This window comes from Mucilaginibacter sp. SG564, assembly GCF_013149275.1.
Classification (GTDB): Bacteria; Bacteroidota; Bacteroidia; order Sphingobacteriales; family Sphingobacteriaceae; genus Mucilaginibacter.
In genome coordinates, this window is the sequence record NZ_JABGNA010000002.1 from 1 (window position 1) to 56,918 (window position 56,918).

General features: G+C 42.5%; 61 protein-coding genes and 1 pseudogene (1 of these 62 running past the window's edge). 36 read left to right on the forward strand and 26 right to left on the reverse strand.

Annotated elements, in window-relative coordinates:
- Positions 1–134 precede the first annotated feature (134 nt).
- Entirely contained in the window at positions 135–824 is a 690-nt protein-coding gene (locus FHW89_RS04480) for a VIT1/CCC1 transporter family protein (RefSeq protein WP_172333839.1), read from the reverse strand.
- A 26-nt stretch (positions 825–850) separates the two neighbouring features.
- Positions 851–1,156 (reverse strand): hypothetical protein, encoded by a 306-nt coding sequence (locus FHW89_RS04485; protein ID WP_216650486.1) that lies wholly within the window; start codon positions 1,154–1,156, stop codon positions 851–853.
- 39 nt (positions 1,157–1,195) lie between these two features.
- Between FHW89_RS04485 and FHW89_RS04490 the strand changes: the two genes are divergently transcribed.
- Positions 1,196–1,777, forward strand: coding sequence for a patatin-like phospholipase family protein (locus FHW89_RS04490; protein WP_172333840.1), 582 nt, complete (start codon positions 1,196–1,198; stop codon positions 1,775–1,777).
- A gap of 100 nt (positions 1,778–1,877) precedes the next feature.
- Here the strand turns inward: FHW89_RS04490 and FHW89_RS04495 are convergent, their stop codons facing one another.
- The gene (locus FHW89_RS04495; RefSeq protein ID WP_172333841.1) at positions 1,878–2,549 is read right to left on the reverse strand and encodes a BON domain-containing protein; all 672 of its coding nucleotides are present in this window, start codon (positions 2,547–2,549) and stop codon (positions 1,878–1,880) included.
- 245 nt (positions 2,550–2,794) lie between these two features.
- Complete coding sequence (locus tag FHW89_RS04500; RefSeq protein ID WP_172333842.1) at positions 2,795–4,096, reverse strand: NRAMP family divalent metal transporter; 1,302 nt, start codon at positions 4,094–4,096, stop codon at positions 2,795–2,797.
- Between the two features lie 443 nt (positions 4,097–4,539).
- On the opposite strand from FHW89_RS04500, the gene FHW89_RS04505 reads away from it, so the two are divergent.
- From FHW89_RS04505 to FHW89_RS04515, 3 genes are all read left to right on the forward strand, one after another.
- Positions 4,540–4,806, forward strand: coding sequence for a hypothetical protein (locus FHW89_RS04505; RefSeq protein WP_172333843.1), 267 nt, complete (start codon positions 4,540–4,542; stop codon positions 4,804–4,806).
- Between the two features lie 326 nt (positions 4,807–5,132).
- A complete protein-coding gene (locus tag FHW89_RS04510; protein WP_172333844.1) occupies positions 5,133–5,591 on the forward strand; it encodes a 5-fold beta-flower protein in 459 nt (152 codons plus the stop codon).
- Between the two features lie 155 nt (positions 5,592–5,746).
- On the forward strand, positions 5,747–7,786 hold the full coding sequence (locus tag FHW89_RS04515; protein WP_172333845.1) for a copper-translocating P-type ATPase: 2,040 nt from the start codon (positions 5,747–5,749) through the stop codon (positions 7,784–7,786).
- Between the two features lie 122 nt (positions 7,787–7,908).
- Here FHW89_RS04515 and FHW89_RS04520 read toward each other — a convergent pair whose 3' ends face one another.
- A complete protein-coding gene (locus FHW89_RS04520) occupies positions 7,909–8,616 on the reverse strand; it encodes a Crp/Fnr family transcriptional regulator (protein ID WP_172333846.1) in 708 nt (235 codons plus the stop codon).
- Positions 8,617–8,799: 183 nt separating this feature from the next.
- Here FHW89_RS04520 and FHW89_RS04525 point away from each other — a divergent pair, with 183 nt between their 5' ends.
- The 4 genes from FHW89_RS04525 to FHW89_RS04540 all read left to right on the forward strand — a co-directional run bounded on the left by FHW89_RS04525 (position 8,800) and on the right by FHW89_RS04540 (position 12,304).
- Positions 8,800–9,465 (forward strand): class I SAM-dependent methyltransferase, encoded by a 666-nt coding sequence (locus tag FHW89_RS04525; protein ID WP_172333847.1) that lies wholly within the window; start codon positions 8,800–8,802, stop codon positions 9,463–9,465.
- Between the two features lie 70 nt (positions 9,466–9,535).
- Positions 9,536–10,129 carry a methyltransferase domain-containing protein gene (locus FHW89_RS04530; RefSeq protein ID WP_172333848.1) on the forward strand — a complete coding sequence of 198 codons (594 nt, stop codon included), beginning with the start codon at positions 9,536–9,538 and terminating at the stop codon, positions 10,127–10,129.
- A 64-nt stretch (positions 10,130–10,193) separates the two neighbouring features.
- Positions 10,194–10,619, forward strand: a complete 426-nt coding sequence (locus tag FHW89_RS04535; RefSeq protein ID WP_172333849.1) for a DUF983 domain-containing protein — start codon at positions 10,194–10,196, stop codon at positions 10,617–10,619.
- An 8-nt stretch (positions 10,620–10,627) separates the two neighbouring features.
- Positions 10,628–12,304: a SulP family inorganic anion transporter gene (locus FHW89_RS04540; protein ID WP_172333850.1), complete on the forward strand. Its 1,677-nt coding sequence runs from the start codon at positions 10,628–10,630 to the stop codon at positions 12,302–12,304.
- A gap of 73 nt (positions 12,305–12,377) precedes the next feature.
- On the opposite strand, the gene FHW89_RS04545 is transcribed toward FHW89_RS04540, so the two are convergent.
- The 5 genes and pseudogenes from FHW89_RS04545 to FHW89_RS28940 form a co-directional block, all read right to left on the reverse strand.
- Positions 12,378–12,545, reverse strand: a complete 168-nt coding sequence (locus FHW89_RS04545) for a hypothetical protein (RefSeq protein ID WP_172333851.1) — start codon at positions 12,543–12,545, stop codon at positions 12,378–12,380.
- A 63-nt stretch (positions 12,546–12,608) separates the two neighbouring features.
- The gene (locus FHW89_RS04550; RefSeq protein ID WP_172333852.1) at positions 12,609–13,208 is read right to left on the reverse strand and encodes a hypothetical protein; all 600 of its coding nucleotides are present in this window, start codon (positions 13,206–13,208) and stop codon (positions 12,609–12,611) included.
- Between the two features lie 45 nt (positions 13,209–13,253).
- Positions 13,254–13,787: a hypothetical protein gene (locus FHW89_RS04555; RefSeq protein ID WP_172333853.1), complete on the reverse strand. Its 534-nt coding sequence runs from the start codon at positions 13,785–13,787 to the stop codon at positions 13,254–13,256.
- Between the two features lie 475 nt (positions 13,788–14,262).
- Positions 14,263–15,270 (reverse strand): DUF4982 domain-containing protein, encoded by a 1,008-nt coding sequence (locus FHW89_RS29100; protein ID WP_371742434.1) that lies wholly within the window; start codon positions 15,268–15,270, stop codon positions 14,263–14,265.
- Positions 15,247–15,870, reverse strand: a pseudogene (locus FHW89_RS28940) (glycoside hydrolase family 2 TIM barrel-domain containing protein); the annotation flags it as partial. The pseudogene FHW89_RS28940 and the gene FHW89_RS29100, both read right to left, overlap by 24 nt.
- Positions 15,871–15,977: 107 nt before the next feature.
- Between FHW89_RS28940 and FHW89_RS04565 the strand changes: the two are divergent.
- From FHW89_RS04565 to FHW89_RS04615, 11 genes are all read left to right on the forward strand, one after another.
- Complete coding sequence (locus tag FHW89_RS04565; protein WP_172333854.1) at positions 15,978–16,379, forward strand: alpha/beta fold hydrolase; 402 nt, start codon at positions 15,978–15,980, stop codon at positions 16,377–16,379.
- Positions 16,380–17,138: 759 nt separating this feature from the next.
- Positions 17,139–18,611, forward strand: a complete 1,473-nt coding sequence (locus FHW89_RS04570) for a phytoene desaturase family protein (RefSeq protein ID WP_371742423.1) — start codon at positions 17,139–17,141, stop codon at positions 18,609–18,611.
- Positions 18,608–19,444, forward strand: a complete 837-nt coding sequence (locus tag FHW89_RS04575; protein ID WP_172333856.1) for a phytoene/squalene synthase family protein — start codon at positions 18,608–18,610, stop codon at positions 19,442–19,444. Before FHW89_RS04570 ends, FHW89_RS04575 begins: the two co-directional genes overlap by 4 nt.
- A 170-nt stretch (positions 19,445–19,614) precedes the next feature.
- On the forward strand, positions 19,615–20,148 hold the full coding sequence (idi, locus tag FHW89_RS04580) for an isopentenyl-diphosphate Delta-isomerase (protein WP_172333857.1): 534 nt from the start codon (positions 19,615–19,617) through the stop codon (positions 20,146–20,148).
- Entirely contained in the window at positions 20,145–20,618 is a 474-nt protein-coding gene (locus FHW89_RS04585; protein WP_253952169.1) for a sterol desaturase family protein, read from the forward strand. The genes idi and FHW89_RS04585 overlap by 4 nt, the downstream gene beginning before the upstream one ends.
- Positions 20,615–21,379 (forward strand): lycopene cyclase domain-containing protein, encoded by a 765-nt coding sequence (locus tag FHW89_RS04590; RefSeq protein WP_172333858.1) that lies wholly within the window; start codon positions 20,615–20,617, stop codon positions 21,377–21,379. The genes FHW89_RS04585 and FHW89_RS04590 overlap by 4 nt, the downstream gene beginning before the upstream one ends.
- Positions 21,376–22,056: a GTP cyclohydrolase I FolE gene (folE, locus tag FHW89_RS04595; RefSeq protein WP_172333859.1), complete on the forward strand. Its 681-nt coding sequence runs from the start codon at positions 21,376–21,378 to the stop codon at positions 22,054–22,056. Before FHW89_RS04590 ends, folE begins: the two co-directional genes overlap by 4 nt.
- Positions 22,053–22,772, forward strand: a complete 720-nt coding sequence (locus FHW89_RS04600) for an SDR family NAD(P)-dependent oxidoreductase (RefSeq protein ID WP_172333860.1) — start codon at positions 22,053–22,055, stop codon at positions 22,770–22,772. The genes folE and FHW89_RS04600 overlap by 4 nt, the downstream gene beginning before the upstream one ends.
- A gap of 1 nt (position 22,773) precedes the next feature.
- On the forward strand, positions 22,774–23,412 hold the full coding sequence (locus FHW89_RS04605; RefSeq protein ID WP_172333861.1) for a flavin reductase family protein: 639 nt from the start codon (positions 22,774–22,776) through the stop codon (positions 23,410–23,412).
- Positions 23,413–23,552: 140 nt separating this feature from the next.
- Positions 23,553–24,620 (forward strand): oxygenase MpaB family protein, encoded by a 1,068-nt coding sequence (locus tag FHW89_RS04610; protein ID WP_172333862.1) that lies wholly within the window; start codon positions 23,553–23,555, stop codon positions 24,618–24,620.
- A 38-nt stretch (positions 24,621–24,658) separates the two neighbouring features.
- A complete protein-coding gene (locus tag FHW89_RS04615) occupies positions 24,659–25,348 on the forward strand; it encodes a MarR family winged helix-turn-helix transcriptional regulator (protein ID WP_172333863.1) in 690 nt (229 codons plus the stop codon).
- Positions 25,349–25,562: 214 nt separating this feature from the next.
- Here FHW89_RS04615 and FHW89_RS04620 read toward each other — a convergent pair whose 3' ends face one another.
- From FHW89_RS04620 to FHW89_RS04635, 4 genes are all read right to left on the reverse strand, one after another.
- Positions 25,563–27,014: an SDR family oxidoreductase gene (locus FHW89_RS04620; RefSeq protein WP_172333864.1), complete on the reverse strand. Its 1,452-nt coding sequence runs from the start codon at positions 27,012–27,014 to the stop codon at positions 25,563–25,565.
- A gap of 385 nt (positions 27,015–27,399) precedes the next feature.
- Complete coding sequence (locus FHW89_RS04625) at positions 27,400–27,933, reverse strand: DUF892 family protein (RefSeq protein WP_172333865.1); 534 nt, start codon at positions 27,931–27,933, stop codon at positions 27,400–27,402.
- 84 nt (positions 27,934–28,017) lie between these two features.
- Complete coding sequence (locus tag FHW89_RS04630) at positions 28,018–28,452, reverse strand: response regulator transcription factor (RefSeq protein WP_253952170.1); 435 nt, start codon at positions 28,450–28,452, stop codon at positions 28,018–28,020.
- 169 nt (positions 28,453–28,621) lie between these two features.
- Positions 28,622–28,783, reverse strand: a complete 162-nt coding sequence (locus tag FHW89_RS04635; RefSeq protein WP_172333866.1) for a hypothetical protein — start codon at positions 28,781–28,783, stop codon at positions 28,622–28,624.
- Between the two features lie 274 nt (positions 28,784–29,057).
- Here FHW89_RS04635 and FHW89_RS04640 point away from each other — a divergent pair, with 274 nt between their 5' ends.
- Both FHW89_RS04640 and FHW89_RS04645 read left to right on the forward strand, forming a co-directional pair.
- Positions 29,058–29,249 (forward strand): cold-shock protein, encoded by a 192-nt coding sequence (locus tag FHW89_RS04640; protein ID WP_172333867.1) that lies wholly within the window; start codon positions 29,058–29,060, stop codon positions 29,247–29,249.
- A 167-nt stretch (positions 29,250–29,416) separates the two neighbouring features.
- Positions 29,417–30,526 (forward strand): PAS domain-containing sensor histidine kinase, encoded by a 1,110-nt coding sequence (locus tag FHW89_RS04645; protein WP_172333868.1) that lies wholly within the window; start codon positions 29,417–29,419, stop codon positions 30,524–30,526.
- 191 nt (positions 30,527–30,717) lie between these two features.
- Here the strand turns inward: FHW89_RS04645 and FHW89_RS04650 are convergent, their stop codons facing one another.
- Positions 30,718–31,341 carry a carbonic anhydrase family protein gene (locus tag FHW89_RS04650; protein ID WP_172333869.1) on the reverse strand — a complete coding sequence of 208 codons (624 nt, stop codon included), beginning with the start codon at positions 31,339–31,341 and terminating at the stop codon, positions 30,718–30,720.
- Between the two features lie 20 nt (positions 31,342–31,361).
- Positions 31,362–32,255: a bestrophin family protein gene (locus FHW89_RS04655; RefSeq protein ID WP_172333870.1), complete on the reverse strand. Its 894-nt coding sequence runs from the start codon at positions 32,253–32,255 to the stop codon at positions 31,362–31,364.
- A 124-nt stretch (positions 32,256–32,379) separates the two neighbouring features.
- Between FHW89_RS04655 and FHW89_RS04660 the strand changes: the two genes are divergently transcribed.
- The 3 genes from FHW89_RS04660 to FHW89_RS04665 all read left to right on the forward strand — a co-directional run bounded on the left by FHW89_RS04660 (position 32,380) and on the right by FHW89_RS04665 (position 33,747).
- Positions 32,380–33,051, forward strand: a complete 672-nt coding sequence (locus FHW89_RS04660; RefSeq protein WP_172333871.1) for a TetR/AcrR family transcriptional regulator — start codon at positions 32,380–32,382, stop codon at positions 33,049–33,051.
- Between the two features lie 190 nt (positions 33,052–33,241).
- Positions 33,242–33,433: a hypothetical protein gene (locus FHW89_RS28795; RefSeq protein WP_253952171.1), complete on the forward strand. Its 192-nt coding sequence runs from the start codon at positions 33,242–33,244 to the stop codon at positions 33,431–33,433.
- A complete protein-coding gene (locus FHW89_RS04665) occupies positions 33,376–33,747 on the forward strand; it encodes a molybdopterin-dependent oxidoreductase (protein WP_253952172.1) in 372 nt (123 codons plus the stop codon). The genes FHW89_RS28795 and FHW89_RS04665 overlap by 58 nt, the downstream gene beginning before the upstream one ends.
- 363 nt (positions 33,748–34,110) lie before the next feature.
- On the opposite strand, the gene FHW89_RS04670 is transcribed toward FHW89_RS04665, so the two are convergent.
- Positions 34,111–35,319 (reverse strand): ATP-binding protein, encoded by a 1,209-nt coding sequence (locus FHW89_RS04670; RefSeq protein ID WP_172333872.1) that lies wholly within the window; start codon positions 35,317–35,319, stop codon positions 34,111–34,113.
- An 806-nt stretch (positions 35,320–36,125) separates the two neighbouring features.
- Between FHW89_RS04670 and FHW89_RS04675 the strand changes: the two genes are divergently transcribed.
- The 5 genes from FHW89_RS04675 (at position 36,126) to FHW89_RS04695 (ending at position 39,930) form a co-directional block, all read left to right on the forward strand.
- Positions 36,126–36,716, forward strand: a complete 591-nt coding sequence (locus tag FHW89_RS04675) for a TetR/AcrR family transcriptional regulator (protein WP_172333873.1) — start codon at positions 36,126–36,128, stop codon at positions 36,714–36,716.
- A 214-nt stretch (positions 36,717–36,930) separates the two neighbouring features.
- Positions 36,931–38,031 (forward strand): alkene reductase, encoded by a 1,101-nt coding sequence (locus FHW89_RS04680; RefSeq protein ID WP_172333874.1) that lies wholly within the window; start codon positions 36,931–36,933, stop codon positions 38,029–38,031.
- A 27-nt stretch (positions 38,032–38,058) separates the two neighbouring features.
- Positions 38,059–38,862 carry an SDR family NAD(P)-dependent oxidoreductase gene (locus FHW89_RS04685; RefSeq protein ID WP_172333875.1) on the forward strand — a complete coding sequence of 268 codons (804 nt, stop codon included), beginning with the start codon at positions 38,059–38,061 and terminating at the stop codon, positions 38,860–38,862.
- Positions 38,863–38,886: 24 nt separating this feature from the next.
- Positions 38,887–39,654: an SDR family oxidoreductase gene (locus FHW89_RS04690; protein WP_172333876.1), complete on the forward strand. Its 768-nt coding sequence runs from the start codon at positions 38,887–38,889 to the stop codon at positions 39,652–39,654.
- Between the two features lie 21 nt (positions 39,655–39,675).
- Positions 39,676–39,930, forward strand: a complete 255-nt coding sequence (locus FHW89_RS04695; protein WP_172333877.1) for an alcohol dehydrogenase catalytic domain-containing protein — start codon at positions 39,676–39,678, stop codon at positions 39,928–39,930.
- A 276-nt stretch (positions 39,931–40,206) separates the two neighbouring features.
- On the opposite strand, the gene FHW89_RS04700 is transcribed toward FHW89_RS04695, so the two are convergent.
- From FHW89_RS04700 to FHW89_RS04710, 3 genes are all read right to left on the reverse strand, one after another.
- Positions 40,207–41,271, reverse strand: a complete 1,065-nt coding sequence (locus tag FHW89_RS04700; RefSeq protein WP_172333878.1) for a DUF932 domain-containing protein — start codon at positions 41,269–41,271, stop codon at positions 40,207–40,209.
- A gap of 142 nt (positions 41,272–41,413) precedes the next feature.
- Positions 41,414–41,581 (reverse strand): hypothetical protein, encoded by a 168-nt coding sequence (locus FHW89_RS04705; RefSeq protein ID WP_172333879.1) that lies wholly within the window; start codon positions 41,579–41,581, stop codon positions 41,414–41,416.
- Between the two features lie 63 nt (positions 41,582–41,644).
- Positions 41,645–42,244: a hypothetical protein gene (locus tag FHW89_RS04710; RefSeq protein WP_172333880.1), complete on the reverse strand. Its 600-nt coding sequence runs from the start codon at positions 42,242–42,244 to the stop codon at positions 41,645–41,647.
- 1,018 nt (positions 42,245–43,262) lie between these two features.
- Between FHW89_RS04710 and FHW89_RS04715 the strand changes: the two genes are divergently transcribed.
- Together FHW89_RS04715 and FHW89_RS04720 are read left to right on the forward strand one after the other, a co-directional pair.
- Complete coding sequence (locus FHW89_RS04715; RefSeq protein WP_172333881.1) at positions 43,263–44,372, forward strand: sensor histidine kinase; 1,110 nt, start codon at positions 43,263–43,265, stop codon at positions 44,370–44,372.
- A complete protein-coding gene (locus tag FHW89_RS04720) occupies positions 44,369–45,073 on the forward strand; it encodes a LytTR family DNA-binding domain-containing protein (protein ID WP_172333882.1) in 705 nt (234 codons plus the stop codon). Before FHW89_RS04715 ends, FHW89_RS04720 begins: the two co-directional genes overlap by 4 nt.
- Positions 45,074–45,106: 33 nt before the next feature.
- Here the strand turns inward: FHW89_RS04720 and FHW89_RS04725 are convergent, their stop codons facing one another.
- From FHW89_RS04725 to FHW89_RS04735, 3 genes are read right to left on the reverse strand one after another with little or no spacing between them, the layout of a single operon-like run.
- Positions 45,107–45,784 (reverse strand): hypothetical protein, encoded by a 678-nt coding sequence (locus FHW89_RS04725; protein WP_172333883.1) that lies wholly within the window; start codon positions 45,782–45,784, stop codon positions 45,107–45,109.
- A 4-nt stretch (positions 45,785–45,788) separates the two neighbouring features.
- Positions 45,789–46,553: a hypothetical protein gene (locus tag FHW89_RS04730; RefSeq protein ID WP_172333884.1), complete on the reverse strand. Its 765-nt coding sequence runs from the start codon at positions 46,551–46,553 to the stop codon at positions 45,789–45,791.
- 7 nt (positions 46,554–46,560) lie between these two features.
- Positions 46,561–47,394, reverse strand: coding sequence for an ATP-binding cassette domain-containing protein (locus tag FHW89_RS04735; protein ID WP_172333885.1), 834 nt, complete (start codon positions 47,392–47,394; stop codon positions 46,561–46,563).
- A 223-nt stretch (positions 47,395–47,617) separates the two neighbouring features.
- On the opposite strand from FHW89_RS04735, the gene FHW89_RS04740 reads away from it, so the two are divergent.
- From FHW89_RS04740 to FHW89_RS04760, 5 genes are all read left to right on the forward strand, one after another.
- The gene (locus FHW89_RS04740) at positions 47,618–48,439 is read left to right on the forward strand and encodes a CPBP family intramembrane glutamic endopeptidase (RefSeq protein WP_172333886.1); all 822 of its coding nucleotides are present in this window, start codon (positions 47,618–47,620) and stop codon (positions 48,437–48,439) included.
- Complete coding sequence (locus tag FHW89_RS04745) at positions 48,436–49,263, forward strand: CPBP family intramembrane glutamic endopeptidase (RefSeq protein WP_172333887.1); 828 nt, start codon at positions 48,436–48,438, stop codon at positions 49,261–49,263. Before FHW89_RS04740 ends, FHW89_RS04745 begins: the two co-directional genes overlap by 4 nt.
- 127 nt (positions 49,264–49,390) lie before the next feature.
- Positions 49,391–50,500 carry a C-terminal helicase domain-containing protein gene (locus FHW89_RS04750; RefSeq protein ID WP_172333888.1) on the forward strand — a complete coding sequence of 370 codons (1,110 nt, stop codon included), beginning with the start codon at positions 49,391–49,393 and terminating at the stop codon, positions 50,498–50,500.
- 445 nt (positions 50,501–50,945) lie between these two features.
- A complete protein-coding gene (locus FHW89_RS04755) occupies positions 50,946–51,902 on the forward strand; it encodes a hypothetical protein (RefSeq protein WP_172333889.1) in 957 nt (318 codons plus the stop codon).
- 283 nt (positions 51,903–52,185) lie between these two features.
- Complete coding sequence (locus FHW89_RS04760) at positions 52,186–55,416, forward strand: SNF2-related protein (RefSeq protein WP_172333890.1); 3,231 nt, start codon at positions 52,186–52,188, stop codon at positions 55,414–55,416.
- A gap of 207 nt (positions 55,417–55,623) precedes the next feature.
- On the opposite strand, the gene FHW89_RS04765 is transcribed toward FHW89_RS04760, so the two are convergent.
- The 3 genes from FHW89_RS04765 to FHW89_RS04775 all read right to left on the reverse strand — a co-directional run.
- Positions 55,624–56,322, reverse strand: a complete 699-nt coding sequence (locus FHW89_RS04765; protein ID WP_172333891.1) for a nucleotidyl transferase AbiEii/AbiGii toxin family protein — start codon at positions 56,320–56,322, stop codon at positions 55,624–55,626.
- On the reverse strand, positions 56,280–56,780 hold the full coding sequence (locus FHW89_RS04770) for a hypothetical protein (RefSeq protein ID WP_172333892.1): 501 nt from the start codon (positions 56,778–56,780) through the stop codon (positions 56,280–56,282). Before FHW89_RS04770 ends, FHW89_RS04765 begins: the two co-directional genes overlap by 43 nt.
- 63 nt (positions 56,781–56,843) lie before the next feature.
- Positions 56,844–56,918, reverse strand: the 3' end of a protein-coding gene (locus FHW89_RS04775; RefSeq protein ID WP_172333893.1) for a site-specific integrase. 1,152 nt of this gene lie beyond the right edge of the window; 75 of the gene's 1,227 nt are visible here — the last part of the coding sequence; its start codon lies off the right edge, out of view; the stop codon is at positions 56,844–56,846.

Consider the following 56,918-nt stretch of genomic DNA (forward strand, 5'->3'; position numbering starts at 1 on the left):
AAGTCCATGGCTTTTGTATGTACCTGATACTTGCCTTTATCTTTGTTCATCTTGTCGGTGTTTTTTTAGCCGAGCATAAGAGTAATAAGGGTATTGTTTCTGATATGATCAACGGCGGGGGTGACTATCAATGATTATTTTCCGGTGATCAACTTAGCCATCAGGAACGCGGCCCCTGCGGCAAGTGCACCAATTACCACTACCTTAAATGCACCGCTTAATGCCGGCTGTCCTGTCATTTTACTTTTAAAGTAACCGAAAATAAATAGACAGATCAATGTAAGTCCACAGGAATAGAGCAGTGCCTCTTGCGCCTGACTGATAAGAATATATGGCGACAAGGGTATAATACCCCCGACTATATAGGAAACACCAATAGTAATCGCACTTTTTGTCGCCCGATTAGCGTTGGGTTCTTCCAGACCCAATTCATAACGCATCATAAACTCCACCCATTGTTTTTTGTCTTTGGCCATTTCATCGGCAATTTGGTGCCGCAAAGTTTCTGAAAGACCAAAGCCTGCAAATACCTCCCTCACTTCCGCCTTTTCCTGTTCGGGCAGGCGCTCTACTTCTTCGTATTCCCGCTTCAATTCAGACTGATAATGATCCACCTCTGTCCGTCCGGCAAGATAACCACCCAAGCCCATGGCTATAGAACCCGCAACGATCTCCGCGATGCCTGCTGTGACCACAATGCCCGAAGAACTTATAGCGCCACTTAAACCTGCCGCTAAAGCAAACGGAACTGTTAACCCATCAGACATACCGATCACGATATCCCTTATGGTTTCTGAACTGGTTACGTGGTGTTCGTGATGCATTTGTTATTGTTTTATTAACGAATATACTATTTGAACTTCATGGCCAGGGTTACAATATTTGAATTCAGGCCGGTAGAACGCATATAATGCCCAGCCCTGATCTCCAATGAATTGAAATGTTGCCAGCCAAATACCCCGGTTGGAGGGGATAACCTGATATTGGCCCCAACAAAATTGCTGTGTAAGGTAGAAAGATCATAATCACTGGTGTAATAGGTATCCATAGGCTTATGTTGTCCATAAGGAGCAAAATAGCGTGTGCCCTGCTGGTTATTATACCGGTAATAAGGGCTCACCGATACGAATGAAGTTAGCTTAACTGGTATTTCCACTTATATGCGGCAGGGCATTCTCCAGAGTATATTTCAGCATTGGTTAAAGCGCATACCTCCGCCAGCCTGGTCAGGATGATCTTATCTCCCTCCGGGCTTTTCTCCCCTGTCGGTCTGGGTAAATTATTAAAGGAAACTATTCCGCACGATAGCTTTGGTCATTTACGAATCCCTTTATATGTAACGCCGACAGATATCGGGAGCGGTGAATCGGTTACCTTTTCTGAAGGACAATTGCATCCGGTTCTTATCGGCTCGTCATCTATACCGGGTTTGTTCACGCCGGTTAAATTTGGCCGGCATTACCTGGTTGATGGTGGGGTCCGGGACAATCTGCCTGTGGATTGTATCAGAAACAAATGCCGTAAGCTACTTGGCAGTCATGTAAATAAACTTTACCATGACCATCCGGAACAATTGGGAAGATTCCAGGTGCTGGAAAAAAGCTTTCACCTGGCCGTGGCCAATACAGTGGCAGCTCATGCCCTCCAATGTGACATTTTTCTGGAACCTGAACTACAGGGCCATCAAATGTTCGAAATGAAGCATGCTGATCAGCTTTTTAAAGCCGGCTATGATGCCGTTTTGAAACAAAAGGAATTATTGAAAGCCTGGGTTTAACATATTAAAGAGTGTACATAGACAGGATTCAAATCTATTAAACGAAAACGGGGACTATCTTTTGGAGACAGTCCCTGAAAAAACCGACACTTCCAATCACTTACATTAAGATGCCTTCAGGCTCCTCCACTGTTAGCTTGCTTTCCACACTGTAAACCCCCGGAGCGGCCCATACGGCATTTTCAGCTTCATCTTTTTCAGTCAGTGTACTTACCCGGCCGGTGAGTATTACCTTGCTGCCATCGACTGTTACGTTAATCCTTCCGGCATCGATATTCGCATTGCGGCGAAAAGCGGCGCCGATCTTTTGTTCCAATTCAAACGCGGAAACTTTTGGCTTAATTTCAATCAGGTTAACAATGGAACGTACCCCGGTCAGGTTCTGAATGGCCGTTTTGGCATTGTTGCGCTGAAAGGCCCATTCTACCTCTCCCTGCAGGGTAACAATACCATTTTCAACTTTGATCTTTACCTTCTCTTCCTGTACCGCTGTATTCCATTTCAGGGCGTTTAATACCGCTTCCGCGATTTCCGCATCTGTTTTACGATAGACAGGCGATACACCCACCTGGATATCTTCGGCGACAGCTTTTACACCACTGATTTTTTTTGCCGCATTTTCCGCGGCGATTTTTTTACTGTAGGTATCCACTTGCCCTGACAGTGTCACAACACCATTTTTTACGGCCACGCCGATTTCAGCGGCATGTAAAAAAGGGAGCCAGGTAATTTCATCCATTACATCTTGTTGAATTTGAAGATCTGTTTTCATCACAATAAAAATTTAAAAGTTTATTAATATTTATTGCCCAAAAGAACAGCTTATGGCATTCCGCTGCCATGACCGCCATCATTCTTTTTGCTGATCCTGGTCAAACCCTTGAAAAAGTGAATCCAGACAGCGAAAACAATAAATCAGCATCTGCTGGATCCCGCGTTACATCAAAGAGGAAAGGCCGGGTACTCCTCTGAAAAAGAAACGTCCGAGAAAGCAATTTTGATACACAGATTACAGGGCTATTTAAATATCGTATAAAACATCGCGATAGCTGCCGCCCCCATGGCCAAAAAAGTAAGCCAAAGCAGTGTGTTGGATAACCGGCCGTTTTTATAGTCACCCATGATACTTTTATTGCCGGATATCCTGACTATTAGAAATAACAAGGGGACAGCGGCAACCCCATTTAATACCGCGGCATAAACCAATGCCTTCACCGGGTCGATCCCAATAAAATTGATCAGCAGGCCGATGAGCGTAGCTACACAAATGACCAGATAAAAAGCTTTGGCACGATTCCATTTAAGATTCAAACCTGAATCCCAGGCAAAAGCCTCACAAACAGCATAAGCCGCTGAGCCCGACAAAACAGGCACCGCCAGCAAGCCCAAACCAATGATGCCGACAGAGAAAATCAGTTTAGCCAGGAATCCGGCATGGGGAAAGCTATGCACCAGTGGCTCAAGCGCCTTCGCGGCATCAGCGGCTGTTTTTACATCAGTGATACCACTTTGATGCAGGACGGTTGCACCAACAACAATAATGCTCCAGGTGGCGAATTCAGAAAACAACATCCCTGAACTGTTATCAATGCGCATATTCCTGATGGCAGCCTTGCTGATCACCGGCTTTCCATCGATCAGCTTGTTGTGCTCCTTTTCCTCCTCCACTTCCTGCGACGCTTCCCAAAAGAACATATAAGGTGATATGGTCGTCCCCAAAACACCCGTAATGATGAAGAGAAAACTAAATGTAAATTCAAAATGAGGAATAAATGTTGCCTTCATCACCGTAGCCCAGGGCTGGTGTATAATGAACAGGGTTATAGGATAGGCCAATAAGGCCAGTGCGAGCCATTTTAATATCCTGGAATACGTATGGTAATTGGTAAATATCTCTAATAAAAGGATAATAATCGTAAAAAATAAGGTCAGTATCACAAAAGGGATCGGCACTAGCAGCTGTGCTGCCGATGCCATAGCACCGATATCGGCGCCGATATTGATCACGTTGGCAACAAGCACCAAAGTCACAACTCCGTACAATACCGTTTTATTATAATGTAGCTTAACTACTGAGGCAATGCCCCTGCCTGTTACCATCCCTATACGTGCACAGGCTTCCTGAACTGCGATCATAAACGGCAGCATATACAAGGCGGTCCATAATTGTCCATAACCAAATTGTGCGCCCGTTTGCGAATAGGTAGCAATACCTGACGGATCATCATCAGCTGCACCTGTTGTTAAACCAGGTCCTAAAACCCTCAGAAAACGGATTAATTTGTTTTTAGGTCGTTTAGTAATCGGCTTTAGGTTCATTCAGCTTTATTGTTTTCAATAAAGGTACACTAAAAGTGTTTCTCAAAGGTGATAATAGTCATGAATTGAAAGGTCGTCAATCAATATTAATGAAAAGTATCTAACCTGGTATTTGGTGTATACACAAGGCCCGGATCAAGAATTGTAATAGGTGAAACATAAAGTTCTGTTAACATTCCAACCGTTATCGTGCCAAAAAACACTTTCCTACCCACCAAAAGGGAGAGTCGTTCAGAAATCTTTTTTATGGGCGTATCTATTTCTTCATATAGGTCAAGTTGAGCCGCAGAAAAAAGTAACAGATTTGTATCAACAACATAAACAAACTATTCAAAATTCATCACCTTTAAATTAAAAAACAATGAGCACAATCACAGTAAAAGACGGAACCGAAATTTATTATTATAAGGACTGGGGAACAGGACAACCACTGTTTTTTCACCATGGCTGGCCATTATCCGGCGATGACAGGGACGCGTGCCTATTTTTCCTATGGCCTTGATAGCGCAAAACACGTGCTCGGGTTTAAAAAGTATGCCAACACACCCGAATATTTTCTTGAATTTAAATATGCCATTCCTGATAGCAACACCATTATACTTGACGAACTAAAAGGTAAGGATAGTTTACATGTTGAGCTAAAACGCACAGACCGGCATTTCCAACTTGCTGAAAGGCAATTTCACTGGCTGAATGAGGATACCAATTAAAGAATAACATTTTATTTGTCCACATAATTTGCTAAATAATAATCTGTTATAAAAATTATGATTTACCCCCCTTCAGCGAGTGGGGCTTTTTTGTCCCTTAATATTTTTATTAATTAGTTGGTACGGTGATAGTATCTGGAGTGATGACACCGGCCTGGGGCTGAATGAACAGAGGACAGTGACTCGGAGGACTGACTTTGACGTAGTAGTATAACGGCCCTAATGCCGTAATTTAGAAGGTGATTCTAATCATGTATTAAGTTGTTGACTGTCATTTTTGTAGCGATTAAAATAAAGGAGTTTTACAGCATGCAAAAATCAAAATCATGAAAAAAATTAACTCCCTTTTATTTATATTAACTATGATCACGGCGGTTACAGTTAATGCCCAAACTCCTAAAGACACAACATTTAAAGTCTACATTAATGCCAAAGGTGGTATACACAATCATGGCGGCACACCGCTGGGGTATATTGATAAAGACAATATCGTCCGTGACAACAAAGGTCAAAAACTTTATTTTATTGACGGGGCCGGTAATGTGATCGACGCGAATGGTAAAAAATTGGGTATGGCCAAGAAAAATGGGGCCTATTACAATATCAATGGAGAGAACATTCTTAACACGAAAGATCTGGATAAAGAAAAATGCGCCATTTTAGACCCAAAAGGGCATAATTTTGGTACGGCGCACCTGAATTATAAGTTGCATGCCTGCGCTGCACATTGTTATTTCCTGGAACAGCAAAAGAAAAAGGACGAAGCAAAAAAGGCAAAGGCCTAACAATTAGTTCCATCAAGGCACTCGGCTGGGTTTTCTAACAGATCCCCGGCCTTTTTATTAATATCCGGCTATATTAATCTAAATAACGAGCTGGTTGTTAAACAGATGCGTACTTTTATAGTAAACCAATCTTAACGGGAAATTACCAATCCAAAATGAAACACACTCACCAGGCAGATGAAATGAAAATGGAGCATATGGACCATAGCAAAATGCAGCACGGTCATGATCCGCATCATGGCATGTCTGAATATGACCACCATGCCATGATGATCGCTGATTTTAAAAAGCGGTTTTATGTAGTGTTATTGCTTACTGTCCCGATCATGCTGTTGTCTATGCAGATTCAGCAATGGCTGCATGTAGATTTCAGCTTCACAGGATCTCCTTACGTGCTTTTTGCATTAGCTTCCCTTGTGTTTGTGTACGGCGGCTGGCCGTTTTTGATGGGATTGGCAGATGAAGTAAAATCGAAGAACCCCGGCATGATGTTTCTGATCGGCTTTGCCATCACCGTGGCTTACAGTTATAGTGTAGCCATTGTTTTTGGTTTAAAGGGGATGGATTTCTTTTGGGAACTGGCCACGCTGATCCTCATCATGCTCTTAGGCCATTGGATAGAAATGAAGTCGGTAATGGGTGCATCAAATGAACTGGAATTGCTTGTACAGTTGATGCCATCAGATGCGCACATGGTTATGAAGGATATGGTACATGACGTAAAGACCAATACACTAAAACAGAATGATGTTATCCTGGTGAAACCCGGTGAAAAGGTTGCGGCAGACGGGATCATACTGGAGGGTGAAAGCTACCTGAATGAATCCATGCTGACCGGGGAGTCTAAACCCGTACAAAAGATCAAAGGTGATAAAGTGATCGCAGGATCTATCAATGGTAATGGGTCTTTCAAAGTTACGGTATCCCATGCAACCAAAGATTCCTATCTCTCGCAGGTGGTTAAGCTGGTTGATGATGCGCAAAAATCGAAATCACAAACCCAGTTGCTGGCAGATACTGCTGCCCGATGGCTTACTGTGATCGCCTTGGTTACAGGTATCGCTACCTTTCTGTATTGGTATTTAACAGGGCAAACCTTAGCTTTTGCGATGGAAAGGATGGTGACCGTTATTGTAATCTGCTGCCCTCATGCCCTAGGGCTGGCCGTACCATTGGTAGTTGCCAAATCAACCGCCTTATCTGCAAAACATGGTTTACTCATCAAGAACAGGACCGCGTTTGAGAACGCAAGAAGAATTACCACGATTGTATTTGATAAGACCGGCACACTCACCATTGGGAAGTTTGAAGTATCAAAAGTAATCGCCTTAGATAAGGACTTCGATGAAAATGAACTCATTCGCCTCGCTTCTGCATTGGAACAAAAATCAGAGCACCCGATTGCCACCGGTATCCTGCAAAAAGTTAAGGATTTGAAGATTACCATTCCAAAGGCGGAAAACTTTAAGGCGATTACCGGCCAGGGTGTTGAAGCTACTGTAGAAGGTAAACAAATAGGGGTTGTCAGCCCCGGTTATTTAAAGGAAAACAAGTTAACTGTTCCTGATGGCTTTACGGCTAATGATACGGAAACAGTGGTTTTTGTGCTGATTGATAAAGAATTGGCAGGGTACATCGCACTATCAGATGAGGTCAGGCCAGAGTCGGCAGAAGCTATTAGAATCCTCAAAGATGAAAATATCAAATCCATATTGCTTACCGGGGATAACAGTAAAGTAGCGGCAAGTGTCAGCAAAACGTTAGGCATGGACAGCTTTATTGCCGAGGTATTGCCGCATCAGAAACTGGAAAAAATCAAAGAACTGCAAAGCAAAGGCGAGTTTGTAGCCATGACAGGCGATGGCGTTAATGATGCTCCTGCATTGGCCCAGGCAGATATTGGCATAGCTGTAGGTTCGGGGAGTGATATAGCGGCAGCGACCGCAGGAATAGTTTTGGTAAACAGCAATCCAAAGGATATTGTCAGCCTGATCTTATTCGGTAAAGCAACTTACAGAAAGATGGTTCAAAACCTGGCATGGGCAACAGGTTACAATGTTATCGTGTTGCCATTGGCCGCCGGCGTGCTGTTTAACCAGGGCATCATATTAAGTCCGGCTGCAGGTGCGGTCTTAATGACGGTCAGCACGGTTGTCGTGGCTATTAATGCCAGTATGCTAAAAGTAAAAGCTTAATCACCAATCATTGATAGTCCATATTGATTACCAGCCTGTTTGTTGATAATCATATTGCCCCATGGCTGAGGCCATCATTTAGCAATTATCGCTTTCATGAAAGCGAATTAAGAAATCGGCCTTCACCCGTAGTTTGATTTTTTAACTAGGCGCTTAATATCTTTGATCCATATTTTTCGGCCATCCGTTTCCAAAATGTCTTCTTCCTTAAATTCCTTTAACAGGCGAATCACATTTTCCTGGGCGATCCCGGCCAAGCTGGCCAGATCCATCCTGGAGATATTCAAAATAATCTCTTGTTCACCGGATCCTTTATCCTTAAACTTTTCCCTCAACACGATCAGTGCGATGGCAAGCCGTTCCGTCGCGGTTCTTTGCGAAATCACGGAAATACCATTGGCCAGCACACTAAACTCATGGCTCAATGTTTTCAATAAGCGCCGGGCAAAAAGCGGCGATTTATCCAGAATAGTTAAAAAATCTTCTTTAGGAATAAAACTAACCAGGCTATCTTCCAATGTGGCGGCAGAATCAGGACAACGTTCTTCCGCTAAGACCGCATGGTACCCGATCAGCTCGCCTTTGTTGGCTACGTAGATGATCTGCTCCCTGCCACTCCTGTCAACTTTATATTTTTTTATTTTCCCCTGGTGGATAAAATAAATACCGGAAGGCACAACACCTTCCTTGAAAATAATTTCCCCTTTTTGATATTTCTGCGCTCCCTGCCGGGAGATCAAAAAGTTGTAATCTTCTTCTGAGAGGGTATTCAAAACAGACTGTGTTGTGAATTCCCATTTGTCAATCGGAAAAATTCCAGATAGGCTCATGTTACAAAGATACGAATTTATTAAAGCCTATTTGATAAGCTACCGCACGCTGTATACGTCAAACGCATAACTCACCGGGAAAATATAACGCTCCTATTTATCGGCAAAAACTGATAAATATCAGCCAGCACGCTGATGTCATACCATGCCATTGCCGCTGCTATATGTCTAAATTTGTATACGATGAAAGATGATCAGTTTTCGCCTCTGCCACTCGATCCCCAGGATCAGACCAAACCAGAAATAACCCGATCTCCAGAAAAAAAACTGATCAATGAACTCTTATTCAGCGATGACACGGAATTTGATTGGCTATACCCAAAACAATTTCAATTGCTATCCCTCAAACATTTCACGTTGTTGCCTATTGCCCAAAAGGCCGCTGAGTTCCTGTCTTTACCCAACACCAGGGTGCTTGATATTGGTAGTGGCGCCGGTAAGTTCTGCTTAACTGCGGGTTATCATTTCCCAAAAACTTTTTTTTATGGAGTGGAGCAAAGATATGAATTACATCATTTGGCAGAGAACATCAAAAGATATACGGATCTGCCCAATGTGAATTTCATTTACGGGAATGTCACCCAGATTAATTTTAAAGAGTTTGATCACTTCTATTTTTATAATTCATTCTTCGAGAATATTGATCAAATCAATAAAATTGATGATACGATCGAATTATCAGAGAGCCTATATAACTACTATACCCAATACCTTTATATGGCGCTGAGCGCAAAACCATCCGGAACACGCCTGGTCACTTTTCATAGTTTAGAACAGGAGATCCCTCCGGATTACAGGCTGGCAGATGTTTCCTATGATACTTTGCTAAAAATGTGGATCAAAGAATAGTCCAAATGAATGTATTCAGATTTTAACTGCACCCTTCAGGAGTTTTGAAACCGATAGAAAAGACAGCAATATGCTTCATGATACGTTAAGTTCATCCCTTTTTCGTAAAGACCATGTTTTTGACGATCTGTATCCCGAACATATCCAGGCATTATCACCTATGCACTGGACCTCCGTTAACATCGCAAAAAAAGCGGGCGAATTCCTGGCCATTCCAAATGCCAAAGTATTGGACATCGGGAGCGGTGTCGGAAAGTTCTGTCTGGTAGCTGGTTTTTTCCATCCGGAAACGACGTTTTACGGTATTGAACAACGGAGCGAACTATTTACTTTCGCAGAAATAGCCAGGGAGGAAATTGATTTGCCCAATGTAAATTTCATTCACGGCAACCTGACTGAACTGGACTTTGACGATTACGATCACTTTTATTTTTATAACCCTTTTTACGAAAATATCGAACCCGACAGCCGGATCGATTATGCGGTAAAAACTTCATTTGAACTTTATGATCGCTATAGCCGGTTTGTTTACGAAATGCTGGATAAAAAGCCCGCGGAAACAAGGCTGGTAACATTCCATGGCACTGATAGCCAGGTTCCGCCAAGTTATCAGTTGGTCAGTAATTCCTATAGTCGGTTCCTGAAAATGTGGATCAAGGAATGAGTTCCAGGATCGGTATAGTAATTCATTGGTTTATAAAAGAAGCACCGCATTGATAAAATAAATCATGGAAAGAACGTCAAAATCATGGGCTATGCTGCACGCCAAATGCCCGCGCTGTCGTCGGGGAAATATGTTTGAGGGGGCAACGTACAGCCTGGGTTCCAACAGGATCAACCTGAATTGCCCGCATTGCCAGATGGTTTTTGAAATTGAACCGGGTTATTTCTACGCGGCGATGTATGTGAGCTATGCTATGAATGTTGCAGAGGGAGGATTTTTATGGGTAGCTACCTTTCTGATCACCGGAAATAACGACTCACCCTGGCTATATCTTGCCACCATCCTGGGCGGTTTGTTCATTCTTTCACCGCTGAATTTCCGTTACTCCCGTGTGATATTGCTTTACTGGCTGTCACCAAAGGTGCATTATCATCCCGAACTGGACACGGATACGCCGGTTGACGGAAATAAATATAAATGGTTTAAATAATGAACAGCATGACGAATTTGTTCAGACCAAAGCTGATCGACACCCTTAAGAATTACACCCTGGCGCAATTTTATAAAGATGTTGTTGCCGGTGTAATTGTAGGTATCGTGGCCTTACCTTTAGCTATAGCTTTTGCCATAGCTTCTGGTGTATCACCTGAAAAAGGAATTTTTACCGCTATTATTGCCGGGCTGGTCATCTCGGCATTAGGAGGCAGCCGGGTACAGATCGGTGGCCCGACTGGCGCCTTTATCGTCATTGTTTATGGAATCGTCCAGCAGTTCGGTGTCAGCGGTTTAGTTATCGCCACCTTTATAGCCGGGATACTACTGATCATCATGGGTGTGGCCAAATTAGGCAATACTATCAAATACATTCCCTATCCCCTGATCATTGGTTTTACCACCGGGATCGCTGTCATCATTTTTTCCTCCGAGATCAAAGATTTTTTGGGGCTGAAAATGGGAAGTGTTCCAGCTGATTTTATCAGCAAGTGGCAGGATTATGGACAGCACCTGTCTTCTGTAAATCTATATGCCCTGTTTATCGGGGTTTTTACCTTGTTGGTCGTTTTGCTGTGGCCCAAAGTAACCCATAAGATCCCGGGCTCACTGATCGCTATTGTGATCAGCACATGGGTAGTTTGGTTCTTTCATCTTCCTGTAGAAACCATTGGCAGTCGTTTCGGGGCTATCCCTTCTGCTTTACCACACCCGGTAATTCCCGGCGTCAGTATGGCGACCATTCAGCAATTGATCCGGCCTGCTTTTACCATCGCATTGCTGGGCAGTATTGAGTCTTTATTATCAGCGGTTGTCGCGGATGGCATGACCGGCGGGACCCACCGGTCTAATACAGAACTGATCGCTCAGGGACTGGCGAATATCTGTTCTTCTATTTTTGGAGGCATCCCCGCAACCGGTGCGATTGCAAGAACAGCCACTAACGTTAAAAACGGTGGGCGAACACCCATTGCTGGGATTATCCACGCTGTCACCCTGCTCCTGATCATGCTTTTTGTAGGCAAATGGGCTGCGCTGATCCCGATGGCGACACTCGCAGGGATATTGATCGTGGTCGCCTGGAATATGAGCGAGCTGGGAAATTTTATAGCTGTATTTAAAGGCTCTAAAAGTGATGCCGCCGTTTTACTGACCACCTTCGGGCTAACTGTACTAGTGGACCTGACCGTAGCTATTGAAATCGGAATGATCCTGGCTGCCTTCCTGTTTATGCGCAAAATGATGCAAACAAGTTCTGTACAGCAAGCTGTCTTTTCAGCAGATCAGCTAACTGACCTGGAACTTAACCCGGAAGTCATTCCAGCCGGGGTTGATGTATTTGAGATCAACGGTCCTCTGTTTTTTGGCGCGGCCTATAAATTTAAAGACGCGATGAAAGTACTGGAGAAGCCCGCTAGGGTATTGATCATCCGGATGCGGAACGTACCTGTTATTGATGCAACCGGTATCAGGGTATTGCGGGATGTTCACCAGGAAATAAAAAAGAAAGGAACAAAACTCATCCTTTCCGAGGTGAATAGTGAACAGGTAATGGCTGAGTTAAAAAGAGCGCGTTTGTTATTTCAAATAGGGAAAGGCAATACCGGTGATACGTTTGAGAAAGCTTTAAAACGGGCGAACGACATTTTATCAAAAGCGGTCATCTACCAAATGCATAAATAGCACACTGCTAATAGACAGTCGGGTGTTGGCCTGCAGTTCCGCTATGGCATGGTGTATGTCCCGGTGCCCGGTGCTAATCGTAATTTTCACCAGTAAAAACATTTTGTCTGTCATCATTTTCGTAAGTATTTAAGAACTCGTTGAATTCAAATCTGAATTTGGCCGGGTCTTCCGCAGCCAGTTTTGCAGCGTAGCCGTCCCAAAATATTTGGTCGGTCAGTTCGATAAATTGCTCGTACATCTTAATTCCTGTTTTTGGTAAACCGTAAAAAATACTCCCGGCAACAGCCGGGAGCATCCGCCTTTAAGCATTTGGAAGCACGATATTGGCTTCGATCTCCGCCAGTTTCTCATGGCAGGCATCAAAAATGAATTGCGCCACCATGCGGATAAGGCCGGGTGTATTGGTGGTAAAATCCCTGCCCTTGTCATCTTTAATGATCAGTTTGCAGCCCTGATAAGGGTTGCTTTCCAGTTCGTCATTTTCTTCCACCAGTTTCACCTCAAAATCTTCGAGTAATTTGATGCGGGCAATCAGGGCCAATCGCTGAATACTCCTGCGGTGCAGGTCGTTGACGGTTTTAATAGTTTGTTCCAAGTTCATCACCGGTTTGATGTATTTCACTTCTGCTTTTGGCTCCGGGCCGTTCAGTTCCTGTTTCTCGGTTGTGGCTGAATTGTTAAGGGGTTGGTTATCGCCGGCAGCGGGCTGAACGGTCTTAACTTCGGCACCATCGGCTTTCGCAGCTTCCTGCGCAGTGCCAGGGTTTTGATTTTTAAGGGGTTCATCATTTTTGGCTTTGCCCGGAATATTCGGGCGGTTTTCAGTTTTTGCGGGATTTGTTCCTTTGGCACCGGCAGCAGCAACTTGTACTTCCTTTGCATTTTTTTCTGCGTTTTGCATGATTAAAAAATTAAGTGTTAAAAAATCTGTTTATTCTTTTCTCTTTCAACCCTTTCCCTTAAAAGCTTTTTTTAAAAGAAAAAGGAAAAAAAGAAAGCGATACAAGGTGCCTGGCAGAGGCAAAAAGGAAAAGGAATAAGTCCCGCAGGGTGGCGCGCCAAAAAAAATAACAGGCGCCATTATGCCGGAAGCTTTTTGCTGTTGTTGCAGCAATCGCCGCACTAAAGGCACAACTTGGCTGCCTTTTTTTCCTTCTTTTGAAAAAAATGAAGGTCTTCCTGTAATGTTGTCTTTACAAAAAAGCAAGTGCCTGTCTGCCGGATCATGGATATCAGGCAGCGGGGCGGGGATACGGCAGGCAGGCTTTTGCCTGAAGCGGAAAAAATGGCTGAGGGAATGAACGGAATGTAATGGAGCAAATGAGCGAAGCGATCTACTGTGAATATTCCGGAGGCCTTGATCATCCAGGTTCTGGAATCGGGGACCAATAGTTCTGCAACACTTTGACCATATTAAATCATTGATCAATAATCGCAACTTTTCAAAGCGATAAACACAAAGCGCAGCTCTAAATGGCACAGAACCACCTGATCAAGGCCTTCGGAACGTCCAGGTAGGACGCCCCTATAGTATAAAAAATGCCGCTCTACGAGTGGCTGTTATCTTATGTAAAAGTTTAACAATGCCGACTAGCAAAATATCGGGGACGGCTGTTTGCCCGACAATGAAAATGAACATCCATTTGGTGAGATCTGCTTTTACCTCAGCAAGATCAGAAAATTCCGGCATGCTTGACCATGCTGTTCCCTTCCCGTTAGACCAGCGAGGTATGTTGGGAATATCAAATTCCAAATATATAACTCAGGAAGATAACGTGGTCACAGTGTAAGAGAAAGTCCCGAACACTTCGCCGGAACGCATTGATCAAAGGCTCGGGAATATCCATTTAGGTACCCAACACTTATGAGTAAAGGAAATTTTTCCTGCACCATTATTGATTGGCAGAACAAAACATAAATAACACTTAATATTTTCATCTTCATAATGAATTATATTACCATTTTAATGCTTTGATATTGAAGATAGCCTCCGATAAACCAGATGAATTAACCGTCAACTTAATATCACCGGCATGGTGCGTACTTCTGATTACAACCTGCGCACGTCCGTGCCATGCTTTTCTTGTATCTCCAACATACGTATCTGTGTCTTTCATATCCCCATTGGCTACCCCTGCAATTGTGCCGGGCCCCTCAATTTTGAAAAGCAGACGATTGGCCGCATTGGGCTGCAGAATATCATCCTTGTCGGTTAGCTCCACTGTAACAAAACACAAGTCCTGTCCGTTAGCCATTATCTCTTTTCTATCAGCAGTTAGTTTGACCTTTGAAGCATCGCCGGAAGTTTGCAACACGGTTGATTCCATTTCTTTACCCTTATCTACGCCAATTGCCTTCAAATGGCCGGGTGAATAAGGCACCGTAAACTCAGCTTTATGTTCCTGTTCTTCAGTCGTCGGCTTTTCACCAATGAGTTTGTCGTTTAAGTAAAGACGTACACTGGGATACTTTGAATAAACTTCCACATTAATTGGTTTTCCCACATATTCAGGCCAGGTCCAGCTTTCCCAGGTGGGCCACACTGCCCACCATGTAGTCTTAATCTCAAGCGGATCCGGATCAGGTTCGCGAACTGCCATGTAAAGCTTCTCAGTGTTATTGTATAAAAGGTTACGATAATGCGAAATAGGTTTTCTCCACCCTATCAAATCAATGTCGCCACAATAGGCACCATGCCAGGGAAAAAAATCATGTTCCCAGTGTTCACCGGGCACATCGCCCGAATAATACCAACGGCCTATTCCTGATTCCCCAAGATAATCCATAGCCGTCCAAACAGAATCTCCAATAACATAATTGTTATTGGTTACCAGCTTCCAATTTGCAAAAGCATCCTTGGGATACGATTCTGTTTGAACGATTATCCTTGAAGGAACCCGCTGATGATCGGCGGCAGCATTCCATAAATGGTAATTATAACCGGCTACATCATGAACTGCCATAAGCGAATCCATAATTGCCCAATCTTTGCCTTTTTCCACAACCGCCGATGTTACCGGCCGCACTGTATCTATTTTTTTTATGGCACCTACAAGCATTTTGGCTGTTTCTACAGCCCCCGGAGTGCCTCTCTCTACTATTTCATTACCAATACTCCACATCATAATTGAGGGATGGTTGCGATCCCTCAAAACCATCGCATTTAAATCGCATTTCCACCATTGGTCAAAATATTGGGCATAATCCTGTTTGTTTTTACCAACCTTCCAACAATCAAACGATTCGTCAACCACCAACAAGCCTAATCTGTCGCAAGCATTTAAAAAAGCTTCAGAAGGTGGGGCATGAGAAGTTCTTACCGCGTTGAATCCCGCTGCTTTAAGTAACTCAACCTTGCGCTCCTCTGCCCGATCAAAAGCGGCACCACCCAGGCAGCCGTTGTCATGGTGTACACATCCGCCGTTCAGTTTTGTTGTTTTACCATTAAGCTGAAACCCATTTTCAGGCGTAAATTTTATGGAACGTATACCAAAACTCGTTTCAGTTTTGTCAACTACATTTTTGTTTCGTAGAATCTGTATCTGCGCGTTATATAGATGGGGTGTTTCCGGCGTCCGGGGGTGTCGCCCTTCAAGTGGCTATCACCCATCCTGAACTTGTAAGGCATTTAATTTTGGCCTGCACTTCCTACAGCCCTGAAGGCAACAATATGGTAAATCCAGATAATTTGAAACTAAAAAAAGCAACAGACGTAAATCAATCTGTATGGAGAAAAAATTATAATAAGATAGCCCCGGATTCTACAAAATGGCCTAAACTGCTCGAAAAAGTCTATGGTATTATGGGATCATGGAAGGGTTTCCAGCCAAGCGATATTAAGAATTTAAAATCACCCACACTGCTGATATTTGGTGATGGAGATTTAGGTACTCCAGAGCACCAGATAGCAATGTTCAGGCTTTTAGGTGGAGGTAATTGGGGCAACCTTTATGAGCTCCCTAATGAGCAGCTCGCAATTCTTCCTGGCACGTCACATGTAACTATGGTTGACCAGACAGACCTGTTGATTCCCATTGTTACCAAATTTCTGAAAACCCCAGATTCAAAATAGCATAATATGCTTTATATCAAGATTATATTAATTAAAACTGACATTCCGCTAAACACCGTACAGTTTCACTAAACCAAGCTATAGCTGTTGATTCGGAAAATTGTTTAGATGACGATTTAATTTATCCGGATAATTTAACCTTTCATAATAAGATGCAAGATAATGTCGAAGATCTAGACCCCAGGCTTATGTATCTATTTATGGCCTACTATAATAATAACGCTAATGAACAGGAAATAGATGAGCTATTTCAAATTCTTGCGTCCAGTATAATTAATGATTTAACCCTTATCCGGCTTATGGCTTACGCATGGAAAAATACTTCCGCGAAATACGACATCTTTACTTTTGAGAAAAGTAACAAGATATTAGAAAACATTATCAGAAAAACACTGCCGGAACCATGAATTCTCCTGTGGATTTGAGTGATCATTGATAAAATCGTATAATGCTCTGATACTTTAATTCCGAAATAAACACAAACCTTAATGCATGTCTATATTTAAATCTACGATAGTCTGTTCGTAGCTGTTCCATAAAAGTCCTCCTTTCATATAAAAGATATTTTTATAGGCCTCCTGTTTATTCGCAATCACATCCTTAGTTATTATGAATAGTTTTTTTTAATACAAAAACATTCTATATATATAAATAAAATACAATTATGCATTATATTTGAAACAAATGTAATTTAAAAGAGCATAAATGCCGGATAATCCTAAAAGCAGTTCAATTTTCTCAAACCCAAAGAAACCTTCAGTGGCAATTATTGGGGCTGGTTTCGCCGGATTAAGTGCTGCGGCATATTTAGCCGACTCCGGTTGCCACGTTGATATATACGAGAAAAATGCCGATATAGGCGGTAGAGCGCGACAGTTGATTACCGCTAACGGATATGTTTTTGATATGGGGCCAAGTTGGTATTGGATGCCGGAGGTATTCGAGAAATTCTTCAATGACTTCGGATATAAGACATCCGACTTTTACGATCTGCAACAACTTGACCCAGGCTTTACGGTTGTTTTTGGCAAACGTGATGTTGTAAATATTCCGGCTGATTACGCGGCTCTTGGGGAGCTTTTTGAAGTCATAGAACCTGGCAGCTCCCGCCAATTGGATTTGTTTTTAACGGAGGCCGCCTATAAATACAAAACGGGAATGGACACACTTGTTCAAAAACCCGGCATTTCCTTAACTGAGTTTGCAGACTGGAGTTTGATTCGTGGCGTTTTTAAGTTACAGGTTTTTACCTCTTTCAGCAAACATGTAAAAAAGTTTTTCAAGAACCCGAAACTGATAACTCTGATGGAATTTCCCGTTCTTTTTCTTGGTGCAATGCCGGAGGACACGCCTGCGTTGTATAGCCTGATGAATTATGCGGGGCTCAAACTCGGTACCTGGTATCCAAAAGGTGGTTTTGGAAAAGTAATTGATGCCATGCAAAAAGTATGCGAAGCGCAAGGCGTAAAAATATTTAATCTCGCAGAAGTTACGCATTTAAAAGTTGATAAAGGATTGGTATCCGAAGTCGTTTCTAAAGATGAGCATAAGGTTTACGATGGCGTCATTGCTGCGGCAGACTACCACCATATAGAAGAAAAACTCCTGAAACCGGCTTTCAGAAATTACAATGAAACGTACTGGCATAAAAGAATTATGGCCCCGTCAAGCCTGATCTTTTACCTGGGTATAACAAAGAAAGTTAAGCGGCTGGAGCATCATACTTTATTTTTTGATGCCGACTTAAAACTTCATGCCAAGGAAATATACAAAGACCCACAATGGCCAACGAGGCCTTTATTTTATGTATGCTGTCCTTCAAAATCTGATGATACTGTTGCTCCTGAAGGCCATGAAAATTTATTCATATTAATGCCTTTGGCTCCAGGCTTGGATGATTCTGAACAGTTGCGGGAAAACTACTTTAACCTTATCATGGATCGGCTGGAAGATTATACGGGTACAGATATCAGAAAATCACTCGATTATAAAAAGAGCTACTGCGTCAACGACTTCAAAACTGATTACAATTCATTTAAAGGCAATGCCTATGGTTTAGCCAATACGCTGATGCAAACAGCGCACCTAAAACCCTCAATAAAAAATAAAAAGTTGAAAAATCTTTTTTATGCAGGGCAATTGACCGTCCCCGGGCCGGGCGTACCACCATCTATCATATCCGGCAAAGTATCTGCCCGGCAGCTTATCCAACATCTCAAAAATCAAAAATGAAAGCAAAATTTGATACACTCTCCGCAACTTGCAGCAGGGAAACTACCCGACTTTATAGCACCAGTTTTTCGCTGGGTATACTTTTCTTCAAAAAAGAGGTACGAGATCCAATTCATGCCATTTATGGTTTTGTGAGGCTCGCAGATGAGATTGTAGACAGCTTTCATGATTATCCCAAATCCGTCCTGCTTGCCGAATTCAGTACCGATTGTTTTAAAGCAATCGAACGCGGGATCAGTATTAATCCTGTGCTTAATTCATTTCAGCAAGTGGTTAATAAATTCAATATTGATCATACCCTGATAACGCAATTTTTAAACAGTATGGAAATGGATCTGGCGGAGCAAACTTATACGCATGAGAAATATGAAGAATACATCATGGGATCGGCGCAAGTGGTCGGGTTAATGTGCCTGCATGTGTTTACTAAAGGCAAAAAACAGGAATTTGACCGCCTAAAAATACCAGCTATGAAACTAGGGTCTGCTTTTCAAAAAGTAAATTTTCTGAGAGACCTGAACGCAGATTATGAGCAGTTAAACCGCTGTTATTTTCCTAGTGTTAATTTATCCTCATTTTCTGACTTAGAAAAAAAAGCTATTGAGCAGGATATTATTACTGAATTAGAAGAGGCCCTAAAAGGCATCAGGGAATTGCCCCGCTCCTGTCGCAAAGGAGTTTACCTGGCTTATGTTTATTATCGACAACTATTACTTAAAATAGCCCGAGTCCCCGCTGATAGGGTAATGTCTGAGCGAATAAGGGTATCCAATAGTCATAAATTTTGGCTGATGTTTGATTCTTTAGTGAGATATAAATTAAACGTGTTATGAGGTTTTACTTAACGATATCCCGACGCCACGTTAGCAACAACATGAACTATTTCTTAAACGCAACATTTTCAGGATACAATTCTCATCTAAAAGCCAATCGCAGTCTAGAAGATTAATGACAATGAACTGAAAAGAAGTGAAGAAAAACACTTTCAACAAACCAATAACATATGGAAGTAAATGAGTACGTGATCTTGGTAAACGAAAACGATCAAATGATTGGCACCATGGAAAAAATGGAGGCACATGTAAAAGGAATGCTGCACCGAGCTTTTTCTATATTTATTTTTAATACAAAAGGCCAACTGTTATTACAGCAAAGAGCTAATCATAAGTATCACTCCGGCGGCAAATGGACCAACACCTGCTGCAGCCATCCAAGACCGGGAGAAGGAACCCGCAATGCGGCAAACCGGCGGCTGAAAGAAGAAATGGGTTTGCTTTGCGATTTACAACCCGCCTTTAATTTTACTTATCATACGGAGATTCAGCAAGGAATTACGGAATACGAATACGACCACGTTTTTTGGGGCATAACGAATGAACAGCCGGACCTGTGCCTGGAAGAAGCTATAGCTTTTAGATATCAGGATATGGCTGATTTAGAGACAGACATTCAGAATCACCCTGAACAATATACCACCTGGCTGAAAATTTGTTTTGACCGGGTAAAAAGCCATCACCACCAATATTTTAATTCATGATGAGCATACTATTTAAATTCCTTGTGATCACTTCAACCTTCTTTGCGATGGAGGGTGTGGCTTGGTTTTCGCACAAATATCTGATGCATGGTCTGTTATGGTCTTTACACCGTGATCATCACAAAAAAGAACGACCAGGATACCTGGAAAAAAACGATCTTTTTTTTCTAATTTTCGCTATTCCGGGCATCAGTTGTCTGGCTTTAGGAACACTGGGAGATATACCGCTATTTTCCTGGATAGGCACAGGGGTAACCATTTATGGCGCTTGTTATTTTTTTGTGCACGACTTGTTCATTCACCAACGCATTAAAGTACTGCGCAATTCCCAAAACTGGTATCTGAAAGCCATCAGGCGTGCACATAAGATACACCACAAACACACCGAAAAAACCGATGGCGAATGCTTTGGCATGCTATGGGTACCGTTAAAATATTTCATGGATGCCAATAAAAATAAAGAATCATGAAATATACATACCTTTTGATTGACCTTTTTTCCGTACTCGTTCCCTTTATTTTTTCCTTTCATCACAAACTCCGGTTTTATAAACACTGGCTCGCACTTTTTCCCGCAATAATCATTACCGGAATTATTTTTTTAGGCTGGGATGTATATTTCACATATTTAAAAATATGGGGATTTAATTCGGTTTATCTGATTGGGTATCACATAGCCAACCTGCCGGTGGAAGAGGTGCTCTTCTTTGGATGCATACCCTATGCTTGTATTTTTACTTTTACCTGCTTAAATACACTTATTAGGCTAAACACATACAAGAGGACCGAAATATGGATAAGCTGCCTGTTGATTGTAATGTCTTGCTCCTTGGCTATCAGTTTTCATGCCCGTAGTTACACCTGTTATACGTTCACTTTGTTAGCCGTTTTACTTTTTACAACACAATTTATTTTAAAGGCGTCATGGCTTTTAAAATTTTACACCAGCTATCTGGTTCTTTTAGTTCCTTTTTTAATCGTCAACGGACTTTTGACAGGTACCGGCCTTGATACTCCTGTTGTATGGTATAATCCTGCCTTTATTATTAACGTGCGAATATTAACCATACCTGTTGAAGACATATTTTACGGGATGGATCTCATTTTACTCAACGTGATGATTTATTCCTGGATAAGCACAAAAATAAATCGAATACAAAAATATCGCAATAAAGCCGATACTCATGTACAACTCGCACCTGTTTATACAAAATCTAATATACATTCATGACAAATAATCATATTATAATTGATCAAAAAGACAACGCTGAAGTGATGGAATATGATACTGGCCATCACGGTTCAGCTTTTGATACGCCGCTTAGAGCAGACGCGTTCGACTTAGACGACGATACCAAAATGGAATTGATTGCAGGACATTTTGCAGGTATAATGCAGGTGCTGGGAATGGATCTCCAAGACGACAGCCTGAAGGACACCCCCAAACGGGTGGCCAAAATGTATGTGAAAGAGATTTTCAGCGGCCTTAATCCCGCCAATAAACCAAAGCCAACTCTATTCAAAAATCCTTTTCAATACAAGCAGATCCTGGTAGAAAAGAATATTGCTGTTTTCAGCAATTGCGAACATCATTTTCTACCTATTGTAGGTAAGGCCCATGTGGCTTATATCAGCAACGGACAGGTGATTGGTTTGTCGAAGCTGAACCGGATAGTGCAGTATTGTTCGCAACGACCCCAGGTGCAGGAAAGGCTGACCATTCAAATAGCAAATTTACTGAAAGAAGCACTCGGAACGGACGATGTGGCGGTCATTATAGACGCATATCATCATTGTGTATCCAGTCGCGGCGTAAGAGATGCAGGCAGCACAACAATAACCGCCGAATACTGCGGCCAGTTTTTAAATACTGAAACGAAAAGTGAATTTCTAAAATATATAGGATGATCAATTACCAAGAAAAAAATATCCTTGTTGTCGGTGGAAGTTCCGGTATCGGTTTATCCCTGGTTAAATTTTTAAATGAAAACAATGCCCGTGTTTATGTGATTTCAAGAACTATACCGGATGATTTCCCGGCTGGCGTTAAACATTTGCAAGCGGACATTACAGGAGATCTTGACGCTGTAGTTGCATTTTTGCCCGAACATTTACATGGACTGGTTTATTCAGTTGGTAGTATTAATCTGAAACCATTCAACCGGCTAACAGCAAACGATTTTTTAAATGATTATCAACTGAACGTTTTGGGAGCAGTGCGGATGATTCAGTTATCGCTTAAACAATTGAAAAATGCCGGAGGAGCCTCGGTAGTTTTAATCAGTTCTGTGGCCGCAAGAACCGGTTTGCCTTTTCATGCCAGTATTTCAGCGGCAAAAAGTGCGATTGAAGGACTGGCATTATCATTGGCCGCTGAACTGGCTGCGCAGCAAATAAGAGTGAACGTCGTTGCTCCTTCCCTGACGGATACCACGCTTGCACAAAACTTACTGAACTCACCTGAAAAACGGGAAGCATCGGCCAAAAGGCATCCCCTGGCCAGATACGGGCAGCCGGAAGATGTTAGCCAAGCGATAGCTTTTTTACTTTCTGACTGCAGCAGTTGGATAACCGGACAAGTAATCCGCGTTGATGGCGGCTTAAGTAACTTAAAAACAAGTTAAAATGATAAATATTGAAGGAGATCAAATTGCCGGGATGGAAAAACATTACAGAATTAGCCTGATCAATAGCCTGGTCGGTTATAAATCGCTGAACCTCCTGGGGACAACCAGTAAGGACGGCATCACCAACTTATGTTTAATTAGTTCCACTTTTCATCTTGGAGCAAATCCGCCTCTCCTGGGTATGGTGATAAGGCCGGAACGTGAACATAATGACACGCTTAATAATATCAGAGAGACCGGCCAATACACCCTGAATAATGTTTTACCCGCATGGTATAAACAGGCCCATCAAACCAGTGCCAGTTATCCTTCCGGTGCATCAGAGTTTGAAATCTGCGGATTTAAAAAGCAATATACTAATGGGTTTAAAGCCCCTTTTGTAGGCCAGTCTACAGTCCGGATCGGCTTGGAGTTAAGGGAAATGATAGATATCGAAATTAATGGCACAACCATCGTCATAGGCGAGATCATTCAAATATTAGCTGATGATTTAATTATAGGAGAAGACGGCACCGTTGATCATATTAAAGCAGAAACGATTACGGTAGCAGGGTTGGATTCCTACTATCTTCCACAGTTTGTGGGGCGTCTCGCTTATCCCAAGCCCGGCATTGAACCTCAGGAACTTAAACAATGAATAATATCCCTTATGTTATGATAGTTGAAGATACAGATGCAATTATTATCGGCGCAGGGTTAGCGGTTTGACCGCGACCAAGGTTTTAAAAGTAGTTGGCAAATCGATCAAAATACTGAAAGCTTTTAACAAAAAAAATTATGGTTGGTCACAAAATATATAGCGACGGAATTTTGGATAATAAAAGATTATTGGGAGATCCATCTGCCGATAATTTTATAAAACTTGTATTTTCCGATCCGGTCAAAAAAACGCAATTGCAGCAATGGTTAAGCAGTGCGTCTGGAGATAAGGAATTGCAATGGATAAAAGGTATTTACCCTGATTTCGCTTTCATCACTCAGGCCGATAAACTACCTTCATGGGCCAACGAGCGGTTAATGAAAGTTGGTGCTGTATTTTTTGCGCAGAATTCTGAGATGATCATGAGCCTGCTCGGGCTTTTATCCCTGCCTTATTGCTATACCGCTGCCAATGGCGCTATGGTGTTGTATATATCTGAGCTGATACGTAAACAAACCACAAAACGCTTATATGATACAGCCCTATTTGTTTGGGAAGTAATGGGGCCAGATGCTTTCGATAAAAGCGGTGATGCTTATCACCAGATTTTAAAAGTGCGCATTATGCATGCCGCTGTTCGTTATTATACGCTTCAAAGCGGCAAATGGGATGATACCTGGGGCATACCTGTTAACCAGGAAGATATGGCGGGAACAAATCTTTCATTCTCACTGATCGTTATCCGAGGCCTCAGACTGCTCGGGATTAACATAAGCCAGCCGGATCAGGAAGCCTTTATGCATATTTGGGCAGTAATTGGCTTTTTAACCGGCCTTGACGAGGACGTGATCCCAGAAAATTCCAAAATGGCACAACAGTTGGACATCGCTATTAAACGTCGGCAGTTTTGTCCTTCATTGCACGGAAAACAGCTTACCAGATCACTTACAGATCATATCCTTGCGGTTAACAAAAGCAAAGCTACAGCTGCTGATATTTTAGGTTTAATGCGTTATTTGCTGGGCAATGAAATATCGGATATGCTTTCTATTGATGTTCCAGAATTGCCAGATTATAAAATTAAGCTTATCAGAACGCTAAATTTTTTAAAAAGCTTTAAACCGCCGGGCAATATTAACCAAAAGTACCGGATTGCCTACGTTGCATTCAAAAAACAAAACCCGGAACTCCGTAAAAGAACTTAAATTTGAACAATTAGCCGGTGTCCATAACTTTACCTCACATGAAATCATACCAACTCATTCACCAATTAATAACCCTCGTGGAGCAACTGGAGGATGAGAACCCGGGCCGCGAAGTATCAATTCAGGATTTTGCTGGCTTCTTGCTTACTTCTGTCGGCGACCCCGCAGGCGATTTCGTTAACGGAGATGTGAGATTTGGGAAGAATGAAAGTATGGCACAAGAGATCGCGTATCAATTGGATAATAACATAGGAAGATTATTTGTATACATGAGCCGGTATGCCAAATCTTATATCAAAAAAGCATTGGAGGGCACCCCGTTACCAACAGCAGAAGATTTTACCGGCCTTGCTATTTTACTTACCCATGATCATTTGTCGAAGAGTGAGTTAATCAGCCATAATTTGCAGGAAAAAACATCGGGTACCGAGGTTATCAGGCGATTGATTGCCGCTGGCCTGGTAAAAGAATGGAATGATCAAAAGGATAAAAGAAGCAAACAGGTGGCCATCACCGAAGAAGGAAAGCAGCTATTATATCGGGTATTTGTTGATATGAGCTATGTAGGCAAAATGATCACCGGTAAATTAACCATAGCTGAAAAATTAGTATTGCAACACTTACTGCAAAAATTGGAGAACTTTCACCATGAACACCATGAAAAGAAAACCATCTCGAGCAAAGCAGATCTGAAAAGCTTTGCGGAAGATAACAAAAGGACGAAATAAGCAATCGTACAATCGGCGGAATTAAATCATAAGCCTAAGAAATCCAAACAAATCTAGCTGCTTAACTAATATAATATAAATATTAAAATATAGCTTTTCAAATATGCCAAGCCGAGAGGCTGAATAGTGTTGGCAATCGCATTGCTAAATTGATTCCATCATGCCAAGATATATACAATCCATTGACTAACAATACGATATGAGTAATTTTGCGCTAATAAGCCGTTTCTTTCTCTGAAGCGTTGACCTCGGCGATTTTAAGAAGCATTCCTTTGAAGATAAAAAAATGGAAAGGCAACATGGCGTACCAATACAAACGCCCTCCCAAACCAAGAGGCCGGAACGTCGCCGTCTGCTGGATAAGATTATTATCGTCTATACAGAATTCCAGCCAAGCTTCCCCGGGCAGTTTCATTTCTGCATATAATAACAGGCGTTTTTCTTCTTTACTGGCATAGATCACCCGCCAGAAATCCAGAGTATCTCCGGGATAAACCTCAGAGGCGTTTTTACGGCCGCGACGCAAGCCCACCCCTCCAAATAGCCGATCAAAAAAGCCCCGGAAACCCCATAGCCAGTTAGCATAATACCACCCATTTCTGCCTCCTATAGCAAAGATTTTCGCTAAGGCAGATTTTGGATCCACAGCTTCGGCTGATTGTTTATTTTTAAAGACCCCGAATTGGGGCATTTCAATATGCTGCGCCAGCCCCTTATCGAAAATACTCGTGTTCATCGCATCGGCCCAGGTGGAAAGTACCATATTCTGTTCAATCTTATCAAACGCAATTTTAATAGCTTCTTTATAGGTAATAAGTTCAATATCTAATCGTTCCGGCAGATCGTTCTTTTCACCCACAACATCTATTTTCATGCTCTCGACCAGGTTTCTGGCGAGGGGATAGGATGTAGAGGTTACAAAGTAAAGCCAGTAGGACGATAATTTCGGTGACATTAACGGCAAGGTCCAGATCCTTCTCGTTAATTTCCTGACCTGTGCAAATTGAATCAGCATTTGCTTATAAGTCAATGTCTCCGGCCCGTAAATATCAAAATGATGACCATAGGTATATTTTTTATGCAATACGCCTGTCAGTAGTTGAATGACATTGCGAATAGCGATCGGCTGACATTTGGTTTTCAACCATTTAGGAGCAACCATAACCGGTAATTTTTCTACCAAGTCGCGGATGATCTCAAAAGATGAGCTACCAGAACCTACAATAATACCTGCACGGAGTGCGGTCACTGGCACCACGCTTTTGCGTAATTCATCCTCTACCACTTTTCGCGATGCAAGATGTCTGGATAATTGCTGTTCATTCGTAATGCCGCCCAAAAAAATAATTTGTTCCCCCTCAGTAGTGTCTATGTACGCTACAAAATTCTCAGCGGATTTTTTCTCTTCCTTACCAAAGTCTCCGCCACTCATACTCATTGAATGTACCAGGTAATATGCAATATCAATATCTTTTGGCAAACCAGCAAGCGTTTGGGGTTTCATCAGGTCTCCTTCTACCAGAACAACTTGTTTGGGTTTATATTTTTTGATATCTAACCGTTGCTTATCCCGGACCAGGCAGACCACTTCATGACCCTTTTCCAACAGCACCTGTAACAATCTACGCCCGATATAACCGGTGGCACCTGTAAGCAATATCTTCATTATAATTGTTTCTTAACCAGTGATTCTTTTCCAGTGTATTATTCAAACCGTTACTGGTCAATCCAGTCTTGTTATAACTCGTTGTTTGTCTATTTGTTTAGGATTAGAACATATCAGGATTTGAATTACTATGAAAACGCTGGGTATTAGTTCTTCGATTGCGGGTTAATTCGAATTCTTGATATTTATTCCAGATCATAGGAACGAAATATCAAGAGGTCGAATTTTGGTTCACCTTCAAGGCCCGATTGCTTAAACAATTTGACAGATACACTGTCCTTTCCTTTGCGGTCTGACTGTAAAACATCCGGAATCAAAACAAATCGATTTTAAGATAAGCAACTAAGCTTTCCCCGGTTGATAAGGTATACTAAACTGCATAGTGCTACTCTTTAGCCGTAATATACTTTGCTGTGATAAATAAAAGTAAAGTACGGTCTGCTTTAGCCTCGTCGTAGTTTTCCTTAATCAATTGTTTGACCTGCTTATTCTTTAATTTTACAGCGGCCATCTGTAAGACCTGAAAAGATGACGCTTCCATGCTTTCTATATTTTGCATATAAAATGCTATGGACATGTCTCGAAATTCAGGTTCGCTGCTGTGCAACATAATATCGGCAAATGCGTCATCAACAAGTCCCGATAATCCACTATAGCTGGCATCTGAGCGTTCTGCATCAAGGATATTATATATAATTTCCATTCTTGCCAACTGCTTTTCCACATCTTCCATCGTTTCCAGTATAGCATACCTTAAATCTGAAAAATGGGCTTCATTGGCTATTTTAGGTAAGTGGCCGATCAGGTGAGACTTCGCAGCATAAATTTTATCTAAATGTTTAATGAAGAACGTTTTTAATTTTTTCGGGCCGAAATTGATTTTTTTAATTTCTTTTGGGTTCTTGTGATTTTCTTCCATCAGATCAACATAAATTTTAAATATACGAAAGTCGCATAATTTCGAGTCGCGGTATTGTCAGTAAAATAATGCTATAGTCATGGACTAAACCAGGATTTTTTGCACATGCATCAATAGCTGATATATATCAAAAGGTTTACTGATATAATGATCCGCACCACATTCATTAGCAAGGAGTTCCAGATCTGATTCAGCTGAAACCAAAATAATCGGCATCTTTTCTTCCTTATATTGTTCTTTTAATTCCGCACATATCTCATCACCTCTTTTCTTAGATCCTTCAATACGCACGTCTAACAGAATTAAATCGGGATGAATGATTTGAATATGTTCAGCAGCGTCCCCGGTGTTGGATAATACTACTTCATATCCCTCTTCCTGAAAAACGATATGCAGGATTTCCAAAATATCCTCATCATCGTCAATTACGAGTATTCTTTTAGACATAACGTTTTTCCATCTATATAGCAAAGGTTGTTCCCAGTTTTGCCATTTAGATAAATAAATTAACTTCAACATTAGCACCCGTTAAAATAATGCTAACAGTTATAATGTTAATAGCTAATTGAGAAAATTTGTCCAATAAAAGTAGCCGATGTGTCTCTTTAAGCAAACATCCGTTTTCGCACTTCTACATGCAATTATAAAAGACACCTGATCTTCAGGATCTCTTTTATAATTTGAAAAGCTATTTGACGGCTTCGTTAGCTACAGCCTCACTTACTTTCTTAGAAAGTTTAGCTTTCTTTTGGATGATGTCGGTTACGGTATCTTTAGCGATTTCTTTAATTTTTTTCTTGAGGCCTTTCCCGGTTTCGTTACCGCTATCGGACAGAAAAAGATAGGCCAAAGCGCCTGCAGCAACACTGGCGATTGCGATCCCGGCGATGAGTACGGTGTGGTCCTTTTTTTTAAATGGATTTTTCCTAATTCAAATAATATAAAAGTTATTCGCAATAACGTCCCGTTAAATCACAACTTCAGCTTTTAAACCGCAAAACAAATATTTTGTTTTTTTCATCTTTTTTAATTAGTAAAAATTTAATTTCTGTTAAATATTTTTATGAAAAAGAAAATACACCATTATTTATACCTATCTTGTGGAGTTATTAATAATCAATGTAATGCAACAAGGAACAGTAAAATTTTTTAATGAAACAAAAGGATTCGGATTTATCACACCAAACAATGGTGGTAGCGAAATTTTTGTTCACTCTACAGGCCTGATCGACAAAATTCGTGAGAATAATGTGGTTAGCTTTGATGTAGAAGAAGGCCGTAAAGGCCCTAACGCAGTAAATGTAAAAGTAGCTTAATACACTATATATTTAAAATTATTGTGAAAAGCACCTTCCTTAACGGAGGGTGTTTTTTTTTGAATGTATTTCGTCAAAAGGGGTAATAACCGCTCCTTTTTTGAAGGAAATTCGTATGTCGCTTAAATAGCGTATTTTTGTTCTGAGATTGAACCAGATGACTGCTGATGAATGATAATAGTGCAAAAAATGCAATTCCTGAAGATAATAACACCTCAGGCTTTACCGAACCTTTCGAGGCTATAGATATCGCCAGCGTCGCCCTTGCTTCTGCGAATGTCGGTATCTGGATCATGGATCCTATATCCGGTAAATTCCTTCCCTCGGAGCGCACCAGGGAGCTATTCGGCTTTTCAACAAAAGAAGATATGTCTTTTGAGGATGCCATGTTAAAAGTGGTAGAAAAATATAGAAAAATTGCTTTGGAGGCTATCGATAATGCCTTTAAAAAACAACACGCGCTTTATATCGAATTCCCCATTGTGGCCATTCCCGATCACAAACAAAGATGGCTTAGCGTAACCGGCGGTTTCAGCAGCCCAAACGTAGGCAACAGCTATTTCTCGGGAATTATCATGGATGTCACGGAGCAGAAACAAAATGATCTGAGAAGAAGTAAATTTATAGGCATGGTCAGCCATGAATTGAAAACACCGCTTACCGCTTTGAAGGCGTATGTGCAGATGCTGAGTAATTGGGCTAAGAAACAGAAAGATAGCTTTACGATCGGTGCGTTATCAAAAGTTGATACGCAGGTTAGGAAGATGCTCAATATGATTAATAGCCTGCTGAACTTATCCGGTGCAGAAGCCGGTAAGATACATCTGAAAAAGGAAGAGTTTCGGCTTGATGTATTGATTAATGAAGTGGTGGAGGAAACTTTATTCATAACCGGCGGCCATCATATCGTAACGGTTCCCTGCGATCCGGTGAGCATCAATGCTGACCGTGAAAAAATAGAACAGGTGTTGATCAATCTGCTGAGTAACGCTGCAAAGTACTCTGATAAAACCGCAGAGATCGAAGTTGGTTACGTCTTGCACGATACCTGCGTAGAGGTAAGTGTCAAAGATCATGGTCTTGGGATAGCCCCGGAAAATATTCAGAAGCTTTTCCTGCCGCATTACCGGGTTGAAAGTAAGGAAACAGAAAAAATTGCCGGCTTCGGCATCGGGCTTTACCTGTGCGCGGAAATCATCAACAGGCATCATGGGAAAATCCGGGTCGAGAGCGAACCCGGAAAAGGCAGTACGTTTAAATTCACGCTTCCTTTATAATAACCCCGCTTTAAATGGCTGAGGAATTTTGTTGATAGCGCTATATGGCAATCTCAGAACATAAACATATCCGGTAATCCGTATGCTAATAACAGCGGATTATTAAACCCGGATATTTATAATAATTGATTATACTGTAAAATGTTGGCCAATGCATTTAATGTATGGTTTCTACAGCGATAATGGAGGCCTTATTCAAAAAACGAAACAAACCCGGTTTCTACATCATACAAGCCGCCTATAATCTTTATATCACCTTGTTGTTCTAACTCTGCCACTATGGGGCTTTCCCGTCTGATGCGGTCAATTGTTAAGCGAACATGGATATCTGTCACCCTATTTACAAAAGCACTGTTTTTGCCATCCCTGTTCTCTGTAATTGTTTTCTCTTCAACGATCGCCGGTTGAATTTTATTTAGTAATGTGGTTAAATTGCCCATTTCTACATGGTTGCAGGCTCCAACTATCGCCCCGCATTTGGTATGGCCGAGTACCACAATGATTTTTGTTCCTACCACTTTTGTGGCAAATTCCATGCTGCCAAGAATATCTTCATTTAATATATTCCCGGCAATTCGGATGCTGAATATATCACCGAGCCCCTGGTCAAAAATGAGTTCCGCTGAAGTCCGGCTGTCTATACAGCTTAAAATTGTAGCAAATGGGAATTGGCCTGCCGAAGTTTCATTAACCTGCTGTAAAAGGTTTCTGTTAGCTTTTAAATTATTTACAAATCTCTGGTTACCATCTTTTAAGATTTGAAGGGCAGCCGCTGGTGTTAAACTACTTTGGGTTTCTTTTGATTGTGTATGCATAGCTTTTTTAATTTAACGATTTATAACGAATAAAAACCTTGTGGTTTTAAAGGTTCCGGTACTTCTGTTTCTCCCAACAACTGTTTAATATTTATTTCAATGTTAGTTGCAATGGTCGTCATGGCCGTATCTGTAGGAAGGTTATTGAACGGGTCTTGAAGATGCGTGGCGGATTTTTCCAACAGAAAAAATGCAGAAGATATAACCAGTAACAAAGGGATCTCAAAAAAACTATCGATATCTGTCAAAGCGATCGAAAGGGTAACGACGAAAATGTAGATGAAGAAGTGCAAAAATAAACGATAGGTTTGTGGGAACACTGTACTTTTTATACGTTCAGCCATGCCCATCGCGTTAGAAAAGTTAACCAATGTATTATTGATTTGTACATGACTGAAAACTTCCAAACTACCCGCATCTTTCAGGCCGGCAATTTGTAGCGCGTTTAATTGCAATAATGCCAGAGGCTTGTTATTGTGCTTTTTAATATGAAGCAGATCACCTTCTGAAATGAATTTATCTAAATTCTCCGTGGCATCCAGTCCTCGCAGGCTTTGGCCTAAACTGAAACACCAGGCTATTTGCCTGTACGCAATTTCTTTAATGTCTTTTTGTTTGTCCCTGGAAACGAAGGATTGTAATTCTATAACAAAAGTCCTGCTTTCATTAACTATAGCGCCCCAAATTTTTCTGGCCTCCCACCAGCGGTCATAAGACTGATTGATCTTAAAAGATAAAATTACGGAGATAGCGGTACCAATGAATGCAGGTATACCTATAGGCATTTCCGGTATCAAGTGCTTAAATTGACTCGTTAGATAATTTACTAACAAACCGATGATCAGCACATACAATACCTCCAGCTTGATCTTCTTGAGGATATAGGAAGCGGGAATTCTCTCTTTTAATAGCATATTCTGTCCAAATGAATTTAAAAACAAAAATATTAAACTATTTTATACAATAGTAATACTATTATAAATAATGAAAAAACTATCCTATTGTTAAATTACTAACTTTGATTAAAGTTTTACATCTATGGAATTTCAGGTAAAGTTTGCTATAAACGAAAAAATATTTTTGCGGAACCCCGAAAGTAGCGAGGTGGGTAAGGTGATGGTAAAAAGCGCGATAGACCTGATCTATGAACTGGGTTTTGAACAATTTACTTTTAAAAAGTTAGCCATAGAGATTAACTCTACTGAAGCCACCATTTACCGCTACTTTGAAAACAAGCACCGGCTTTTACTCTATATATTGAATTGGTATTGGTGCTATATGGAATTTTTAGTAATGATTAAGTTGGAGAATATTGTGGATAAAAAGGAACAGTTAAAGATTATTGTTCATCTATTAACCCATGAGTTTGCTGAAAGCACTAACCAGTTTGATTACAATAAAAAATACCTCAATCAAATAGTCATATCAGAAAGCAGCAAGACGTATCTTGTAAAAGATGTAGCGGAGATCAATAAAGATGAAGTGTTTAAGCCATACAAGGATCTTTGTGCGAAAATTGCTGAAGTAATCAGTTCTTACAATCCAGCATATAAATATCCAAGGTCGTTGAGCACAACCTTGATAGAGACTGCTCATCACCAGCAATTCTTTAGTGTCAATCTCCCTAAATTAACGGATATATCTACGCTAACTAAACCGAATTTTACCAGTGGATTTATAGAAGACCTATTATTCCACGCAATAGGATAATGACATGCCACTATTCAAACGCGACTCGAGGAATTTATCAGCAGTACCGGCATCAATGAACTGATGGCCACTTCGCATATCTACGACCAGAAGGCACGACTTAATCTTACCGCTTGCTGGCGGAAGCTTTAAATGCTTAAATTAGCGTGATGGAAGATCGGAAAAACTGGAACGTATTGTTGAAGCGCGCATGAAACTCAAAGCGCGTTTTGAGCAGCAAATGCTGGCTACGCCTTCAGTAGCCGATAACCAGCCAAAAGGTTCGGGCCCGCCCAACCGGCATGCCATGCCGGTAATACCCATCGGCCAAACCAAAACCGTGAAATGGCCGTGCTTGACCTGGGCTATCACCCCAATATCCCGCAGAAGCGCTGGCGGCTGACGATCGATGGCGCGGTAGAACACCCGGTCGTATTGACCTGGAAAGACTTTATGGCACTACCCCAAACCAAAGACACCTCGGATTTTCATTGCGTCACCACCTGGTCCAAACTGGATATGCACTGGAAGGGCGTGAGCCTGCTAGACCTGGCAGCGCTGGTGCAGCCCAAACCGGAAGCCACACACCTGCTCTGTTACGGCGATGACACTTATACCACTAATATCGCTTTAGAAGAAGCGTTAAAGCCCGATGTGCCGGCCAGCCGTTGCCCCAGGAACATGGCGGTCCCTGCCTGGATATTCCGGAGCCGTTGATCAATAAGTTCCGCAAATAGAGGTCAGGGCGTTCCGTTACACTTTGACCATGCTATCTTTTTGAGTTAGATATCTGAAATTTATATTCATTAATACGACTCGTTGGTCCAATGAGCACGGAACAACATGGTCAAGCATACCGGAATATCCAACCTAGCTAACGATCGAAAAGGTATTAAATCAAAAACTGGATAGACTCCCGCAGTTATAGAAGAAATAAGATTTTCGAATAAATTTTACGCATGTAGCCTGCACTTCGAATCGTATTTTTAACGTCAGCAGAAGGAACAAATTTCTAATAGTTCTTTCCAAGTAGAGGGGGCGAAAATCAATGTGCACGAATGCATATACTTTTCGCTGTTATTACTTTGATAAATATTGATAGGCCGGAACTACGTGGACAACCTTACCATTTTTCTCCAATCGATCGGTTTGATCAAGGGTCACGATAAAGCCTTCATCAGCATTAAAAAATCTAAGTGCTTCAACCACACCATCCAACTCACGGTTGATATTATCAGGGTTTAATTCAAAACACACCTGAACGGCCTCCACTAATTTTCCATTGTTTGTGATTACGAAATCGCATTCATTCTTTTCAGCAAAATAATAGATCTCCCGGTGTTTTTGACGTAGGTGCAGATAAACTAAATTCTCAAACTTTCTGCCATTATCTTCTGTAAAAGAACCTGAATTAACATTGATCAGGCCAGTATCTATCGCATAAACTTTCCTTGGGTTTGCGATCTGTTTTCTTAAAGAATAGCTGAATTTTGGAACGAATTGTAATAGATATGAATATTCCAGGTGTGACAAATACTCCATAACTGTGCTGGTAGACCCGATTTCAAACAGCGTTTTAAGCCTATTGCCTGTGATCAACTTTGAAACATTGGAGAGCAGATAAAATGCCAGCCGCTGCAACGTTTTAACATCCCTGATGCCATAGCGAACTGCGATGTCTCTAATCAAAATATCCTCGAATAATTGATTTAATATTTCAGGTATCGCTTGTTTTAAATATTCCGGAAAGCCGCCTAATTCTAAATAGCTTAATAAAGAAGACTTATCATAAGATAATCCTTTAAAGGAACAGAACTCGTGATAAGAAAAAGGGAAAAGCTCTTTTGTGATGTGCCGCCCAGTTAACCTGGTTCCCAATTCTCGGCTTAATAAAGAGGCATTAGAGCCTGTTATTACTAATTTATAATCCTCATCCAGCTTTTGCCTTGCATATCTTTCCCATTCTGGGATAATTTGGATCTCGTCAAAAAAAAGCACACTACTTCCGCTGGCCTTTATGGATTCATCCAGCCTGGCAAAGTCGGTAGGGCCGAATTCATAAAGCCGGGGATCTTCAAAATTAAGATATAATGCATCAGGATATCTCTCTTTGAGTAGTTGGAAGAGCAGCGTGCTTTTCCCGCATCTCCTTATTCCCGAAACAATTAATGCAAACGCCGACAGGTCTGGCAAAGTTGCCAGCGCATCTCTTTTCAGACCAGGATCTTTTTGAGTCAGGTTTGCTTTTTGCGTTTCGATAACCTGATTAAAGGCAGATTGAAGTATCATATTTATTTATTTGACACAAAAGTACAAAATTGTTTGTCAGTAAAATACAATTTTGTTTGACGTCAAAATACAACTATGATCTTCGGTAGATAGCCAGGTTTAAAATTCATATGACTTTTACGATTCACAGTTAAACTCTTATTACAGAGCTAACCCGAAAACACCATTCATAAGAAATTCTATTAACCGAGGTATTCGGCGTGAAAAACACGACATGAATTAAAGATCAAGGGATAAGAAATTTCGGCAGAACCGCCTCACCATTTTGGGATTCTTGGTGCAGACGTGGAATAACCATTTTGGTTGACCCCTTTTTGCCAATTTGATTTACATCTGTAAATACTTGACTTTTAATATCAATGGTGGTCATTTTCAAATTGGCCAACTGGGGTCAAGGTCTAGTGGTTTATCCAGCAGTTATCGAATCAAATTTATCAGATGGTGTAGCAAAGGGGTTGTACCGGCGGGGCCTGGATGTTCCGGGCGCAGCAAGCATCTACGTATCGGTAACAGACTTTTATTTGTTTAATAACGTAAAGACTCCGGCTGACATATTTGAAGCACTCCAACTATTTATAAACGGTATAATTACCAGTAACGGACGACGTCTTCTCGCAAATTATAATAAGTAAAAGCAAACGGATCTCTTCATAACCTATTGTTAAGGAGGCTATGTCCGATAGCGCCATTTCAATTAATTTTCAGGATCACAATGATTGTCACCTTCATATCATAAAGAATACAATATACTAAAAAGTCTTTTAATTAAACTTTTTAGTATATTTTTGTATTGAAAATTTATGAACATGCTTACTAAGGCGGAAAGAACAAAACAATTCATCCTGGAAACAGCAGCCCCTATCTTTAATCAGAAAGGGATATCCGGTGCTAATATAGACGACGTGCTCGCTGCCACAAAATTGACTAAGGGATGCCTTTACGGTCATTTTGAAGGCAAGGAAGACCTAGCCCTGCAGGTTGTTGACCACATGCTGAATACTAACGGCGAGAAGATGTTGTTAGCTATCAGCAAGGGTAAAACAGCGAAAGCTAAGGTATTTGCCTTTCTCGATTTTTACAAAGATCCTTTAAATACTTACCTTAAAGGTGGGTGTCCTGTATTTAATATTGCGGTTGAATCCGATGATAACTTTCCAGCCATTAAAGAAAAGATAGCAGGAGTCATCCGGCATGGACAAGAGTTATTTGTTAGTATTTTAAATCAAGGCATTGCCGGCGGTGAATTTTCTGAAAAACTTGATCCGGCTATCTATGCGTTCAAAGCGGTGTCTGCGGTTGAAGGTGCTGTTGTGATGTGCAGGGCGATGAATACAGCAAAGCCGATGGCCGGTTTGCTTAGGAGCCTGAAAGCGGAATTAGAAAGTTATGCGATATGATTTTTTTCGCTATTAAATATACTAAAAAGTATTTTTTATAAACACGGGAAGTATTTTGCTACAGCGTACTCAGTCCGCTACCGCTGGCATTATTTAGTAAAGATTACAAGCAATCAAAATGAGAAAAAATATACTAAAAAGTATAAAATAACAATTAAACAACGATGGGCCAGGGTAGCAAACCTGCTTCCTGAAACTATTTAAAATTAAAACAATGAATGACCAAATTATTTTCGAGCCATATAATTTAAATGGCCTTGCACTGAGCAACCGCATCGTAATGGCACCAATGACCCGCAGCCGTTCGGCTAACCCGGGCAATGTGGCTACAGAACTTACAGCACGCTATTATCAGCAGCGCGCTTCGGCCGGTTTGATCATCACCGAGGGAACTTATGTTAGCCGTGACGCCGTAGGGTACCTTAATGTGCCTGGAATCTATACAGCAGCGCAAGTTGAAGGTTGGAAACTGGTTACAGATGCAGTGCATCAGCAAGGTGGGAAAATTTTCGCCCAATTATGGCACGTAGGACGATTATCGCACCCTGACCTGCTTGAAGGTGAACTTCCGTTGGCGCCATCAGCATTAAATCCGCTGGCCAAGGCATTCACGCCTGAAGGTTTTAAAGACACGGTAGATGCCAGGGAGATGACACTGGGGCAAATAAAAAAGACCATTAATGATTTTAAACAGGCTGCTGCAAACGCGGTTGAGGCCGGTTTCGACGGTGTTGAACTGCATGCAGCCAATGGCTATCTGCTGCACCAGTTTTTCAATCTTTATTCCAATAAACGCCAGGATCAGTACGGCGGCGCCATCAAGAACCGTGCACGCATATTATTCGACATCCTGGATGAACTGTATACGGTAATCGATATGAGGAAGGTAGGGGTAAGATTAAACCCATCTCTTCACGGTATCCAGGGTATGATGCTCGACGAGGAAACCGTGGCTGTGCATGATTACATCGTTGCTAAATTGAATGAATATGACCTGGCTTACCTCCACCTGACCGAACCTTTTACCGATGTGACGGGCAATCTTTGGGCTATTGAGGAAGTTGCCAAACGTTACCGCCCGCTTTATGATGGCACTATTATCATTAACCGCGGATTTAACAAGGCCACAGCCAGCCAGGTATTGAACGATGGTGATGCCGACCTGGTATCATTTGGGGTTCCCTTTATTGCCAACCCTGATCTTGTTGAACGTTTTAAAGCAGACGCGCCGCTCAGCCAGGCCGATCCGTCGACTTTCTACACACCGGGAGAAAAAGGTTATACTGATTATCCGGTCATGGCCAAACAAGAATAGTTTATAAAATATTAAAAAAACAGAAAAGTGAAACAAACAGTTTTAGTCACAGGTGCCTCATCGGGTATCGGGCTGCTTGTCGCCAGCAAGCTATACGAAAATGGCTATCAGGTAATCGGCACAAGCCGGGATCCACAAAAACACCAGGCAAAATTACCATTTAAGTTACTGCAATTGGATCTGAATGATGACCATTCTATAGCATCTTTTGGTGAGCAACTGTTCAGCCAGGTCAAAACTTTAGATGTGCTGATCAACAACGCGGGTTTCTTAGTAAACGGACTTGCCGAGGAAACCCCTATTGAATTAGGCAAACAGCAGTTTGAGACCAACTTTTGGGGAACGATCAAATTAACTAACGAGTTGCTACCCTACTTCAGGAGGCAAAAACATGGAAAAATAATTACCATTGGTTCCCTGTTGGGTTTGGTGAGCCTTCCAAATACTGCCTACTATTCGGCTTCCAAACATGCCCTTGAGGGCTATTTTAAGGCACTTCGGTTTGAATTGAACCAGTTCAACATCAAGGTGGTTATGATCGAGCCAATCAGTTTCAAAACCAATATCGGCGAAAGTGCAACAGTAGCGAAAGGAACTATCACAGACTATGATCAGTTCAGGCAAAAGGTCATCGCTTATACCAAAACAGCCTTTGATAAGGCACCCGAACCCACGCCGGTTATCGCTACTTTATTGCGGGCAGTGAAGGAAAAAAATCCAACGTTTGGTTACCCCGTCGGAAAAGGATCATCAATCGTACTCCTGCTTCAACATTTCGCCTATAAGTTTTTCGAGAAATCCATTCTGAAATCGATTAACGCTTCAAAATAGAATTAACAATAAGAAATTAAAATCATGCAATTAAAAGGAAAAACGGTATTGATCACAGGTGGTGCATCAGGTATCGGGCTGGAAGCAGCAAAACAATTTTTAGCCAATGGCGCCAATGTGATCATCACCGGCAGAAACCAGGAAAAATTAAATGAAGCCAGGAAGCTATATCCGGCAATTACGGCCATTAAAAGTGATGTATCAGATGCCGGTGATGCGCAAAAACTTTTCAACCAGGTACAGCAATTGGGTGGTATAGATATTTTATACAATAACGCAGGGGTGTTAACAGACCCAATTAACCTTGGAACAGCAAACAATCAGCATTTTGAGGACGCGGCGTATGAAATGAACGTCAATTACCTGGCGGTGATCCGCCTTAACAACCTTTTCATTGATATGCTGAAATCAAGGAAAGAAAGCGCGATTATCAACACCACTTCATTACTCAGTTATGTTCCGTCATTGCTGGAAGCCACTTATTCAGCTTCTAAAGTAGCCTTGCAGTTTTACACCAAATCGCTTAGAAAGCACCTGCAAATTTTGAACAGCAGCGTAAAGGTTTTTGAACTTTTACCGCCGCTTGTTGCCACAGAAATGACAACTGATATGAACGGCAAAAAAATGAGCACGGCAGATATGGTGAAAGCCTTTATTGCAGGCCTTCAGAAGGATCAGCTTACTATCCGTATAGGCGATACCAAAGTAGTGTATATACTCAACCGGCTTTTTCCGAAAATGACTTTTGATTTGGCTAATCCTAAGAAAAGTTACAAAGTAATAGTCTCGTAAAACCATTATAACCATAAAAAAATGAAAGCATTCATTATAGACAAATATAAAAGCAAGGATGGCGGGCGCATTGGGCAAATACCCGTTCCTGTACCACAACAGGATGAAGTATTGATAGAAATACATGCCACTGCAATCAACCTGCTGGATTCCAAAATCAGAAACGGGGAGTTCAAACTCATTTTGCCGTATAAGACACCGTTTGTTTTAGGTCATGATGTGGCAGGTGTTGTAACCAAAGTTGGGGCACGTGTTTGGATATTCCGGAGCCGTTGATCAATGAGTTCCGCAAATAGAGGTCAGGGCGTTCCGTTACACTTTGACCATGCTATCTTTTTGAGTTAGATATCTGAAATTTATATTCATTAACACGACTCGTTGGTCCAATGAGCACGGAACAACATGGTCAAGCATACCGGAATATCCAATTACATTAAGATTAACCTTGTTTGAAGCCTCTTTCTTTTGCTACTTTTCTTTCCGGCGACTGAAAGAAAGAAAAGTAGCGTCCCGGAATTTTAACCATAAAAAAGGGGCTCGTCGCCCCTTGTGTTAATTCCTTTCAAAAACCGTCCCTCCCCACTTTTCAAATTCCCGGCATAGGTCGAACGCCGATTGAATTTTATTGAAGCCATTGCCGAAAAGGATGGATTTGAGCTTGGTATCTTCAGTTTTATAGGACTTGATATTTTGAAGATAACCGCTGATCGCATTGTACGCACCAAAAAGGGTCCCTCTCGTTGTATCGGTCTGCTGGGTGTGATGGCTGAAAGCAAATTCACATACTTTTTCTATCGTGTTCAAAAATTGGCTGGAATATTCATCTATGTTCTCGTCCATCACCTTTTGCAAAACTTCCCTGCTGGGCGCCATGGCCTGTTGTACCAGTCGCAATACCTCCTTATCGCTGATCCTGACATGCGCCCAGCGATTAAATATATGGTCTAACTGATTGGAAAGGTTATTGGATATACCCATAACCTTATGCGCCTGTGTCAACCGCTCCTGAGCGGTTTGGGTATGGCGTATCTTTACGCAGTTGGTCATATTATTTAAGGCGGCATGCAGGGTATTGTTACAGCAAATCCTGGTGGGCGTAAAGGCGGCGGTTATACTGCCATAACCGTCATGGGAGGTAGTCAGAAAGATATATTTCTCAATCAGATCATCCCTTCCCACCCGGATATAACCCGGTAGTTTGGCCGTGATAAATATACGCTCACCCGCCTGCCCTAATGCTCCTGCGGTTTCATAAAGAATACCATCCCCGCCACCAACGATAGCATCAAAAAAGCTGAACGCATCCCTGTTTTGTACGACTTCATAATCATTACCCACTACGCCCAATACCTGCTCGGTATCAGCACGTACAGTAGCGTAATAATTCGGTACGGCTATATCGGGAATGGCTTCTTCATTATTCCACAAATGGTTATTGGTATCGTAGGTAAATAAGGGACGTTTTTCCACAATATAATCCAGACCGGCAAATTGTATCGCCTCGCTGCTTGTCGGGTAACGGTCAATGATCTGTCCTAAATTATGCCAGGCTTTTTCCTTTACGCTCATAAAGCTGTGCCTTCCTGTTTTTTCATTAAAATTGATATGGTGTGCCATCTGCTTAAATTTTTAGTGTTTCCTTGTTTTTAGTTTTATAATTTCTGTTTTCAGGACCTTTACATTCCGGGTGCTGCTAACGGACAGCCGGGTGTTCGCCTGTAGTTCCGCTATGGCATGGTGTATGTCCCGATGCCCGGTGCTAATCGTAATTTTCACCAGTAAAAACATTTTGTCTGTCATCATTTTCGTAAGTATTTAAGAACTCGTTGAATTCAAATCTGAATTTGACCGGGTCTTCTGCAGCCAGTTTTGCAGCGTAGCCGTCCCAAAATATTTGGTCGGTCAGTTCGATAAATTGCTCGTACATCTTAATTCCTGTTTTTGGTAAACCGTAAAAAATACTCCCGGCAACAGCCGGGAGCATCCGCCTTTAAGCATTTGGAAGCACGATATTGGCTTCGATCTCCGCCAGTTTCTCATGGCAGGCATCAAAAATGAATTGCGCCACCATGCGGATAAGGCCGGGTGTATTGGTGGTAAAATCCCTGCCCTTGTCATCTTTAATGATCAGTTTGCAGCCCTGATAAGGGTTGCTTTCCAGTTCGTCATTTTCTTCCACCAGTTTCACCTCAAAATCTTCAAGTAATTTGATGCGGGCGATCAGGGCCAATCGCTGAATGCTCCTGCGGTGCAGGTCATTGACGGTTTTGATGGTCTGTTCTAAGTTCATCGCAGGCTTGATGTACTTCACTTCTGTTTTTGGCTCCGGGCCGTTCAGTTCCTGTTTCTCGGTTGTGGCTGAATTGTTAAGGGGTTGGTTATCGCCGGCAGCGGGCTGAACGGTCTTAACTTCGGCACCATCGGCTTTCGCAGCTTCCTGCGCAGTGCCAGGGTTTTGATTTTTAAGGGGTTCATCATTTTTGGCTTTGCCCGGAATATTCGGGCGGTTTTCAGTTTTTGCGGGATTTGTTCCTTTGGCACCGGCAGCAGCAACTTGTACTTCCTTTGCATTTTTTTCTGCGTTTTGCATGGTTAAAAAATTAAGTGTTAAAAAATCTGTTTATTCTTTTCTCTTTTAACCCTTTCCCTTAAAAGCTTTTTTTCAAAAGAAAAAGGAAAAAAAGAAAGCAATACAAGGTGCCTGGCATAGGCAAAAAGGAAAAGGAATAAGTCCCGCAGGGTGGCGCGCCAAAAAAAATAACAGGCGCCATTATGCCGGAAGCTTTTTGCTGTTGTTCAGCAATCGCCGCTCTAAAGGCACAACTTGGCTGCCTTTTTTTCCTTCTTTTGAAAAAATGAAGGTCTTCCTGTAAGGATGTCTTTATGAAAAATGTAAATGCCTGCCTGCCGGATCGGGGATACCTGGCCATGATTGGGGATCCGGCAAGCAGGCTTTTGCCAAAAGCAGTAAAAATGGCTGAGGGAATGAACGGAATGTAATGGAGCAAATGAGCGAAGCGGTTTTTACTGCGCCTTTATCCTGTTCTGTTAAAGGAGAGGCTGATAAATCTTACGCGGCAGCCCCCCAACAGCCGGAAACAAATAAGCCCCTACTATTACTTTGAGCTGAAATTTTATACTCTGTTCAATTATCTTAAAACTATCATTATGTGGATAAACCACTAAGTCTGCTCCCTGTTGGCCAATTTAAAAATGATCCCCACTGGCATTAATCAACTATCTATAGATGTAAATCAAATTGGCAAAAAGGGGTAATTAAAATGGTTATTTCAATAGAAAAAAAACAGTAAATACGCAGATTATAATGCATAGTCGACATTCCAGCATGCATGACCGTGCTGTTCCGTGCCTGTAAGATTAAAAAGCTGTGTTGATGAATATCAAATTTCAAATATCTCATTCAGAAAGATAACTTGGTCATGAGTGTAACGGAGCGTTCTGAACTCTTTTTGCGGAACTCTTTGATCAACGGCACCAGAATATGTAGTTTAGGTATTGTGGTTGGAAAAAGAATCCTGTTTGTCTGCTTTTTTTTCGCGTTGGTCGTTTTATATTGATAAGACCGCTTAAAAAAAGCAACTTTAGCTATGCCAATGTTTCAATCCGGTTTTTTTCTTAACCCCGGCAAAGCCTTGCGCTGGTTGCAGCATGGTCTGTTCTGGCTGCTGCTGCTCGGGTTGCGCTTTTATCTCACAAATATCTCTTTTAACGTATACGGCGGTTTTCCTATAAGCAGTATGCTTTTACTCAACACCTGTAGCACCGGCGTTATTGTCCTGTTTTATTATACCCTCGTTTACTACCTCTGGCCAAAATATCTCGTCAGCCATAAATATGTTAAGGGTGTATTGCTGATCTTGTTACTTTTGGTGGTTTATACGATCTCTGATGCTATCGCCGAGAAATTTCTGATCAGCAGTTGCGCACCTTGTATGGCAAGGTTAGCTAAGACGGAACCCGGCTACTTCCAGCTTATAAAATCCGATTTGAGCAATATCGTTCTCGTTCGCCTGGTCACTTTTGGTACCCCATTTTTTCTGCTGCTCACCTTAACTATTCCGATCAGTATTAAGACCGCTCTTAACGCCTACCGCAGCAATATGAGGAGCGTAACCCTGGCGAAACAAAAGCTCGAACTGGAACTTAACTTTCTCAGAGCGCAGCTAAACCCGCATTTTTTATTTAATTCCATGAATAATATTTACGGGCTGATCATCGCCGGCGATACGGAACGGTCTGCGGGTCTGGTGTCCCGCCTGTCTGAATTGTTGCGTTATATGCTTTATGAATCCGACGCGGACACGATGCCGATCAGCAAAGAAGTAAAGCTGATGACCGATTATATTGAACTGGAAAAAGTAAGGTTGAATTTCACAAGGGTGACGTTTAACCCGACAACCATTTTGGCCGACATTGGAATTGCCCCTTTACTGCTTATTCCGCTGATCGAAAACGCGTTTAAATTCACGCCGGACGAACCGGGCGCTTTTATCGATATTGCATTAACTGTCACTCCTGATTCGATTGATTTTAAAATAGAGAATAGCGTTGACCCCGCCAGGCCGAATGGTCCGTCCGGCGGTATTGGCCTGGTCAATATGCGGAAGCGGCTCGGATTATATTATCCCAGTCGCTATCGTTACGAAATCAGCAACAACGGAAATAATTATTTGGTGAATTTATGCGTGAGCCTATGAAAAAGATCAATTGCATGATCGTTGATGATGAGCCGATCGCACGGGATATCCTGCAAACTTATATCCAGCGCGTTCCCGAATTGGAACTCGTTAAAAGCTGCCGCAACGCCACCGAAGCCTATGAAGGGCTTTACGGGCAGCAGGTCGACCTTATTTTTCTGGACATCCAGATGCCGGTCATTACCGGTACAGAATTCATGCGCTCGCTGCGTAAGCCACCGCTGGTGGTTTTTACTACAGCTTATTCCAGCTATGCGGTGGAAGGATTTGAGCTCAATTCTGTTGATTACCTCTTAAAGCCGATCACTTTTGAACGTTTTTACCAGGCCGTGCAAAAAGTAAGCGAAAGAATGGCTATCAAACAGATTCAGGTACCAGAAACAGAACATCAGCCGGGTTACCTGTTCATCCGCCAGGATAACAGGCTGGTACGTGTGGAGCATGACCAAATTTTATATATACAGGCGGAAAGAGATTTCAGTTCGGTTTATTTAAAGGAAACAAGATTGCTCGCAGGCATGCACCTGAAGTTATTCGAAGATCTGCTTCCGCTCAAGCAGTTTCTCCGCGTGCACCGGTCATATATCGTCAATCTAAAAGCGATCCGGGCGATCAAAGGTAATGTCATCGAACTGGAAAATGCCGAGGTTCCCATTGGGGCAAGCAACCGGGAAGAACTGTTTCAACGATTACAGCTCTGAATCAGGTACAAAGTTCGGGGGATGGCCATCTTGTCATTTAACGAAGTTATTTAAATTGGCAGCGGTGATGACCAGCCGGGCATTTCCTTTTAGTTTGGTTAAGATGCTCCGGGTTTTGAGCGGTCCCAGATCCACAGAACTGCCTTCGTCCAGTGTGAGGCGCAAAGTGTCTGTCAGATTGCTATCCCTGAAAGTTACGGTGGATGAATGTCTGCCGTTGATGACCAGGCTGCCGAGCCTGAGATCTTTCATTCTCAGGATAGCCTCATGCTCCTGCGTGATGAAAAGTGAACCCTGCTTCAATCCGCTCAGTTCACAATTAATACCGGAAGTATTGATCATTGCCAGTGCGGGAACAGTAAGTATCAGTCCGGTGGTGCATTGTTCCGGCAACTGGTATTGCTGGTTGGAAACTGTAAAATTAATGGCCAACGTATCCTGGTGCTGTTCCATCCTGAAAAATTGTTTCCTGGAATTCATCAACCGAATGGTATATGCAGTTCCCTGCACGATCCTGACCGTATAGGAATTGCCCCCGCTGATATTCAAAACCTTGTACGGCCGGACCGGTACCATTCCGAAATTCTTAAAAGGATCCTTCAGGTCAATCCGGCGGTATTGGATGGCCAGTTCGCGATCAGCAGTGAAAAGGGCTGCCACAAAGAAAACAGCGAAAGTCACTAATAACAGGTTGCTTTTTTTGATCATCATAAGGTTAGATTTCTTTTTCCGTAAACTTGAGGTAGGCGATATAGCTTAAAAACAGCGGCAGCAAAAAATTATAGCTGACATTGATCAGTGCCTGGATGCTTGCCGGCAGATAGACATAAATATTTTCGCCGTCATGAATGAACTGGAAATAATTAAACGGCAAACTGCTGGTAATGCTATTTTCGCCGGTCATCGCTTTCATCAGTACGACGTTACCCGTGGCAGCGATGATAAAATACAGCACCATTAATAAAAGCGTTTTGATGAGTGCGCCTTTCCGGAAAGCCAGGCTGCCGACCAGCAGCCATAACTGGAAATTGACAAAGACCAGGTAAAAGCTATAGAAGCCATTGCTGAACACATTTGCTTTCATCGTGGCAGACTGAGAGCCGCTTGCCATGCTGAAAAACAGCGCTTCGATGAGATAAAATATGACAGTGTAACCGAGGCCGTAGAGAAAAACCGCGTAAATGATCCATAGCATGATCTTTTGGCCGGCTGATGCAATAATGCCCAGCAGCCAGATCGTTTTTGCCGGATGGCGGAGCTCCTGATATAAGCATGCAGAAAATGCGGCGCCCCCACCAAACAACCCGATCAGGAAAATGCCGTTACCCACACCGCCGGAAAAACTCTCCCGCCAATGCCAGGTAATAAAAAAGAGCAGAAACAGGAGGCTTGCGATAGCCAATGCCAATAAGCCATAAAACTGCCGGTGCTCTAAATACTGGCGCCGGTTCAGGGCGATCATTTTTTTAATATAGTTCATGTCCATTTTATTGGGTTTGAAAAACAGCCCGGATGCCCGATGGGTTATAAATGGCCGCGTTAAAAAGCAATTCCAGATCGAGCGTGGATGTCTCTGCTCCGGTGTTCCTGCTGACTGTCATGCGGCCTCCTGGTGCATCAATGCCATATATGATGGTATCGTCGCCAGCCCGCTTCGCACTGAAAGAAAGCTTTTGCCCGATCTCTTCTTTATCCGCGGCAAGTAATACCCGGCCCTGGTCAATAATGATAACGCTGTCTATCAGGCCATCCAGGTCTTTGACCTGGTGGGTAGACATGATCGTAATTTTATCATACCGTCTTGTCCTGGCAATGATTTCCCTGAATTCAGTCTTTGAGGGGATATCCAGTCCGTTGGTAGGTTCGTCCATGATCAGGACATCGGTATTGGCAGCCAAAGCGAAAGCGATATGGATCTTTTTCTTTTGACCAAAAGAGAGTTTATGCAGCTGGCATTTTTCCGGCACATTGAAAATTCGCAGGTATTCATAAAAGCTGGTCTCGTCAAAGCACCGGTAAAATACGCTGTAAATCCGCAGAAAAACGGGAATAGTGACAGGCGGAAGCTCACACTCTTCGGGAATAAAGTACAATTGGGCTAAAAACTCAGGCCGGCGATGCCGGGCCTCCAGGCCATTAATCGTGCAGCTTCCCTTCTGGGGGAAGACCAGCCCGGCCATATTTTTAATCAGGCTGGATTTACCTGCGCCGTTCTTACCCAGTAAACCATAAACCCTCCCTGGCGGCAGCGTCAGGTTCAATTCCTGGAAGAGCGTGTCCCGGGAATGATAGCCATAGGTCAAATCTTTGATAACGATCATGCTACAAATGGAAGAACAATCTGACACCTGTTCAATTTTATTCGACGAAGCCACCTATACTTCCAACGGGCGGCGCCTAGCAGACAACCGGACATCGCCGGAATGGCCGGCATCAACACTATCGGTAGTTCGGGCCGTTTGGTTGCCAGTTCCCATGGGTTCGTCGATTTTATTTTTCGGCTTCACGTGAATAATGTCTTTTTGTGAACAAACAGGATGAAAAATGGAAAGGAAAAAATTGATTAACCAGCTGCCCGTTTGGCTAAGGGTAGGCGTTTATTTTACTGTTATTATTATAGGCGCCTATATCGCCGGAGTCGTTCCCGTGCTCGACAGTATCTTCTTTTATTTCGGGATCGCGTTGTTATTGAGCTTTTTGTTCCTCAAAGCTGAAGGTAAACCGTTAACCAGCCTGGACTTTATGCCTGCCTGTGCTACCGATGGGAAAAATTTCTTCATCGGGCTGCTTATCGGCCTGTTGGCATTATTGACAAGCGCCGGACTTACCATTTGGTTTAATGGTAGCCGGCTGATATTTACCGGCCATGCTGATCCTGTATTTTTGCTGATCCTGATTTTTATTCATCTCTGGTCGTCCTTTGCGCAGGAATTCACCTACCGGGGTTATCCCTTTCAACGTTTATTGACCTGGTATGGGCCATGGGTAGCTCAACTGGCGGTCACCCTGCCATTCGCTGTCATGCACCTGAAACTGAATACCGCCATAACCGGGCAGCAGTTCTTCATGACCTGGCTTACCACAGGTATGGGATCGATACTTTACGGGCTTTGTTATCTCAGGACAGGCAAATTGATATTGTCGATTGGCTTGCATTTCGGCTGGAACCTGGCCCAGGCGCTTGTTCCCCGCTCGCCGGAGGAAGGCAAGACTATGCTTTTTACCCTTATACAGGATGGCCGGCATTATCACCCTTTACATGTGCTGCTGCCATATCTTGGCATTACCGCTATCATGATGTTCTTTATCTGGAAATCGAGTACGCTGCAAAAGACAAAAAAAGAAACCGGGAATCTTGCCTCATGAAACGAGCGGGCTATAACAAGATCGCCGCTGTCCGAATAAATACATTATTGCGGGTCCTGCTTTTTTGCATGTTATGTGCACTCATATTGGTTACGGGTTCTGCGTTATTGAAAAACTGGAAAAAAACCTGGGCAGACCTTTCACTTGGCACCTTTGCCGCTGTGGCATCATTTCTTCTCTCCATTCCGTTTGCGAAATGGGAGAAGTTATCATTAGGGCAACTTGGCGTCCTTCCGGGTAAGGCGACCTTAAACAAAATAATCATCGGTTTTTTGATCGGGCTGCTCATTGCTGGTCTCCATTTTTCTTTAGTCCTGATTTTTGGGCATATCAGTTTGATCAATACAACCTTGTCATTTAAATCAGTCGCTTTATCTTTCCTCCTCTATTTGATTTTGGCAACAAGGGAAGAAATCGCTTTTCGCGGTTATGCGCTTCGCAGCCTGTCCTATAAGATCGGCCCCTGGAAAGCGCAGATCATCATTGCTGTCATTTTTGCGCTTGAACATATGGCTGGGGGTTTTACCTGGCAGCAGGCTTTTTTTGGCTCCGGTGTAGGTGCCATGTTGTTCGGCCTGGCAACGCTGCGCACCAAAGGCATTGCACTTCCTGTCGGGCTACACGCCGCATGGAATTTCGGGCAATGGTGTTTTGGTATGAAAAATACACCCGGCATCTGGCAGGTTTCAGTCAGTAAAGGATTTGAAGAAAAAAACGAACAAATAATTATGATCTGCTACCTGATCGTCATGGGGCTGGCAATAACGTTGTTTTTTCTATATCCTTTAAAACCATCATTAAAAGCTAAAAAAATACCCGACTGAGTCGAACCCCGTTTGCCGTCCATGCAAGTAAATTCAAGAACGTTCAAGATGAATATGTCCAAAAAATAACCCGATATTTCCCTTAAAAAGTCAATATGAGCAATTAGCCGTTCGCGGTGTACAATCGATGTTCTATGTTACAGGGGATCATGAAAATCCAACCTCGCTGGCCCATCGCTTTAGTCCGCGCAGTAACAACAGGCCGGACATCGCCGGTCACGAAAGCGAGATCCGGGTATTGATCTGCACGGATGTGCTAAGTGAAGGACAGAACCTGCAGGACGCCCATATCATCGTTAATTTTGACTTACCCTGGGCCATCATCCGTTTGATCCAGCGAGCTGGCCGAGTGGACCGCATTGGTCAAAAGGCTTCTCAAATTATTTGCTATTCTTTTCTACCGGAAGATGGGATCGAAAGAATTATCAACCTAAGAGCTATTTTAAGCACTCGTATAAGGGAAAATGCTGAGGTTGTTGGTTCAGACGAAACTTTTTTTGACGGCGACCCTGTCAATATAGAAGATCTTTACAATGAACGTTCGGGTATTCTAGAAGAAGATGATACGGATTCGGAAGTTGATCTGGCATCTTATGCGTATCAGATCTGGAAAAATGCGACCGACGCGGATCCGCAACTCAATAAGATCATTCCTGATCTTCCGAATGTGGTCTATGCGACAAAAGAGCTTAATGGGTTAGGAGAGACGCCGGGCGTGATCGTGTACAGCCGTACAGCGGAGGATAATGATGTGCTAGCGCTGATCGGCATGGACGGACAAATCATTACGCAGTCGCAGCTTACTATCCTCAGGGCTGCTCAATGTAACAGAGACACCCCGGGGTTACCAAGGATTGACGAACACCATGACCTGGTGAAAAGGGCAATTGATTTCATCAGCGAGGAGGACATTAATACGGGCGGCACCTTGGGGAGGAAGACAGGTGCCAAATATCGCACCTATACCCGGCTGGACCGCTATTGTAAATCCTATCAGCATTCCCTTTTTGCCAATGAGGAACTTAAAAAGGGGGTGGACGAAATTTACAGGTTTCCGCTAAAGGAGTTTGCCAGGGAAACGCTGACGCGCCAATTAAAAGCCGGTATTTCCGACGATCAACTGGCTGCACTAGTAATCTCTTTAAGGGAAGAAGATAAGCTTTGTATCGTCGATGAAGATGGCCAAAGCCAGAAAGAGCCTCAAATTATTTGTTCGATGGGATTAGTAAACGGGTAATATGAAACTAAGTAAAAAATTGTTTAATGCATACGTCCGTGAATTCCGTTTTAGGGATTTGTTTGGGCGTTTCGGAGATATGTTACACCCTATTCCGTGGCAAACTGACCACCTATTTTGCTGGCAAAGAAATGCAGCAGATGCTTTAACAGCATAAAACAAAGATAGCTTATTTACCTTTTTTAATAAGTCTGGTACTGCTCGTGCTTTTTCTTAGAAGCTTGAAGCACCTGGACATGTGAGCGCATATCTCTTGCGGAGATCATCGCCCATCACTTTAATACCGGCTTTAAGGGCGATTTCGCATACGCGATCAGGCTCCCAATTCACTTCTTCATCGGCGAGCCTGATCAGGTCCTAAACAGCACAGCCAGTATCTAAAGCATCGTTACAAAAATGGGGTGGTCAGCTTGATCCGGAATACCCTGGTCACTTTGAATCCGGAATGGGTGGTCACTTTAAATCGGAATCAGGTGGTCAATTTCAGCGAAATCTCCAAGTAAAAGCCGGCCACAAACTTAGGAAGCCTAAATTATCTGCAGTATGGAAAGGGAAAGCATTCGCCGAACTTGATGAACGCCCACCAGATCAGCAAGTCAAGAAAGTTTCCGAGTTAGATCGACTTGTTAAGAGGGTTATCTTAGAGAAACTACCCTTTAAAGTTCCTGACCGCCTAACAAAACCAGATACTTTAACTATCGCCGCAAAAGAGAGTTTATCTAAACTTACTGATGTTAATCATCCTGGAATGGTTGTGACATCAAAAGGCCAATTGGATATACGTATAGCCCCATCAAACACCGGTCGTGCGCTTCGCTTTATGGATACGCTAATTAAATGCGTACGTGCAAGGGGCTATTTCTACGAGGTAAATAACGACGGTAATTTCGTTGTTATAAACGATGTAAAGCTTCGAGTCAATTTTCGAGAGCAGACAAATAGATTTAGGGTACATAATAAGCCATATCAAGATTTTGAATGGCGTCCTAATGGCAAACTTGCTTTTCGTCTTGACAGCAGGTTAAAGGCAGAATGGAGGGACTTAAAAACTCAGTTACTTGAAGATCAACTACCCAAGATATTAGCAAAGTTGGAATTAGCTGCTAAGCAAGAAAATGAATATTTAGAAAAAGCGCGCCTATGGCAAGAAAATTGGGAAAGACAAAGGAGAATACAAGCAGAGCGAGAAATACGTCAGCGGCATGAGCAAAAAGAATTCCACGAACTAATGATCAAAGCCAAGCGTTGGAAACAGGCCCAGTTGCTTCGTGAGTATCTTACAGCTATACCAAATGTTAACCATGAATGGCTCTCCTGGGCAAATCATAAAGCAGATTGGCTTGATCCAATTACTAACGCTTATGATGAATGGCTAACAGAAAAAGATTTGGAGGCTGTTTAAAAGCAGATTGAGACTAACCTGTACAAATGCAACTATATATCTGTGTAGCCATATATCTGGCTATATAGTTACACGGATATATATTGTCAGTTTTATTCTCCGCAAATTTGCGGAGAATAAAAACGTGATTCGCCGCATAAATTTAAGACAGACAAGATATACTATTCGTCTCTGGGAATTTTCAGGTTTTCCACTTGTCCAACGTACCGGAAGCGTGTTGTTGGGACTTGATTTATAATTAATTATCTTTAATTCTTATAAATCATTATCACAACAATTTTAAATGGCCGGAACTCATCCACAAAAGCCGTCGCCGCAAACGGTCATCGATTTCGATCAGGTTAAATGGCCTAAACAGGAGGGATATCCCCTAAACATCCACTCTGCCGGGCGAACGGTCGAAAGCATTGTTTACGGAGATATCGCGGATAGTTCCACTTTTTTGATACTGACTGGTTTCACTTCTTTATCAAACTTAGTCGATCTGTTCGGTAGTAAGGACCATCCGCAATTAAGTGCCGTACGTATACTTATTGGTTTTGAGCCGAATATCAAAGGTCGCAAGGTCTATTTGCGATACGGTCTGGAAAAGGAAATAAAAGAGTACTGGGTTAAAAGAGGTTTATCTATACTTCAAGGTGGTGCGGTGATCTACCTGATCGAAAAGATCCGAAGCGGCTGGATACAGTTCCGCTTCCGAGATAAGCTTCATGCCAAGATCTATGTAGGTAACCACTTCGCTACACTTGGATCCTCCAACTTCAGCAAGAATGGTTTGAACTTACAGGACGAGGCGAACATCAGGGTAGCGAACGAAGGTAGTACCGCCAATCAATATCGGGATATCCGCCTGATAGCCGAGAGTTTTTATGACGAGGCCAGCCCTTATAATGACAAACTGATCGCTTTACTTGAAAACCTTATCGGCGATGCGACTTGGCAGGAAGCCCTAGCCCGCGCTATTGCCGAGATGCTTGAAGGAAACTGGCTGAACGAATATAAAGAGATCATCAGCCGTATGTCCGGCGCTAACCTTTGGCCGACTCAATGGAAAGGGCTCGCACAGGCGGTCTCTATCCTACAGCGTCAGTCGAATGTGCTCATTGCAGACCCGACCGGCGCCGGCAAAACGCGTCTATGTACCGCGCTCGTTCTCTGTCTGCAGCACCTGTTATATGAGACCGGTAAGCACCATCGCACGGAATCGCTCATCATCTGCCCACCACTTGTACTGAAGAAATGGGCTGGCGAGTTTCATCGCTTCGGTAAGATCAACCATAATCAGGTTTCTATGGGCATGCTCAGTAATGGATCCCCCGAAAATAAAGAACGCATCGCGGCACAATTGAAGCTGGCCAACCTACTCATTATCGATGAAGCGCACAGCTATCTCGCCGATTCTGGGCGTACCTTCCAGATCAAGACCAACCGCGCCGACCATAAGATCCTTATTACCGCTACGCCCATCAGTAGACGCGTGGAGGATGTGCTCAGCCTCGTAAAACTGCTGGACGTCGACAACCTGACCGATGAGGCCTTTAAGATTTATCTAGAATTGCTGAAAAAACCTTACTACGGTAACCAGATGGACAACGTAGCGATGCTCCGGGAATTCATCAGCCAATTCACCGTCAGGCGGACCAAAAAGCGCCTGAACGAGGAGGTTGAAAAGGATGAGGAGGCCTTCAAAAACAGTTTGGAAAAAGGCTGCCGCTTCCCCAAACAGGTGGAAAAGATTTATCAAACCCGGGAAACTCAGGCGGATAAACATATTGTTCGCGAGATCGGTGAGTTGGCGCGGCAATTGAAAGGCATCACTTATCTGACTGGTTTCCGCCTACAAGACCCCGGGGAAGAGGAGGGTCAAAATTTGAACCATTATGTAGAGCGGCGTATCTTTTCCGCCCGCTCTCTGTCGATCTATATGATTCGTTATGCGCTCCGCTCGTCACACGTCGCGCTGATCGAGCACATTGAGGGCTCCGAAAAGGCAATGACGCATTTCGGCTTCCGGGGTAAATCAAAGGTCACCGGTAATAAACTGCAGAAGATCGATGACATCATCGCGCGGCGAGAACTCCCGTACCGTCAAGGTAAATTCAAGAACATACCCTTCCCAGAATGGCTCGTGGACGAGCATCTTTATTTCGAGGCATGCGAAAAAGAACTGGCGCTTTACCGCGAGATTGCCCGCAAAGCCAAGTCATTATCCGGTACCAGGGAACTCGGCAAGGTCCATGAACTGATAAATGCTACTAAGGCCCACCGCAACTTACTGGCCTTTGACTCAACGGTAATCACTTTGTATTACCTCCGCAAACTGTTCGCGGAACATTACCCCGCACAAAAACTTCTGGTCGCCAGTGGCAGTGAGGAAGACAAAGAAAGCCTAAAAGTATTGGATGTTTTTAAACTGGAGTCCAAGGATCAAGAACGCTATATTGCCTTATGCTCGGATAAAATGTCGGAAAGCGTAGACCTGCAGAAAGCTTCCTGCGTATTCCTACTGGATACTCCTAGCGTGCTCCGCATTGTCGAGCAGCGTATCGGCCGGGCAGACCGCATGGACAGCATGCATAAAGCCATTGACATTTACTGGGCTTATGATTCCGATGAATATTCGCTCAAAGGAGACGAGCGCCTGATCGAGACCAACCACGTTGTGGAACTGATCTATGGCTCGAACTTCCAGGTGCCCGAAATATTGAAGGGACGCCGCTTTACCAAGACCGACAGCGTAGAAGCATTGATTGAAGAATATAAGGATTTCGTAGATAAGGACGAATCCTGGACCGGTGTCGAAGACCGCTTTCAGTGTATCCGCAACCTCAAGGAAGGGCCGGATGCCCTGATTTCAGAAGCGGTCTATCAGCAGTTCGCCAATGTGGCCTCCGAGGTCAAAGCCAAGGTAAGCTTTATCGCTGGCTCCGGTAAATGGTGCTTCATCGCCCTGCGCGGCGACCACCGCAAAAGCCCTCACTGGTATTTTATCGATGAGAATGACCTGATCGAAAGTGACATGATTCGCGTGACCGCGCAACTGCGCAGGCATATCAGTAAGGATGCAGTACGCTTGAAATGGGACGCCATCAGCCTGAATCATTATGTTACGCTGTTCAAGAAAAAAGAACGCGAACTGCTACCCGCTAAGAAACGCCGGGCTCTGGAGGTTGCCGATCATATTCTCAGGCAACGCAAGCAGCAGAAAGCCCTCGACCGGGAACTGAACGCGGCCCTAAACATGATGCAGGAACTGTTATTAGGCAGGTCTGAAGAGATCGTCGACTACGACCGCCTGGCCGATGAATGGATCATCGTCCTGCAACCTTACCTGGAAGCCAAAAGGGAAAATAAAAAAAACAAGAAACTAGAATTCAATCTCAACAGCCTGAAGCGGGATCATGCCCGGATCGAACTATCTGCCGACCAGCTATACCATATGGCCGAACAGTCGATTATTGCCGAGGCTATCGACAAGCGGATCGCGTCCTGCATCATCGCCGTTGGCGGATAAAGATATTTTGCTGTTCACGGTAAATAATGTGTATAAAACTGATATTGAGATGTAATGATGTGCTTTACTGGGAATTAATCGGCTACTTAAAGCAGGTTGAACAAAGAGGTAACAATATTATTGGATATCTATATATCTATATAGCCAGATACATAGCTATATAGATATACTTCAGATTCTATACATAAATTAAATTCGTTAGATCTACTATCTCCTAGGACCACCTCTATTTGGTCCTATTTCTTCAGAACTATCATTGCCTCGATTAAATCCCCGATTCTGCTGTTTCCGATCATGTTTTGCTATGGCATTATTAATGCTTGTACTTACATGCTGCCATCTTAAGCTTTTATCTTTAAGAATTACAGGAACGTTAAAATCAATATCATTGTAGTAAAGAAGCGAATTACGAGCTTGAGTCCGATCCACATTAGGATATTTGCTACAGTAGAACTCCAGTATGTCATTATATTCGAATTCCTGAAGTAGATAATGAATATCAATAAAGTCTTTAATTCGTTGCCCACTATGAACGATTGCATTTATTTTCATTGCGGCGATATCTTCTAAAGACATCATTCGAATTCCTTGAATGGTTTCGATTTGTTTAACCGCCGGGTATTTATGACTGATCAGGTCAAAATCCACATCAAAAATACTTCCACTGACGTAGTTGCTTTTTTGCCTTCTGATTAATGCGTTGTATTGTTTTTCCAGATGCGCCGCTAATTTTACGGCATCAAAATCTCCGGTATTGAAAAGATCTATATCAATGGATTCTCTATGGCCAAGCTTCAATGCTAAAGCCGTTCCGCCAACAAGGTAAAAAGATTTGAATTGCTGATCACGCATCAGCTTGTAGATTAGATCCAGTGTCCCTGGTTTAACTGTTTCTTCGTGTAACATTTGAGCTCAGTTTTGCTCAACTGAAAATATTCACAAACAGCTTCTACAGTCATATCGGTTAAATAGTTGATTTCTTCCTTTAAAGCATGGATCAAATTATCCTGGCCATAAAATCGTATTATTTCTTTCCAATCTGATAGGTCGCCCTTATTAAGCACCCGCTCAATAATAGTCAGTCTTGACCGTCTCCAATCAATTTTATCAAACTCAAAGTCCCAGAATAATACGGGCGATAGATTGGGTCTGCTGATTTTTTGTATCAGCGGCTGCCGTTCTATTTTAACCTCGTCATTTTCGAATGGGATCTTTTTTTTAGAAAGATAATTATTAAGGGTATGATAATTAAAATCCGGGTAGCTATCGCAAAAACCTTTCAGACTTGAAAATACATCAATATCAATGCCTGCAAAACGTTTCCATTGTACTAGCACCACTCTTTTATTGATTTCTTTTATCATACCCAAATTTAACCAATAACTATACAAAATGCCTAATATTTGTGAATATTTGTCAATTGAAGGTTAATGGTTAGTGGTTGATAATAACTTAATTTTAAGAGTAGCCATATCGGAACTGATCTTATGATCCATTACTTT

Excerpts from the sequence above, each read along its gene's own strand:
- FHW89_RS04480 (WP_172333839.1), bottom strand. The coding sequence starts at position 824 with ATGCATCACGAACACCACGTAACCAGTTCAGAAACCATAAGGGATATC.
- FHW89_RS04495 (WP_172333841.1), bottom strand. The coding sequence starts at position 2,549 with ATGAAAACAGATCTTCAAATTCAACAAGATGTAATGGATGAAATTACC.
- FHW89_RS04500 (WP_172333842.1), bottom strand. The coding sequence starts at position 4,096 with ATGAACCTAAAGCCGATTACTAAACGACCTAAAAACAAATTAATCCGT.
- FHW89_RS04505 (WP_172333843.1), top strand. The coding sequence starts at position 4,540 with ATGGCTGGCCATTATCCGGCGATGACAGGGACGCGTGCCTATTTTTCC.
- FHW89_RS04510 (WP_172333844.1), top strand. The coding sequence starts at position 5,133 with ATGAAAAAAATTAACTCCCTTTTATTTATATTAACTATGATCACGGCG.
- FHW89_RS04515 (WP_172333845.1), top strand. The coding sequence starts at position 5,747 with ATGAAACACACTCACCAGGCAGATGAAATGAAAATGGAGCATATGGAC.
- FHW89_RS04520 (WP_172333846.1), bottom strand. The coding sequence starts at position 8,616 with ATGAGCCTATCTGGAATTTTTCCGATTGACAAATGGGAATTCACAACA.
- FHW89_RS04525 (WP_172333847.1), top strand. The coding sequence starts at position 8,800 with ATGAAAGATGATCAGTTTTCGCCTCTGCCACTCGATCCCCAGGATCAG.
- FHW89_RS04530 (WP_172333848.1), top strand. The coding sequence starts at position 9,536 with ATGCTTCATGATACGTTAAGTTCATCCCTTTTTCGTAAAGACCATGTT.
- FHW89_RS04535 (WP_172333849.1), top strand. The coding sequence starts at position 10,194 with ATGGAAAGAACGTCAAAATCATGGGCTATGCTGCACGCCAAATGCCCG.
- FHW89_RS04540 (WP_172333850.1), top strand. The coding sequence starts at position 10,628 with ATGACGAATTTGTTCAGACCAAAGCTGATCGACACCCTTAAGAATTAC.
- FHW89_RS04545 (WP_172333851.1), bottom strand. The coding sequence starts at position 12,545 with ATGTACGAGCAATTTATCGAACTGACCGACCAAATATTTTGGGACGGC.
- FHW89_RS04550 (WP_172333852.1), bottom strand. The coding sequence starts at position 13,208 with ATGCAAAACGCAGAAAAAAATGCAAAGGAAGTACAAGTTGCTGCTGCC.
- FHW89_RS29100 (WP_371742434.1), bottom strand. The coding sequence starts at position 15,270 with ATGGCAGTTCATGATGTAGCCGGTTATAATTACCATTTATGGAATGCT.
- FHW89_RS04565 (WP_172333854.1), top strand. The coding sequence starts at position 15,978 with ATGGTAAATCCAGATAATTTGAAACTAAAAAAAGCAACAGACGTAAAT.
- FHW89_RS04575 (WP_172333856.1), top strand. The coding sequence starts at position 18,608 with ATGAAAGCAAAATTTGATACACTCTCCGCAACTTGCAGCAGGGAAACT.
- idi (WP_172333857.1), top strand. The coding sequence starts at position 19,615 with ATGGAAGTAAATGAGTACGTGATCTTGGTAAACGAAAACGATCAAATG.
- FHW89_RS04585 (WP_253952169.1), top strand. The coding sequence starts at position 20,145 with ATGATGAGCATACTATTTAAATTCCTTGTGATCACTTCAACCTTCTTT.
- FHW89_RS04590 (WP_172333858.1), top strand. The coding sequence starts at position 20,615 with ATGAAATATACATACCTTTTGATTGACCTTTTTTCCGTACTCGTTCCC.
- folE (WP_172333859.1), top strand. The coding sequence starts at position 21,376 with ATGACAAATAATCATATTATAATTGATCAAAAAGACAACGCTGAAGTG.
- FHW89_RS04600 (WP_172333860.1), top strand. The coding sequence starts at position 22,053 with ATGATCAATTACCAAGAAAAAAATATCCTTGTTGTCGGTGGAAGTTCC.
- FHW89_RS04605 (WP_172333861.1), top strand. The coding sequence starts at position 22,774 with ATGATAAATATTGAAGGAGATCAAATTGCCGGGATGGAAAAACATTAC.
- FHW89_RS04610 (WP_172333862.1), top strand. The coding sequence starts at position 23,553 with ATGGTTGGTCACAAAATATATAGCGACGGAATTTTGGATAATAAAAGA.
- FHW89_RS04615 (WP_172333863.1), top strand. The coding sequence starts at position 24,659 with ATGAAATCATACCAACTCATTCACCAATTAATAACCCTCGTGGAGCAA.
- FHW89_RS04620 (WP_172333864.1), bottom strand. The coding sequence starts at position 27,014 with ATGAAGATATTGCTTACAGGTGCCACCGGTTATATCGGGCGTAGATTG.
- FHW89_RS04625 (WP_172333865.1), bottom strand. The coding sequence starts at position 27,933 with ATGGAAGAAAATCACAAGAACCCAAAAGAAATTAAAAAAATCAATTTC.
- FHW89_RS04630 (WP_253952170.1), bottom strand. The coding sequence starts at position 28,452 with ATGTTGAAGTTAATTTATTTATCTAAATGGCAAAACTGGGAACAACCT.
- FHW89_RS04640 (WP_172333867.1), top strand. The coding sequence starts at position 29,058 with ATGCAACAAGGAACAGTAAAATTTTTTAATGAAACAAAAGGATTCGGA.
- FHW89_RS04645 (WP_172333868.1), top strand. The coding sequence starts at position 29,417 with ATGAATGATAATAGTGCAAAAAATGCAATTCCTGAAGATAATAACACC.
- FHW89_RS04650 (WP_172333869.1), bottom strand. The coding sequence starts at position 31,341 with ATGCATACACAATCAAAAGAAACCCAAAGTAGTTTAACACCAGCGGCT.
- FHW89_RS04655 (WP_172333870.1), bottom strand. The coding sequence starts at position 32,255 with ATGCTATTAAAAGAGAGAATTCCCGCTTCCTATATCCTCAAGAAGATC.
- FHW89_RS04660 (WP_172333871.1), top strand. The coding sequence starts at position 32,380 with ATGGAATTTCAGGTAAAGTTTGCTATAAACGAAAAAATATTTTTGCGG.
- FHW89_RS28795 (WP_253952171.1), top strand. The coding sequence starts at position 33,242 with ATGAAACTCAAAGCGCGTTTTGAGCAGCAAATGCTGGCTACGCCTTCA.
- FHW89_RS04665 (WP_253952172.1), top strand. The coding sequence starts at position 33,376 with ATGGCCGTGCTTGACCTGGGCTATCACCCCAATATCCCGCAGAAGCGC.
- FHW89_RS04670 (WP_172333872.1), bottom strand. The coding sequence starts at position 35,319 with ATGATACTTCAATCTGCCTTTAATCAGGTTATCGAAACGCAAAAAGCA.
- FHW89_RS04675 (WP_172333873.1), top strand. The coding sequence starts at position 36,126 with ATGCTTACTAAGGCGGAAAGAACAAAACAATTCATCCTGGAAACAGCA.
- FHW89_RS04680 (WP_172333874.1), top strand. The coding sequence starts at position 36,931 with ATGAATGACCAAATTATTTTCGAGCCATATAATTTAAATGGCCTTGCA.
- FHW89_RS04690 (WP_172333876.1), top strand. The coding sequence starts at position 38,887 with ATGCAATTAAAAGGAAAAACGGTATTGATCACAGGTGGTGCATCAGGT.
- FHW89_RS04695 (WP_172333877.1), top strand. The coding sequence starts at position 39,676 with ATGAAAGCATTCATTATAGACAAATATAAAAGCAAGGATGGCGGGCGC.
- FHW89_RS04700 (WP_172333878.1), bottom strand. The coding sequence starts at position 41,271 with ATGGCACACCATATCAATTTTAATGAAAAAACAGGAAGGCACAGCTTT.
- FHW89_RS04705 (WP_172333879.1), bottom strand. The coding sequence starts at position 41,581 with ATGTACGAGCAATTTATCGAACTGACCGACCAAATATTTTGGGACGGC.
- FHW89_RS04710 (WP_172333880.1), bottom strand. The coding sequence starts at position 42,244 with ATGCAAAACGCAGAAAAAAATGCAAAGGAAGTACAAGTTGCTGCTGCC.
- FHW89_RS04715 (WP_172333881.1), top strand. The coding sequence starts at position 43,263 with ATGCCAATGTTTCAATCCGGTTTTTTTCTTAACCCCGGCAAAGCCTTG.
- FHW89_RS04720 (WP_172333882.1), top strand. The coding sequence starts at position 44,369 with ATGAAAAAGATCAATTGCATGATCGTTGATGATGAGCCGATCGCACGG.
- FHW89_RS04725 (WP_172333883.1), bottom strand. The coding sequence starts at position 45,784 with ATGATGATCAAAAAAAGCAACCTGTTATTAGTGACTTTCGCTGTTTTC.
- FHW89_RS04730 (WP_172333884.1), bottom strand. The coding sequence starts at position 46,553 with ATGAACTATATTAAAAAAATGATCGCCCTGAACCGGCGCCAGTATTTA.
- FHW89_RS04735 (WP_172333885.1), bottom strand. The coding sequence starts at position 47,394 with ATGATCGTTATCAAAGATTTGACCTATGGCTATCATTCCCGGGACACG.
- FHW89_RS04740 (WP_172333886.1), top strand. The coding sequence starts at position 47,618 with ATGGAAAGGAAAAAATTGATTAACCAGCTGCCCGTTTGGCTAAGGGTA.
- FHW89_RS04745 (WP_172333887.1), top strand. The coding sequence starts at position 48,436 with ATGAAACGAGCGGGCTATAACAAGATCGCCGCTGTCCGAATAAATACA.
- FHW89_RS04750 (WP_172333888.1), top strand. The coding sequence starts at position 49,391 with ATGTTCTATGTTACAGGGGATCATGAAAATCCAACCTCGCTGGCCCAT.
- FHW89_RS04755 (WP_172333889.1), top strand. The coding sequence starts at position 50,946 with ATGGGTGGTCACTTTAAATCGGAATCAGGTGGTCAATTTCAGCGAAAT.
- FHW89_RS04760 (WP_172333890.1), top strand. The coding sequence starts at position 52,186 with ATGGCCGGAACTCATCCACAAAAGCCGTCGCCGCAAACGGTCATCGAT.
- FHW89_RS04765 (WP_172333891.1), bottom strand. The coding sequence starts at position 56,322 with ATGTTACACGAAGAAACAGTTAAACCAGGGACACTGGATCTAATCTAC.
- FHW89_RS04770 (WP_172333892.1), bottom strand. The coding sequence starts at position 56,780 with ATGATAAAAGAAATCAATAAAAGAGTGGTGCTAGTACAATGGAAACGT.